44 protein-coding genes, 3 pseudogenes and 1 riboswitch (1 of these 48 cut by a window edge) are annotated in these 57211 nt (G+C 73.6%); of the genes and pseudogenes, 16 read left to right on the top strand and 31 right to left on the bottom strand.

What is annotated here, in order from left to right; translation table 11 throughout:
- A protein-coding gene (locus BCF33_RS13485) for an autotransporter family protein (RefSeq protein ID WP_106161774.1) crosses the window boundary here: on the top strand, positions 1-188 show its final stretch. 2320 nt of this gene lie to the left of the window's left edge; only the last 188 of its 2508 coding nucleotides appear in the window; its start codon lies off the left edge, out of view; the stop codon is at positions 186-188.
- Positions 189-220: 32 nt separating this feature from the next.
- On the opposite strand, the gene nhaC is transcribed toward BCF33_RS13485, so the two are convergent.
- Together nhaC and BCF33_RS13475 are read right to left on the bottom strand one after the other, a co-directional pair.
- On the bottom strand, positions 221-1747 hold the full coding sequence (gene nhaC / locus BCF33_RS13480) for a Na+/H+ antiporter NhaC (RefSeq protein ID WP_106161772.1): 1527 nt from the start codon (positions 1745-1747) through the stop codon (positions 221-223).
- Positions 1748-1990: 243 nt separating this feature from the next.
- Complete coding sequence (locus BCF33_RS13475; protein WP_106161770.1) at positions 1991-2653, bottom strand: YoaK family protein; 663 nt, start codon at positions 2651-2653, stop codon at positions 1991-1993.
- Between the two features lie 255 nt (positions 2654-2908).
- Between BCF33_RS13475 and pufL the strand changes: the two genes are divergently transcribed.
- From pufL to pufC, 3 genes are read left to right on the top strand one after another with little or no spacing between them, the layout of a single operon-like run.
- Positions 2909-3766 (top strand): photosynthetic reaction center subunit L, encoded by an 858-nt coding sequence (gene pufL, locus BCF33_RS13470; protein WP_106161768.1) that lies wholly within the window; start codon positions 2909-2911, stop codon positions 3764-3766.
- The gene (gene pufM, locus BCF33_RS13465) at positions 3766-4761 is read left to right on the top strand and encodes a photosynthetic reaction center subunit M (protein ID WP_106161766.1); all 996 of its coding nucleotides are present in this window, start codon (positions 3766-3768) and stop codon (positions 4759-4761) included. Before pufL ends, pufM begins: the two co-directional genes overlap by 1 nt.
- On the top strand, positions 4751-5923 hold the full coding sequence (gene pufC, locus BCF33_RS13460; protein ID WP_106161764.1) for a photosynthetic reaction center cytochrome PufC: 1173 nt from the start codon (positions 4751-4753) through the stop codon (positions 5921-5923). The genes pufM and pufC overlap by 11 nt, the downstream gene beginning before the upstream one ends.
- 43 nt (positions 5924-5966) lie before the next feature.
- Here the strand turns inward: pufC and BCF33_RS13455 are convergent, their stop codons facing one another.
- The 3 genes from BCF33_RS13455 to puhA are packed head-to-tail and all read right to left on the bottom strand — an operon-like array spanning position 5967 to position 7872.
- Entirely contained in the window at positions 5967-6455 is a 489-nt protein-coding gene (locus tag BCF33_RS13455; RefSeq protein WP_106161762.1) for a hypothetical protein, read from the bottom strand.
- A complete protein-coding gene (locus BCF33_RS13450) occupies positions 6452-7090 on the bottom strand; it encodes a PH domain-containing protein (RefSeq protein WP_106161760.1) in 639 nt (212 codons plus the stop codon). The genes BCF33_RS13455 and BCF33_RS13450 overlap by 4 nt, the downstream gene beginning before the upstream one ends.
- Positions 7087-7872, bottom strand: coding sequence for a photosynthetic reaction center subunit H (gene puhA / locus BCF33_RS13445; protein ID WP_106161758.1), 786 nt, complete (start codon positions 7870-7872; stop codon positions 7087-7089). Before puhA ends, BCF33_RS13450 begins: the two co-directional genes overlap by 4 nt.
- 200 nt (positions 7873-8072) lie before the next feature.
- On the opposite strand from puhA, the gene BCF33_RS13440 reads away from it, so the two are divergent.
- The 3 genes from BCF33_RS13440 to BCF33_RS13430 all read left to right on the top strand — a co-directional run bounded on the left by BCF33_RS13440 (position 8073) and on the right by BCF33_RS13430 (position 11101).
- Positions 8073-9731 (top strand): acyl-CoA dehydrogenase family protein, encoded by a 1659-nt coding sequence (locus BCF33_RS13440; RefSeq protein ID WP_106161865.1) that lies wholly within the window; start codon positions 8073-8075, stop codon positions 9729-9731.
- A 192-nt stretch (positions 9732-9923) separates the two neighbouring features.
- Positions 9924-10325, top strand: coding sequence for a DUF2382 domain-containing protein (locus BCF33_RS13435; protein ID WP_106161756.1), 402 nt, complete (start codon positions 9924-9926; stop codon positions 10323-10325).
- 53 nt (positions 10326-10378) lie between these two features.
- Positions 10379-11101: a DUF2382 domain-containing protein gene (locus BCF33_RS13430; protein ID WP_106161754.1), complete on the top strand. Its 723-nt coding sequence runs from the start codon at positions 10379-10381 to the stop codon at positions 11099-11101.
- 57 nt (positions 11102-11158) lie between these two features.
- Here the strand turns inward: BCF33_RS13430 and BCF33_RS13425 are convergent, their stop codons facing one another.
- The 6 genes from BCF33_RS13425 to BCF33_RS13400 form a co-directional block, all read right to left on the bottom strand.
- Entirely contained in the window at positions 11159-12532 is a 1374-nt protein-coding gene (locus BCF33_RS13425) for a sigma-54-dependent transcriptional regulator (protein ID WP_106161752.1), read from the bottom strand.
- Positions 12529-14463 carry a sensor histidine kinase gene (locus BCF33_RS13420; protein ID WP_106161750.1) on the bottom strand — a complete coding sequence of 645 codons (1935 nt, stop codon included), beginning with the start codon at positions 14461-14463 and terminating at the stop codon, positions 12529-12531. The genes BCF33_RS13425 and BCF33_RS13420 overlap by 4 nt, the downstream gene beginning before the upstream one ends.
- 55 nt (positions 14464-14518) lie before the next feature.
- On the bottom strand, positions 14519-16972 hold the full coding sequence (locus tag BCF33_RS13415) for a TRAP transporter permease (RefSeq protein WP_106161748.1): 2454 nt from the start codon (positions 16970-16972) through the stop codon (positions 14519-14521).
- A gap of 155 nt (positions 16973-17127) precedes the next feature.
- Positions 17128-18111, bottom strand: coding sequence for a TAXI family TRAP transporter solute-binding subunit (locus tag BCF33_RS13410; protein ID WP_106161746.1), 984 nt, complete (start codon positions 18109-18111; stop codon positions 17128-17130).
- Positions 18112-18294: 183 nt separating this feature from the next.
- Positions 18295-21426, bottom strand: coding sequence for an efflux RND transporter permease subunit (locus BCF33_RS13405; RefSeq protein WP_106161744.1), 3132 nt, complete (start codon positions 21424-21426; stop codon positions 18295-18297).
- On the bottom strand, positions 21423-22553 hold the full coding sequence (locus tag BCF33_RS13400; RefSeq protein WP_245883853.1) for an efflux RND transporter periplasmic adaptor subunit: 1131 nt from the start codon (positions 22551-22553) through the stop codon (positions 21423-21425). The genes BCF33_RS13405 and BCF33_RS13400 overlap by 4 nt, the downstream gene beginning before the upstream one ends.
- A gap of 263 nt (positions 22554-22816) precedes the next feature.
- Here BCF33_RS13400 and BCF33_RS13395 point away from each other — a divergent pair, with 263 nt between their 5' ends.
- From BCF33_RS13395 to BCF33_RS13375, 5 genes are all read left to right on the top strand, one after another.
- The gene (locus tag BCF33_RS13395) at positions 22817-24151 is read left to right on the top strand and encodes a hypothetical protein (RefSeq protein WP_106161742.1); all 1335 of its coding nucleotides are present in this window, start codon (positions 22817-22819) and stop codon (positions 24149-24151) included.
- 60 nt (positions 24152-24211) lie between these two features.
- Positions 24212-25072: a hypothetical protein gene (locus BCF33_RS14140; RefSeq protein WP_106161740.1), complete on the top strand. Its 861-nt coding sequence runs from the start codon at positions 24212-24214 to the stop codon at positions 25070-25072.
- Positions 25069-25509 carry a phage holin family protein gene (locus tag BCF33_RS14135; RefSeq protein ID WP_106161738.1) on the top strand — a complete coding sequence of 147 codons (441 nt, stop codon included), beginning with the start codon at positions 25069-25071 and terminating at the stop codon, positions 25507-25509. Before BCF33_RS14140 ends, BCF33_RS14135 begins: the two co-directional genes overlap by 4 nt.
- Positions 25506-26507, top strand: a complete 1002-nt coding sequence (locus BCF33_RS13380) for a hypothetical protein (RefSeq protein ID WP_106161736.1) — start codon at positions 25506-25508, stop codon at positions 26505-26507. The genes BCF33_RS14135 and BCF33_RS13380 overlap by 4 nt, the downstream gene beginning before the upstream one ends.
- Before the next feature lie 268 nt (positions 26508-26775).
- Positions 26776-30240, top strand: coding sequence for an endonuclease/exonuclease/phosphatase family protein (locus BCF33_RS13375; protein ID WP_106161734.1), 3465 nt, complete (start codon positions 26776-26778; stop codon positions 30238-30240).
- Positions 30241-30306: 66 nt separating this feature from the next.
- Here the strand turns inward: BCF33_RS13375 and BCF33_RS13370 are convergent, their stop codons facing one another.
- Together BCF33_RS13370 and BCF33_RS14130 are read right to left on the bottom strand one after the other, a co-directional pair.
- Positions 30307-30771, bottom strand: a complete 465-nt coding sequence (locus BCF33_RS13370; protein ID WP_158259433.1) for a type II toxin-antitoxin system VapC family toxin — start codon at positions 30769-30771, stop codon at positions 30307-30309.
- Entirely contained in the window at positions 30768-31025 is a 258-nt protein-coding gene (locus tag BCF33_RS14130) for a FitA-like ribbon-helix-helix domain-containing protein (RefSeq protein WP_158259432.1), read from the bottom strand. Before BCF33_RS14130 ends, BCF33_RS13370 begins: the two co-directional genes overlap by 4 nt.
- Positions 31026-31178: 153 nt before the next feature.
- Between BCF33_RS14130 and BCF33_RS13365 the strand changes: the two genes are divergently transcribed.
- Complete coding sequence (locus tag BCF33_RS13365) at positions 31179-32246, top strand: NAD-dependent epimerase/dehydratase family protein (RefSeq protein ID WP_106161730.1); 1068 nt, start codon at positions 31179-31181, stop codon at positions 32244-32246.
- Here BCF33_RS13365 and BCF33_RS13360 read toward each other — a convergent pair.
- The 12 genes and pseudogenes from BCF33_RS13360 to BCF33_RS13305 all read right to left on the bottom strand — a co-directional run bounded on the left by BCF33_RS13360 (position 32243) and on the right by BCF33_RS13305 (position 45226).
- Entirely contained in the window at positions 32243-33076 is an 834-nt protein-coding gene (locus tag BCF33_RS13360; protein WP_106161728.1) for an ABC transporter substrate-binding protein, read from the bottom strand. The genes BCF33_RS13365 and BCF33_RS13360 overlap by 4 nt on opposite strands.
- Entirely contained in the window at positions 33051-34889 is a 1839-nt protein-coding gene (locus BCF33_RS13355; protein WP_158259431.1) for a TonB-dependent receptor plug domain-containing protein, read from the bottom strand. The genes BCF33_RS13360 and BCF33_RS13355 overlap by 26 nt, the downstream gene beginning before the upstream one ends.
- A 130-nt stretch (positions 34890-35019) precedes the next feature.
- Positions 35020-35219: riboswitch (cobalamin riboswitch) on the bottom strand.
- 138 nt (positions 35220-35357) lie between these two features.
- On the bottom strand, positions 35358-36881 hold the full coding sequence (locus tag BCF33_RS13345) for a mannitol dehydrogenase family protein (protein ID WP_106161726.1): 1524 nt from the start codon (positions 36879-36881) through the stop codon (positions 35358-35360).
- A complete protein-coding gene (locus BCF33_RS13340; RefSeq protein ID WP_106161724.1) occupies positions 36869-37612 on the bottom strand; it encodes an L-iditol 2-dehydrogenase in 744 nt (247 codons plus the stop codon). The genes BCF33_RS13345 and BCF33_RS13340 overlap by 13 nt, the downstream gene beginning before the upstream one ends.
- Positions 37609-38604, bottom strand: coding sequence for an ABC transporter ATP-binding protein (locus tag BCF33_RS13335; RefSeq protein WP_106161722.1), 996 nt, complete (start codon positions 38602-38604; stop codon positions 37609-37611). The genes BCF33_RS13340 and BCF33_RS13335 overlap by 4 nt, the downstream gene beginning before the upstream one ends.
- Positions 38604-39308 (bottom strand): annotated as a pseudogene (locus tag BCF33_RS13330) (carbohydrate ABC transporter permease); the annotation flags it as partial. The pseudogene BCF33_RS13330 and the gene BCF33_RS13335, both read right to left, overlap by 1 nt.
- Positions 39309-39422: 114 nt before the next feature.
- Positions 39423-39572: pseudogene (locus BCF33_RS14515) on the bottom strand (carbohydrate ABC transporter permease); the annotation flags it as partial.
- A 1-nt stretch (position 39573) separates the two neighbouring features.
- The gene (locus tag BCF33_RS13325) at positions 39574-40440 is read right to left on the bottom strand and encodes a carbohydrate ABC transporter permease (RefSeq protein ID WP_106161720.1); all 867 of its coding nucleotides are present in this window, start codon (positions 40438-40440) and stop codon (positions 39574-39576) included.
- A 68-nt stretch (positions 40441-40508) separates the two neighbouring features.
- Positions 40509-41825 (bottom strand): ABC transporter substrate-binding protein, encoded by a 1317-nt coding sequence (locus BCF33_RS13320; RefSeq protein ID WP_106161718.1) that lies wholly within the window; start codon positions 41823-41825, stop codon positions 40509-40511.
- 83 nt (positions 41826-41908) lie between these two features.
- Positions 41909-42940 carry a LacI family DNA-binding transcriptional regulator gene (locus BCF33_RS13315; protein ID WP_106161716.1) on the bottom strand — a complete coding sequence of 344 codons (1032 nt, stop codon included), beginning with the start codon at positions 42938-42940 and terminating at the stop codon, positions 41909-41911.
- Between the two features lie 109 nt (positions 42941-43049).
- Positions 43050-44024 (bottom strand): ParB/RepB/Spo0J family partition protein, encoded by a 975-nt coding sequence (locus BCF33_RS13310; RefSeq protein ID WP_106161714.1) that lies wholly within the window; start codon positions 44022-44024, stop codon positions 43050-43052.
- Entirely contained in the window at positions 44021-45226 is a 1206-nt protein-coding gene (locus BCF33_RS13305) for an AAA family ATPase (RefSeq protein ID WP_106161712.1), read from the bottom strand. The genes BCF33_RS13310 and BCF33_RS13305 overlap by 4 nt, the downstream gene beginning before the upstream one ends.
- 565 nt (positions 45227-45791) lie before the next feature.
- Here BCF33_RS13305 and BCF33_RS13300 point away from each other — a divergent pair.
- Positions 45792-46826 carry a replication initiation protein gene (locus tag BCF33_RS13300; RefSeq protein WP_106161710.1) on the top strand — a complete coding sequence of 345 codons (1035 nt, stop codon included), beginning with the start codon at positions 45792-45794 and terminating at the stop codon, positions 46824-46826.
- Positions 46827-47143: 317 nt separating this feature from the next.
- On the opposite strand, the gene BCF33_RS13295 is transcribed toward BCF33_RS13300, so the two are convergent.
- The 5 genes from BCF33_RS13295 to BCF33_RS14125 are packed head-to-tail and all read right to left on the bottom strand — an operon-like array spanning position 47144 to position 53409.
- Complete coding sequence (locus BCF33_RS13295) at positions 47144-47641, bottom strand: hypothetical protein (RefSeq protein WP_106161708.1); 498 nt, start codon at positions 47639-47641, stop codon at positions 47144-47146.
- The gene (locus BCF33_RS13290) at positions 47638-48180 is read right to left on the bottom strand and encodes a hypothetical protein (RefSeq protein ID WP_106161706.1); all 543 of its coding nucleotides are present in this window, start codon (positions 48178-48180) and stop codon (positions 47638-47640) included. Before BCF33_RS13290 ends, BCF33_RS13295 begins: the two co-directional genes overlap by 4 nt.
- Positions 48177-50978: a UPF0182 family protein gene (locus BCF33_RS13285; RefSeq protein ID WP_106161704.1), complete on the bottom strand. Its 2802-nt coding sequence runs from the start codon at positions 50976-50978 to the stop codon at positions 48177-48179. The genes BCF33_RS13290 and BCF33_RS13285 overlap by 4 nt, the downstream gene beginning before the upstream one ends.
- A complete protein-coding gene (locus tag BCF33_RS13280; RefSeq protein WP_158259430.1) occupies positions 50975-52330 on the bottom strand; it encodes a DUF2254 domain-containing protein in 1356 nt (451 codons plus the stop codon). Before BCF33_RS13280 ends, BCF33_RS13285 begins: the two co-directional genes overlap by 4 nt.
- On the bottom strand, positions 52327-53409 hold the full coding sequence (locus tag BCF33_RS14125; protein WP_158259429.1) for a hypothetical protein: 1083 nt from the start codon (positions 53407-53409) through the stop codon (positions 52327-52329). Before BCF33_RS14125 ends, BCF33_RS13280 begins: the two co-directional genes overlap by 4 nt.
- Before the next feature lie 510 nt (positions 53410-53919).
- On the opposite strand from BCF33_RS14125, the gene BCF33_RS13275 reads away from it, so the two are divergent.
- Together BCF33_RS13275 and BCF33_RS13270 are read left to right on the top strand one after the other, a co-directional pair.
- Entirely contained in the window at positions 53920-56232 is a 2313-nt protein-coding gene (locus tag BCF33_RS13275; RefSeq protein ID WP_106161700.1) for a hypothetical protein, read from the top strand.
- Positions 56229-56879 (top strand): GntR family transcriptional regulator, encoded by a 651-nt coding sequence (locus BCF33_RS13270; protein ID WP_106161698.1) that lies wholly within the window; start codon positions 56229-56231, stop codon positions 56877-56879. The genes BCF33_RS13275 and BCF33_RS13270 overlap by 4 nt, the downstream gene beginning before the upstream one ends.
- Here BCF33_RS13270 and BCF33_RS14120 read toward each other — a convergent pair.
- Positions 56858-57211: pseudogene (locus BCF33_RS14120) on the bottom strand (hypothetical protein); the annotation flags it as partial. The gene BCF33_RS13270 and the pseudogene BCF33_RS14120 sit on opposite strands and share 22 nt — an antisense overlap.

Here is a 57211-nt window from a genome sequence, read left to right as displayed (position 1 = left end):
CCATCCCGGCCGCGGAGACGGATTTCGCCACCGCCGCCGCGCCCATCGACCGCGACCGGCTGCGCGTCGGCGCGGGCCTCGGGATCGAGTTCAACGACAGGGTCTCGGGGCATGTCCGCTACGACGGCGCCTTCGGCTCGGACAGCGAGAGCCATCGCGGCTCGGCGGGCGTGGCGATCCACTTCTAGAACGGGGCCGCGGGGGCAGGCGGGAGGCCGTCCTACCGGGCGGACCCGCCTCGCGCGCGCCCCGCCTCGAAGGGATCGGCGTAGCCATAAGCGCTCATGTCGGCGACGGCGCGGTCGCGGGCCTTCCAATCCTCCAGCTCGGCCTCGTCGGCCATGGGCGAGAAGAGGCCCGTCCAAGCGTAGACGATCCCTATGATCGGCGTCAGCCAGCACGCGAAGGACAGCGGGATGTAGAGCAGGTTCTCGACGTCGCCGTCGATGATGCCGAGGCCGAGGGCCGAGATCACGAAGGCCCCGCCCGCGTTCCAGGGGATCAGGGGCGACATCAGGGTCCCCCCCTCCTCGACCGCGCGGCTCAGGTTGAGGGTCGAGCGGCCCATGCCGCGATAGACCGGCGCATACATCCGGCCGGGCAGGGCGATCGAAAGGTAGGGATCGCCCGCGACGAGGTTCGTGGCCGTCGACGTGGCGATCGCCGCCGTCTGCACCCCGGCGAAGCTGCGCACCTTCGACAGGATCTTCTCGATGATCGCCTGCAGGCAGCCGGTCCGCTCCAACGCGCCGCCGAAGCCGAGGGCGATCAGGATCAGCGAGATGGTCCACATCATCGACTGGATGCCGCCGCGGTTCAGCAGGCTGTCCATCTCGACGATCCCGGCGTCGATGGCGTAGCCGCTGTTGGCGAAACGGAACACCTCCTGCAGCGACGAACCCTGGGCGATCATCGCGGCGATCGCGCCGGCCACGACGCCCGCGAAGAGCGAGGGAAGCGGCGGCTTCCTCATGACCGCCAGCGCGATGACGATCGCCGCCGGGACGAGAAGCCAGGGCGAGATCACGAAATTGGCCGCGAGCGCATCGGTGATCGCGTCGATCCGGTCGAACGCGACCTCGCCCTCGCCGACCAGCGCGTATCCGGCCCAGACGTAGAGCCCCAGCGAGACGAGCATCGCAGGGACGGTCGTCGGCATCATGTTGCGGATATGGTCGAAGAGGTTCACCCCCGTGACGGCGGGGGCGAGGTTCGTCGTGTCCGAAAGGGGCGATACCTTGTCACCGAAGAACGCGCCCGAGACGACGGCCCCGGCCGTCCAGTAGGCCGGCACGTCGAAGCCCGCCCCAATCCCCATCAGCGCGAGGCCCACCGTGCCCACCGTGCCCCAGGACGTCCCCAGCGAGACCGACACAACCGCGCACATGATCATGGAGGCGGCGAGGAAGATCTGCGGCGAGAGGACGAGCAGCCCGTAGTAGATCAGCGACGGCACCGTGCCGGACGCGATCCAGACGCCGATGATCATGCCGACCACGATCAGCACGGAGACGGAGGGCAGCGACACGTTGATGACGCGGAAGACGCCGTCCTCCATGTTGCCCCAGTCGTGGCCGAGATAGACGCCGACCAGCCCGGTGATCGCCAGGCCGATGGCCAGCGGGATGTGCGGAACGAAGTTGCCGAAGTAGAAGAGCTGGATCCCCAGCACCGCCAGCGTCAGCACCACCGGAACCAGGGCGAGGCCGAAGGACGGCTTTCGGGGGATCGTGTCTTCGTCGGCCATGGGGCGCCTCGCTCGCTCGGGTCGGGCGACCCAGATGCCATCCGGCCCGGGACTTCGACACGCCGCGGCGGGCGCGATGCCGGCGAGAACGGCAGGGCGCCACGGCCGCAAGGGCGCGGCCGATCGGCACCGCTAATCCGTCTTATGTGTCGCGCCCCGGCGCCTGGCCGTCGCGGGCGCGTCCACGGCGCCCCGGCCCCGACCCCGGGTTCGGCGGATGGTGCGCGGCCGTGGCGCGGGCCCTCAGCCGCCCGACGGCATCTTCCGCTCGCCGGCCCAGGCGGCCAGCGCCAGGGCGAGCAGCGCGCCGACCGGCAGGAAGAGGGCCTCGATCCCCGCCCAGCGGTGCAGCGCCGTGCCGAGCGCGGCGCCGCCGACCAGCGCGGACCACAGGCCGAAGAGCAGGAGCGGCACGCTCGCCTTCTTGCGGCCGAGGACGACGTTCGCCAGCCCCGCGCCGAACCGGGCGACGGTGCCGGTCACGAAGGTCAGGTTCACCTCGATGTCGCCGATCTTGCCCATGGCGGTGTTCTGCACCCCCATCGCGAGCCCCAGGAGCGGCACGGGCGCCGCCGCCGGCGGGATCGCCCCGACCAGCGGCGGGACGATCGCGGCCACGCCCGCCGCCGTGCCCAGCACCGCCGGCACCCGCAACGGACCGGCGCCGATCCCGACCATGGTGCCGATGAATGCCCCCAGCACGAAGCCGCCGATCGCCGAGGCCGGCAGCGCGAGCGCGCCCCAGGCCCCCTCGGCCGCGTGGATCGAGCCCCGCGTGCTGTTGCCGCTCATGAAGGAGACGAAGACGCGCCCGAACTCGACATAGGCGATGGCGTCGACGCAGCCCGCGATCGCGATCAACGCTATCGCGAGGGCGGCCTGCGCCTGCTTGGCGGTATCGGGCATCGGCTGTCTCCTCGGGTACGCAGGGCCGGCATCGGTGGCCTGCGACCAAATGGCGCGCCGTGGCCCGCTGCCCAGGGGCGCCGGCCACGCGGGGCCGGAGGACGGCGCATCGCACCACCAAATCACGGCGTACCCGGCGCACAGTCGCCCATATCCATAATCATCGTCCGCGGATGGGAAAAAACTGGCACGCCCCCGTTGATCGGATCCAGACGCCTTCTACAGTGGCACTGTAAGGCAAACTGGACACGTGCGATGTCAACACTCAGCTACGAACGGAAGTACCGGGTCGCGGGCGGCGGCCTCCTGCCCGGCACGCCCTTCGACTTTTGGATAGGCCCGTTCTACGTCGGCTTCTTCGGGGTGACGACGCTAATCTTCTCGATCGTGGGCATCGGCTTCATCCTCTACGCCGCCGCTATCGGGCCGACCTGGAACCCCTGGCAAATCACCATCTCGCCGCCGCCCCTCTCCGTCGGGCTGGGGATCGCGCCGCTGCACGAGGGCGGCATCTGGCAGATCGTCACGGTCTGCGCGCTCGGCGCGTTCACGTCATGGGCGCTGCGCCAAGTCGAGATCGCGCGCAAGCTGGGCATGGGCTACCACATCCCCTTCGCCTTCGCCGCGGCGATCCTCGCCTACGCGACGCTGACGGTGATCCGGCCGATGCTGCTTGGCGGGTGGGGCCATGGCTTTCCCTACGGCATCTTCGCGCATCTCGACTGGGTGTCGAACGTCGGCTACCAGTACCTGCACTTCCACTACAATCCGGCGCACATGATCGCGGTGACGCTGTTCTTCACCACGACGCTGGTGTTGGCGATGCACGGGGGCGTCATCCAGGCGGTAGTGAACCCCCCCCTGGGCGAGCACGTGAAGTACGGCGAGCACGAGAACCAGTACTTCCGCGACACCATCTTCTACTCGATCGGCCCGATCGGCCTGCACCGGCTGGGCTGGTTCCTTGCCATCAACGCGGGCGTCTGGTCGGCGATCTGCATCCTCATCTCGGGGCCGTTCTGGGTCGAGGGCTGGCCCTACTGGTACGACTGGTACCTGCAGCTGCCCTTCTGGGACGAGCTCGACCTTCCCGGCCTCTCCAGGGTGATGTGATGGCACGCTTCCACTCCCTCTACTCGTCGATCCAGATCCACGGCCCCAAGGACGAGGCGATCCCCGTCCCGGGCCGCGACCGGTTCGGCATCCTCGGGCCCTACATCTCCACCTGGCTGGGCAAGATCGGCGATCCGCAGATCGGGCGCTCCTATCTCGGCTGGTGGGGGATCGCCTCGCTCGCGACGGGGACGGCGTCCTTCATGATCATGGGCTTCAACTTCTGGGCCATGGCGGACTGGAACACGGTCGCCTTCATCCGGGGCATGGCCTGGCACAAGCTGGCGCCGCCCACCGGGCCGGGCCTGCACCTGCGGGCGCTGCCTGACGGCGGCTGGTGGCAGATCGCGGGTCTCCTGCTGACGATCTCGATCCTCTGCTGGTGGGCGCGGCTCTACACGCGGGCCCGGGCGCTGGGGATCGGCACGCACATCCCCTGGGCCTTCGCCTCGGCGATCTGGCTCTTCCTCTGCATCGGCCTCTTCCGCCCGCTCATCATGGGCACCTGGGAGGAGGCGCCCCCCTTCGGGATCATCCCGCACCTGAACTGGACGGCGACGATCTCGGTCCTCTACGGCAACTTCTACTACAACCCGTTCCACTGCCTCTCGATCGTGTTCCTCTACGGCTCGGTCCTCCTCTGGGCGATGCACGGGGGCACGATCCTCGCCACCTCGCGCTTCGGCGGCGAGCGCGAGGCCGAGGACATCGTCGACCGCGGCACCGCGGTCGAGCGCGGGTCCCTCTTCTGGCGCTGGACCATGGGCTTCAACGCCAACTTCGAGTCGATCCACCGCTGGATCTACTGGTTCGCCCTCCTCGTGGGCGTCACCGGGGGCCTCGGCGTCCTGCTGACGGGAACGGTCGTAGACAACTGGTACCTCTGGGGCGTGAAATGGGGGCTGGCGCCGCCCTATCCGGCCGGCCCCTTCCTCGACGCGATCCCGGAGGACATCGCCCGGGCGATCGCGGAAAGGCAGATCGATGGCCCGTGACCCCCAGCACCGCGGCCTCGTCTACGGGCTCTCCGGCGTGGCGGCCGTGGCGGCGGCCGTCTTCCTCCTCGTCGTGCCCGAATGGGACGCGCCGCCCATCGTCTCGGTCGAGCACGGACCCGACGCGCTGGCGATGAACACCTTCCTGACGCCCGGGCGCGGGGTCGACCCGCTCAACGTGCTCGAGTTCCCCGTCCCGGACCCGGTCGCGGACCGGGGCGTCACCGCTGGCGAGGCTTACGGCGACGTCGAGGTGCTCGCCGATCTCGACGCCGCGCAGTTCGACCGCCTGATGGTGGCCGTCACCGAATGGGTCGCCCCGAACGAGGGCTGCACCTTCTGCCACGCCGCCGGCGCGGACGGCGCGCCCGACTACGAGGCCGAGCCGCCCTACACCTTCGCCGTCGCGCGCGAGATGCTGACCATGGTGCGCGAGATGAACGCCGACCCGCGCCCGCACGTGCAGCCGCAGGGGGTGACCTGCTTCTCCTGCCATCGCGGGCAGAACGTGCCCGTCTACACCTGGAACCGCGCCGGCGAATGGGCCCCCGCCTCCGAGCGGTGGTACGGCAAGCCGCCCGAGTGGATCCGCACCGCCCGGACCATCCGCGACTTCATGCCGCGCGAGGCGTTCTCGGACTTCATCCTCCACGACCGCAGCGCGATGGTGCAGGCCCAGCACATCTACCCCGAGCAGCAGAGCGCGCGGCGCTTCCCCGAAGGCACCCCCGCCTTCGAGCGGGCCGAGCACGTCTATCTCTTCATGATGCAGATGTCGGACGGGCTGGGGGTCAACTGCACCGCCTGCCACAACAGCCGCGCCTTCTACGACTGGGGCCAGAGCACCCCGCTGCGGGTGCCCGCCTGGTACGCGATCGACCAGACCCGGCGCGCCAACCTCGCGCACATCTCCCCCCTCGCGGCGGTCCTGCCGGCGGAGCGCCTCGGCCCTGCGGGCGACGCGATGAAGGCCAACTGCATGACCTGCCATGTCGGCCAGCTGCGCCCCCTGAACGGGACGGAGATGATCTCGCACTTCCCCGGCCTCGTCGCCCCCAGCCCGAGCCCCCCGCTCACCGACGAGGAGAGCGACGAGCTGTGGGAGTTCATCCATGCCGCCGAGCGCGAGCGCGCCGCCCCCGGCGTGCGGGTCCCGGACTGAGGGGGGGGGGGGTATCGGCCAGCGCCCCGGCCAACCCCCCCGATCAGCCTTCGGGGGGCAGGAACCGCTCGAGCGCGCGGCGGTTGTCGGCGCCGAAAGCGTCCAGCGCGACGAGCCGCGCCTCCGGTCCGCCGTCCGCGCCCGCCGCGAAGAGGCCGCCGCCCGCATGGCGCAGCAGCAGCACGCGGCCCTCGCCCCCGGACGGGACGTGGTTCAGCCAGCCGGCCGCCCCGCGCAGCGCGGTGATCGCGAAGAGGTCGCCGTCGATGCGCAGCAGCTCGGGCGCGCCGGCGGGGGGCGTCACGCGAAGCGTGCCGGCCGGGCCCTCGGCGATGCGCAGCACGGCAGAGGCGGTCCAAGCCCCCGGCGCGGCGGACGTCGCGCCCGGCGGCATCCCTCCGTCCGGGGGGCCCTCCGCCCCCCAAGACAGCAACGCCAGCGCCGCGAGGGTCGCCGCGCCCCCGCCGCCGAGGAGCAGAAGGAAGACGCGCCCCTGCGCCGGGGCGCCGGCGGATTTCTGAGCGCCGCTCACGCGCCCTGCCCTGCCGCCACCGCCTCGACCTCGGCCGGCCGGACGCCGGGCCGCGCCAGCTCGGCGAAGAGGGGTAGCGCCGCGTCGACCCCCGCCACCGCGCGCAGCACAGGCGTCGGGTGCAGCAGGTGCAGAAGTCGCGCGTGCGGCATCAGGGCGCCATAGGTCAGCGAGGCGTCGGGATCGACGGCGATCTGCAGGTCGCCCCCGTCCGCCCCGATCCGGCGCAGCGCGACGTCGCGCACCGCCGCGAGCGGGATGTTGACCGTGCGCGCGTAGACGTAGCCCGCCTGGATCACGATCCGCCGCTCCGTCAGGACGTAGAGCGTGTGGCGCGCCGTCAGGCGCGCGGCGAGGCGCATCGCCACCAGCACCGGCACCACGAAGGGCGCGAAGAGCAGCGCGCCCGCCAGCGCGACCGGGACCGGCAGCCCAGCCTCCAGCGCGGTGAGGACGGGCCAGAGGGCCAGGAGCGTGGCCACGATCAGCACGGCCCGGCGCCGGAAGAGCCCCCGCTCCAGCAGCCCGGCATCGGGCCGCGCGGCCCAGAGGACGTGCTCGCCGGGCGGCAGGGGGCCCGGAAGCGCGGCGAGGGCGTCCTCCGGCGCGAGGGGCGAGGGGGAGGGCGCGCTCACAGCCGCAGATCCCCGCCGCGGGGGTTCTTGCCGTAGAAGGCCGCGCCCGCGAAGAACGCGTTGACCCGGTCCTCCTCGCGCATGGTGATGCGGTCCGGCGAGGCGAGGGTCGGCGCGTCGCGGAAGCGGTCGGCCGGAAGGTGCGGCACGAGGATCTCGCCCCGCCGCGGCTTGGTGATCGTGAAGAACAGCGGCACCAGCCGCCGGCCCCCCTCCTCCAACTCGACGTCGAGATAGCGCAGGAAGAACTCGGCCCGGTTGAACCACAGGTCCTTCACCTCGCCCGCCACCGCGAAGTCGGCGCCGCGCACGAGCCACCCGCGCGGGTCCGGGTCGCCCTCGGCCACGAAGTACTCCGCGTTCGAGGAAAGCGGGATGATCTTCGGCCGGCCCTTCCTGTCGAGGTCGGGCTTCTCCTCGCGGTTCTGCCAGGAGGCGGGGCCGACCCCTTCCTTCAGGCCGTCGAGCACGGGCCTGAAGGGCCGCCCGCGCGCTGCCCGCGGGGGCCGCGCGCCGGACTCGCGCAGCGGCTCGCGGCGGGGCGTCGAGACGGGTGGGTTCCCGTGCGGCCGGTGGAAGACCTTGCGGCCGGGCATCCCGATCCAGTTCGGCAAGAGCCGCACGGAGGAGAACGCGCCGGCCGTGTCGGCGGGATACCCCTCGCGCTTGTCCTCGCGGCGCAGCCAGATGACGAGGACCACGAAGAGGAAGAAGAAGATCACGACCATCGCCAGGACGGGATCGAAGCCAAAGGCGAGGTCGTCGTAAGGCGGGCGGAACATCGCGGACCCCCTTGGAAGTGTCGTGCGGGTTTACTCTAGGGTTGTCAGGAAAGATTGACAGACCAAAAAGGCCGGTCCCCGGCCCGAGCGCGATCTTCCGCGCCCGCGCCGACGCAGCGGCCAGGGGCGCGGGCCGTTCCAAGCCCGGCGGCGCAGCCCTATGCTCCTTTCCCGTGGACGGCGAAGGAGGAATGCGGAAGATGGACGGCACGGCAAGGACGGCCTCGACGCACGAGGTCCTGAACCAGCCGGCGGGGCTGCCGGATCTCGACCTCGTGGCGGCCGACGCGGCCCTCGCGGCCGGGTTGGCCTGTCCCCCGCTCGCCGATCATGCCGGGCGGGTGCGCCGTTTCGGGTGCGAGGCGGGGGCGGCCGAGGCACGCGACCTCTCTCGGCAGGCGAACGAGAACCCGCCGAAGCTGCGGGCCTTCGACCGCTACGGCCACCGGATCGACGCGGTCGAGTTCCATCCCGCCTACCACCGGCTGATGCGCATGGGGCTGGAGGGGGGCGTCGCCTCCGCCGCGTGGACGGCGGGGACGGGCGGGCACGCGCTGCACGCCTCGCTGCTCTATCTCATGACGCAGGCCGATGCGGGCGTCTGCTGCCCCATGTCGATGAGCTACGCCTCCGTCGCCGCCCTCCGGGCGGAGCCCGCCCTCGCCGCCGAGTGGGAGCCGCGCATCGCGAGCGGCCGCTACGACCCGGCGAACGCACCCGCGGCGGGCAAGGCCGGGGCGACGATCGGCATGGCGATGACGGAGAAGCAGGGCGGCTCGGACGTGCGGGCCAACACGACCCGCGCCCATCCCGTCGGGGACGACGAGTACGAGCTGGTCGGCCACAAGTGGTTCTGCTCGGCGCCGATGTCCGACGCCTTCCTGACGCTGGCCTACGCGCCCGGCGGGCTGACCTGCCTCCTCGTGCCGCGCTGGCGCCCGGACGGCACGAAGAACGCGGTGCACCTGATGCGGCTGAAGGACAAGCTGGGCGACCGCTCGAACGCCTCCTCCGAGATCGAGTACCAAGGCGCCTGGGCGCGCCGCGTCGGCGAGGAGGGGCGCGGCGTCCGCACGATCATCGACATGGTCCAGGGCACGCGCCTCGACTGCATCGCGGGCTCCGCCGGCGGGATGCGCGCCGCCCTGACCGAGGCGCTGTGGCACGCGCGGCACCGCTCGGCCTTCCAGAAGCGGCTGATCGACCAGCCGGCGATGCGCGGGGTGCTCGCGGACCTCTGCCTCGAGGCCGAGGCGGCGACGGCCCTGATGCTGCGCGTCGCGCGGGCGTTCGATGCGGCGCCCGCCGACGGGGCCGAGGCCGCGTTCGCGCGGATCGCCACGCCGATCGCCAAGTACCACGTCTGCAAGCGCCAGCCCGGCTTCGTCTACGAGGCGCTCGAGGCGCATGGCGGCGCGGGCTACGTCGAGGAGGGGCCGATGCCGCGCCTGTTCCGGCAGAGCCCGCTGAACGCGATCTGGGAAGGCTCGGGCAACGTCATCGCGCTCGACGTGCTGCGCGCGCTCTCCCGCGGGCCCGAAGCGCTGGAGGTGCTGCGCGGCGCGCTCGCGGCGGCGCGGGGCCGGGACGGACGCTTCGACGACCGCCTAGCCGGGTGGGAAGGGTGGGCCCGGCCGGGCGCGGTCCACGAGGCGAGCGCGCGCGCCTTCGTGGAGGAGACGGCGCTGCTGCTGCAGGCCGCGGTCCTCGCGGACGGGGCCGACGCGGTCTTCGAGGCCTTCTGCGGGGCGCGGCTGGACCCGGCCGGGCACGGGCTGGGCTACGGCACCGCCCGCATCGAAGCGGCCGCCGCCGAGCGCCTCCTCGACCGCGCCGCCCCCCGGCCGGCGGCAGGCTGAAGCCCGGACGGAGGCCCGGGCGCCGGACCAAGGCCGCCCGTCCCGCCGCCCCTTTTCCGGGACCGGCAGCGACGCTCCTGCCCCGGGGGATGCGCGCGGGCGCCGGGGCACCGCTGGAACGATTGTCCGTGCCGCCCGTTGCCTTGCCACGAAAGGGTCCCGCCCCGGGGCCCGGATGGATGGAGGGCGCAGATGGCCGAGCGAAGGGACGAAGAGACCGACCGGGACCTCGTCCTGCCCCTCGCCGAGGAGCGCGCCTCAGTCGGCAAGGTGACGCGAGAGCGCGTCGCCGCCCGCATCGCGCTGCGGACGGAGGCCCACGAGGTCGCCGTGGAGGACACCCTCCGGCAGGAGCGGCTCGGCATCGAGCGCGTGCCCGTCGACCGCATCGTCGATACCCCCCCCCAGAGCCGGGAGGAGGGCGGCGTGACCGTGATCCCCGTGGTCGAGGAGGTCCTCGTGCGCCAGTACCGCGTGATTGAGGAGCTGCGCGTCACCCGTGCCGCCGAGGAGGTCCCCTACCGCGAGACGGTGACGCTGCGACGCCAGACTGCCACCGTCGAGGACGTGGATCCGTCCGGCGGGGATGCCTGAAGCGCCCTGCCCCATCCACCTGCACATACCGAACGCAAACGAAGGAGATAGTCATGTCCAACACGATCACCGCCATCTACCGCACCGCGAACGTCGCCGAGATGGTCCGCCAGCGCTTGACCGAGATCGGCATCTCGAACAGCTACATCAACGTCATGGGCGGCACCGACCGCTATGACGACATCGATACGCTGAACCTGCCGCACGACGAGGCCGCGACCTACAAGCAGGCGCTGCGGGACGGTCACTACGTCGTCGCCGCCGAGATCGAGGACCGCGACATCGACGCCGCCGCCGAGGCGATGCGCCATCCCGAGGACGGCGTGGACCTCGACGCCTACGAGGCCGACTACCGCGCCACGGACGACTACGCCGCCGCGACCGCCGCCGCCCCGGCCGCAACCGCCGGCGACGAGACGACGATCCCGATCGCCGAGGAGCGGATCGCCGTCGGCAAGCGCGTCGCCGAGAAAGGCACCGCCCACGTCCGCACCTACGTCCAGGAAGTCCCTGTCGAGGAGCGCGTGCGCCTGCGCGAGGAGCGTCTCTCCGTCGAGCGTCGCCCCGTGGACGAGGTGGTCACCGGCGCCGAGGCCGACGCCCTGTTCCAGGACAAGACCATCGACGTGACCACGCAGTCCGAGGAGGCCGTGGTCGAGAAGGAGGCCGTCGTCACCGAGGAGGTCGTCGTCGGCAAGGAGGTCACCGAGCGCGAGGAGGTTGTCCGCGACACCGTCCGCAAGACCGAGGTCGACGTCGACAAGGACCGCGGCTGACCGCCCTCCCGCCGCCCGCCCTTCCCCCACGGGGACGGCGGGCGGCGGGGCCACCCTTCAGAGCCGCCCCCCCGCAGGGGCGGGCGCGTCCTCCTCCTCCTCCGATCCGGCCTCCGTGCGCTCCAGCCCATGGCGCTGCATCTTCTCGTAGAGCGTCCGCCGCGAGATCCCCAATGCCTCGTAGGTAGGCCGCAAGCGGCCGCCGTTGGCGGCGATGGCGGCTGCGATCAGGGCGCGCTCGTGGGCGGCCATCCCTTCCGCGAGGCCGGCCGCCACCGGCGGGCCGGCGCCCCGCAGCTCCGCCCCGAGGCCCAGCACATAGCGTTCGGCCGCGCCCCGCAACTCGCGCACGTTGCCCGGCCAGTCTCGCATCGCCAGCGCCGACAGGAGGTGCGCGGGCACCTCCAGCAGGGGTCGCTCGTGGCGCGCGGCGGCGTCCGCGCAGAGCTCGGCGAAGAGCGCGGGGATGTCCTCGCGCCGCTCGCGGAGGGACGGCACGCGAATTTCCGCCGGGCCGAGAAGGTGGTAGAGGTCCGCGCGGAAGGTGCCCGCCTCGCTCCGGGCGCGCAGGTCGTCCTGGGCAATGGCGATCACGCGCATGTCCACGGGCCGGGGATCGTTCGACCCCAGCCGCGTCACCGCCCGGTGCTCCAGCACGTGGAGCAGCTTCGGCTGCAGGGGCAGGGGCAGGCTGTCGATCTCGTCGAGGCAGAGGATCCCGCGCGAGGCGTGCTCGACCTTGCCGTGACGCGCCCGCAGCGCGCCGGGAAAGGCCCCGACCTCGTGACCGAAGAGTTCGCTCTCGACCAGGCCGTCGGGCAGCGCGGCGCAGTTCACGTGGACGAAGGTCCCCCCCGAGCGCGCCCCGAGCGCATGGAGGCGCCGGGCGACCCGTTCCTTCCCGGTCCCAGTCGCGCCCCAGATCAGGACGTCGAGGTCGGCCCCCGCCAGCGCGTCCACCCGGGCCGAGAGGGTCGCCATCGCGTCGCTGCGCGTCACCAGCCGGGTCCCCTCCGGGGCGGCGCGCGGCAGGGCCCGGCGCAGGGCGCGGTTCTCGAGGGTCAGCCTGCGCTTCTCGAGGGCGCGGCGCGCGCGCTCGACCAGATCCTCCGTCTCGAAGGGCTTCTGGACGAAGTCGTAGGCGCCCGCCTTCATCGAGGCGACCGCGAGGTCGACGTCGCCATGGCCCGTGACGAGGATCACGGGGAAGTCGGGGTCGACCTCCAGCGCGCGGCGCATCAGCTCGGTGCCGTCCATGCCGGGCATGCGGATGTCGGTCAGCAGCACCGCGTCGGCGTCGTGGCCGATCCGCGCGAGCGCCAGCGAGGGATCCGCCAGGCACTGGTGCGGCAGGTCGGCGAGGTCAAGCGCCTGGGCGACGGCGAGGCGGATGTGCTCCTCGTCGTCGACGAAGAGGACGGTCCCCGTCATGCCGGCACCGCCAGGGGCGCCGCCGCCTCGCCCTCGCCCGCCGGGCGCAGGCGGATGCGGAACTCGGCGCCGCCGCCGGGGTGGGTGCGCGCGTCGAGCGTGCCGCCGAAATCCTCGACGATGTTGTAGGAGATGGACAGCCCCAGCCCCAGCCCGCGCTTGTCCGAGCGGCGCGAGAAGAACGGCTCGAAGAGCTGGTCGGCCGTCTCGGGGTCGAGGCCCGGCCCGTGGTCGCGGACCGTGACCTCGACCGCGGGGCCCCCGGGGCCGTCCGCCTCGGTTATCCCGATCTCGATGCGGGGATCGTCCGCCTCCCCCATGGCGGCCACGGCGTTGCTGAGGATGTTGACCAGAACCTGCTGCAGCCGCACCTCGCCGCCCTTCGCGTGCAGCGGCGCCGCGGGCGCGTCCACCGCGACCCGCACGCCGCGGGCGCGAAGCTCCGGCTCCATCAGCTCGAGCGCCTGCTCGACCGCGCGCCGGAGGTCGACCGCGACGAGCGCGTCGTCCGGGCGGCGGGCGAAGTTGCGAAGATGGGTCGAGATGCGCGCGACCCGGTCCGTCATCCGCGCGATGCGGCGGACGTTCTCGCGCGCCTCGTCCTCGCGTCCGCGGTCGAGGAAGGCGCCCGCGTTCGAGGCGTAGGACTTTATCGCCGCGAGCGGCTGGTTGATCTCGTGCGAGAGGGCCGCCGACATCTTGCCGAGCGCGGCGAGCTTGCCGGCCTGGACCAGATGCTCCTGGGTGCGCTTCAGGCGGGCCTCGGCGTCGCGCCGCTCGGCGATCTCGCGTTGCAGCCGGCCGTTCGCGGCGCCCAGCTCGGCCGTGCGTTCGCGGACGCGCCGCTCCAGCCGGTCGCGCTCGGCCCGGGCGGAACGCTCGATCTCGCGCCGGCGGGCGATCCGCTGGGCCAGCGCCACGAGCAGCAGCACGAGCGCCAGCGCCCCCGCCGCCCAGCCGAGGAGGACCCGCCGCGCCTGCGCCTCGATCGGGCCGAGCGGCTCGAGCACGATGGCGTGCCAGCCGGGCAGCGCGACCGGCGCGGAGGAGACGAGGAAGATGCCCCCCGCATCCGCCGTCCCCGTTCCCCCGCCCGGCTGCCCGGCGCCCATCTCGATCCGCACCATCCCGTCCGAGAGCGGGCTGAGCTTGGCGTCCAGGGGCCGCAGCCGGCCGGGGAAGAACTGCCGCGCGGCCGCGATCTCGGCCCGCCGCGCCTCCGAGAGGGGGGCGAGCGTCCTGAACGTCCATTCGGGGCGGGACGACATGAAGATGATGCCCCCCTCGTCGGCCAGCGCGATCTCGCCGCGCAGGTCCTGCCATCCGGCCTCGATCTCCCGCAGGTCGATGCGGACCGAGACCACGCCGATCACGTCGATCCCGTCCAGCACCGGCGCCGAGAAGTGGAAGCTGCCCGCCTCGCCCTCGGGGCCGGCGGCGTGGAAGAAGGCGGCCCGGCCTCGCGCGGCCGAATGGACGTGCGGCCGGTGCAGCACGTCGCGGCCGATCGGTGTCGCCCCCTCGCGGTAGGAGGCCGCGGCGACCACCGTGCCGTCCAGGCCAACGAGGACGACGTCCGACGCGCCGACCGCCCGCGCCGTGAGGCGCAGCTGCTCGTTGACGAAGGCGACCTGGGTGGCGCTTCCGGGGCTGGCCAGCGCGCCGCGCAGGTGCGGGCGGGCGGCGATCAGCTCGGGGATGGGGTCGAACCGGCGGACGAGCTGGTCGATCGCCTGCGCCGCGAGGGCGAGGGTGACCTCGCCCCGCTCGCGCGCGGCCTGCCTCAGCCCCTCCTCGATCCGCGGCAGGGCGAGCAGGGCGGCCCCCGCGGCCGCGGCGAGGACCAGCGCGGCCGCGGCGAGCGACCCCGCCCGGCGCCGAAGGGGCCGGCCGGGCGGGGGGGAGGCGCCGGAGGGGGTCACGGCGTCCATCGTTCGGCAGAACCCGCCGGCGGGCAAGGCCCCGCCTGCCCCTCGGCCGGACCCCTCAGACCGCGGGCTCCTCCTCCCGCCGCGGGCGGCCGGCCCGCGCCAGGAAGAAGAGGGCGGCCGCGCCGCCGACGCCGATCAGGTCGGTCACGACCCCCCCTTCAATCATGAAGAGGGCCACGACCACCAGCGCCGCGCGGATCACCGGGTTGGCCCTGTCGCCGGACCACCACCCCTGCACGCCCGATGACAGCAGGAACACCCCGAACACCGCCGTGGCGCCCGCGCGCAGCACCTCCAGCCAGGTCCCGTCCATCAGGATCGCCGAGTTGTAGAAGAACATGAACGGCACGATGAAGGCCGAGATGCCGATCTTGAACGAGGCGACCGAGGTGCTCATCGGGTTCGAGCCCGAGATCCCCGCCGCCGCGTAGCTCGCCAGCGCGACGGGCGGCGTGATGGCCGAGACGACGGCGAAGTAGAACACGAAGAAGTGCGCCGTCAGCATCGGGATGCCCATCTGCACGAGGCCCGGCGCGACGACGCTCGCCGCGACCGCGTAGGCGGCCGTGGTCGGCATACCCATCCCCAGGAGGATCGCGATGCACATCGCGAAGAAGAGCGCGAGCAGCTGGTTGGCGTCCGCGATCCCCAGCAGCACCGAGGAGAAGCGCGCGCCCACCCCCGTCAGCGAGATCACGCCCACGATGATGCCCGCGCAGGCGCAGACGGCGATGATCTGGATCGACATGTACCCCGCCGACTCGAAGGCGCGGGCGACCTTGGCCGGGCCCATGCCCGGGCCGCGGTAGCGGAAGGCCCAGAACGCGGCCGCGGCGACGGCCGCCCCGACGAGGACGGTCGCCCCCGCCCCGCCCGTCGCCATCTCGGCGAGGCCGGGCAGGAACACCGCCGCCCCCAGCACCGCGAGGAGCGCCAGCGTGACCGCGTAGCCCACCCGCGTCGGCTGCACCCACGAGACGACGGCCGCCGCCACGGTCGCCAGCGTGCCGGCCCGGATGACCGAGTAGCCCATGAAGAGGGCCGCGATCAGGATCACGATCGGCAGGAACAGGAAGACCCGGCGCGCCATGTCGCGGAACCTGGGCAGCTCGTCCTCGCGCATGCCGCGCATGCCCAGCTTGGCCGCCTCGAAATCGACCATGAAGTAGATCGACACGAAGTAGAGGATCGCCGGGATGATCGCGGCCACCGCGATGTCCGTGTAGGGGATGCCCGTGATCTCGGCCATGATGAAGGCGCCGGCGCCCATGATGGGCGGCATGATCTGCCCGCCCGTCGAGGCCGCGGCCTCCACCGCGCCCGAGGTCGTGGGCCGGTAGCCCACCTTCTTCATCAAGGGGATCGTGAGCGAGCCCGTGGCGACCACGTTGCCGGCGCTCGTGCCGTTGATCATGCCCATAAGGCCGGAGGCGAAGATCGCGACCTTGGCCGGCCCGCCCCGCGCGCGCCCCGCGGCGGCGAAGGCGAAGTTGACGAAGTAGTCGCCCACCTTCGACGCCTGCAGGAAGGCCGCGAAGATGATGAAGAGGATGATGTAGGTGGACGACACCGCCGTGGTCGGCCCGAGGATCCCCGCGTCGGTGTAGACCTGGGAGAAGAACCGCTCCCACGCGATGTCGGGCGCGTTCAGGAAGCCCGGAAGCATGTCGCCGACGAACACGTAGAGCAGGAACACCCCCGCGATCACGATGAGGGCGAGGCCCGCGACCCGGCGCGTCAGCTCCATGATGAGGGCGGTGCCCGCCAGCGCGGCCAGCGAGATGCCGATGGGCGCGAAGGGCGTGCCCGTCGAGTTGCGCATCAAGGTGCCGTAGATGGTCACGAGGTAGATCGCGACGCCCAGGGCGCAGACGCCGAGGACGAGGTCGGCGGGCGGGATCGCGTCGCGCGCGCGCGGGCGGGCCCAGCCGATCGCGATGCCGAGGGCGGTCGCCGCGACGAGGGGCACGCCGTAGTGCCAGATCTCCGCGGTCCGGATGCCCTCGTCGATGCCGTTCCACATCGCGCCGCCCGCGATGTCCCCGGCGAAGCCGATCGCGGTCCAGCAGGCGTAGAGCGCCGGCAGGAGCGCCGCCCAGGCCAGGAGGTCCAGCGGATGCCGCGAGGCGCGCGCCCGCTCGGGCCCCTCCTCGGGCTGGCCGAAGGTCCGCGCGGCGTAGAGCACGAAGCCCAGCACGAGCGCGCCCGCCACGTGGACGATGCGGAAGTTCCAGGTCTCCATGGGGAAGGTGGGCAGGAGGGGAAGGTCCACGCCCGTCCAGGCCCGGATCGACCAGCCGTTCAGCGCCGCCATGTGGAAGAGGGCGTAGAGCGCGGCCATCGCCGCCACCACCCAGAAGGCCCAGCCCGCGAAGAGGCGCCGGTTGCTCTCGACGGGCTCCTCGTCGACCCCTTCGGCGACCACCGGCCCCCCCAGCGGCGTCTCGGGCACCGTGTCCCCGTCGTTCGGGGCGATCGCGGCCGCCCCCTCGCGTGCGTTCCCGGTCATGGCCGTTCCCCCTTGCTCGGATGTCGATCCGCGCGGCGCGCTGCCCCCTCTCCCGGGGGGGCGTGCGCGGGGGGCGGCCCCGTGGGCGGCCCCTCCTCCCTCGCGCGGGGTCCGGCGCCCGGGGCCCCGGGGGGCCGCGGGCGCCGGTGCGTCGTTCAGCCGCCGTGGATCTGGTCGGCGGGGATGTCCGCGCCGGCGTTCTCCTCGAACCACCGGGCCGCGCCGGGATGCCAGGGCAGCACGCCCGCGTTCTTGTCCCAGTTCTCCGGCAGGGTGGAGCGGGCGGCGCGGTGGATGTTCACCATCCGGTCGTTGTCCGACATCACCACGTCCACCACCGCGTTCACGAACGAGGCCGGCAGATCGCAGTTGGCGATGGCGAAGTTCCACATCGAGACCGAGCGCGCGTCGCCGTCCAGCGTGGTGTAGGTGTCGGCCGGGATCTCGAACTGCGAGACGGGGAACGCCTCGAGGATCTGCTGCTGCTCGTCCTCCGTGAACTCGATGATGTTCACGTCGGTCTGCACCTCCAGCTGCGAGACCGCCGGCACGGGCACGCCCGCGGCGAAGGCGATCACGTCCAGCAGCCCGTCCTGGAGCTGGCCCCCGAGGTCGGACCAGCCGCCGTTGCGCCGCTCGTAGTCGACGCCCAGCTCGTCCATCATGCGCGGGAAGTAGGTGTCCGAGGTCGAGCCCGCGGGGCCGAAGCCGATGCGCGCGCCCTCGGGGATGTCCCCGATGCTCTCGATCCCCGAGGAGGACAGCGCCGTCACGGAGAACGGCGTCTGGTACATCGGGAAGATCGCGCAGGCGTTGTCCATGGTCATGCCGGGCGCGATCGGGTTGGTCCCGGCGATGGACTCGGCCGCCGGGCCCATGGTGGTCATGCCGAACTGCGCGTCGCCGGTGTGCACGAGGGCCATGTTCTGCATCGGCCCGCCCGTGACCTCGCCGCCGCCCGTCAGCCCCAGCTCGTCCGCCACGAGGTTCGCCCAGCCCGAGCCGTAGGCGAAATAGGTCCCGCCCTGCGACGCCGTGCCGACCGTGAAGCTCTCGGGCCAGCCTTCGCGGTCGTCCTGGGCGTGCGCCAGGGTGCCGGTCGCGGCCAGCGCGGCCGCCGCCAGATGGATGGTCTTCATGTCGTCCTCCCTTTTTCGTGCCGGGATGCCTGCCGCCCCGCCCCCCGGCCGGGGAACACCGAATCGCCACCGGACCATGAAGAACCCGCCTTTTTTTCCGGCAATGTGCGACTTCTCGCGCATCGGCCGAAGAACCCGTGTGAGAATCCGCCCAAGCTTAGGGGGAAGCGGGCGCGGCCGCCGCTAGGCGGACGGGGCGGGCCGCGCCCTGCGGCGCCGGCGGACGCGCAGCTGGGGGCGCCGCAGCATCAGCATGGCGGGCGTCACCACGAGCGTCAGGACCGTCGCCACCACGAGGCCGCCGGCGATCGCGGTTGACAGCTCGGTCCACCACTGCGTCGAGGGGGCGCCGAGGGCCACGGTGCGGGCGGCGAAGTTCAGGTTCGCCCCCAGCACCATCGGCATCAGCCCCAGCGCCGTCGTGACCGAGGTCAGCAGCACGGGCCGCAGGCGCTGCGCGCCCGTGCGGATCGCGGCCTCGCGCGGATCCATGCCCGTGCGGCGCAGGTCGTTGAACGTGTCGATGAGGACGATGTTGTTGTTCACCACGATCCCCGCCAGCGCGATCACCCCGATGCCGCCCATCACGATCCCGAAGGGCCGCCCGGTCACCAGAAGCCCCAGAAGGACCCCCGCGACCGAGAAGACGATCGCGCTCATCACCACGAGGGCCTGATAGAAGCTGTTGAACTGCAGGAGCAGGATCAGCAGCATCCCGAAGATCGCCGCCACGAAAGCCGCGACGAGGAACTGCGCCGCCTCCGCCTGGTCCTCGGCCTCGCCGCCGAAGGCGTAGGCGGTGCCGTCCGGCAGGTCGGCGGCCTCCAGCGCGGCCTGCAGCGCCGTGACCTGGTCGTTGACGAGAAGGCCGGGCGCGACGTTGGCCTCGATGGTGACGACCCGCTCCTCGTCGACGCGGCGAATGGTGCCGACCCGCTCGGTCGGGGCGAAGGTCACGAAGTTCGAGATCGGCACGAGGCCCGCGGGCGTCGGCACGCGCAGGTTGCCCAGCTCGGCGAGGGTGCGGTCCTCGCGCGGGAAGCGCACCCGGATGTCGAGCGCGCCCTCCGCGTCGGAGGGCCGGTACTCGGTCACGGCGATCCCCTGGGTCAGCAGCTGCACCGCCTGCCCCAGAAGCGAGACGTCCGCCCCGTAGCGCGCGGCCTCCGCCCGGTCCACGAGGATCGAGACCTCGACCCCCGGCAGGGGCCGCGTGTCGGTGACGTCGGTGAAGCCCCCCACCTCGCCCATGAGGGCGAGGACGTCGTCCACCGCCTCGGACTGCGCGGCCGGATCGGCGGCGCGCACCTGCAGGCTGACGGGCTTGCCCGCCGCCGGGCCCGCGTTCTGCGTCTGCACCTGCACGTCGATCCCGGCGATCCCGGCGGTGTCCTCTCGGATGCGCTCGCCGATCGCCTCGGCCGTGGGCCGGGTGTCCCATTCCGCGAGGTCGAGCTGGATCGTCCCGATCACCTCCTCGTCGCCCTGCCCCGCCGCCAGGGTCGACCGGGCGTAGACGCTGTCGACGGAAGGATAGTCCAGCAGCCGCGCCTCCACCGCCCGCACGAGGGCGTCCCGCTCCCAGATCGAGAAGTTGTCGCGCGCGCGGATCTCGACGGACATGAACTCCGGCTCGACCGAGGGGAAGAAGCTGACGCCGCGGCCGAACTGCGCATAGGCCCCGAACGCCGCCAGAAGGACCGCGACCGCCACCAGCACGGTCGCGCCGGGATGCAGCACCGCCCACCCGAGCACGCGCACGTAGGCGCCCGTCGCGCCGCCGATCCCGCGCGGGTCGCCCGCCTCCGCGGCGTGGAGCGCGCGCTTGGCGCCCGCGCTCTGCGGCTGGCGCCGGCCGATCACGCCGCCCAGCACCGGGATGAAGATCAGCGCCATGAAGAGGGACGCCGTGAGCGTCAGGATGACCGTGACGGGCAGGAACTTCATGAACTGCCCCACCATCCCCGACCAAAAGAGGAGGGGGACGAACACGCTCAGCGTGGTGGCGGTCGAGGCGATGACCGGCCAGGCCATGCGCTTGGCGGCCTCGGCGTAGGCGGCGCGCGGGCTCGCGCCGTCCTGCAGGCGGCGGTCGGCCAGCTCGACGGTGACGATCGCGCCGTCCACGAGCATCCCCACCACGAGGATGAGCGAGAAGAGCACCACGATGTTCATCGTGTACCCCATCGCCCAGAGCGCGGTGACCCCCGCGAGGAACGCCCCCGGTATCGCCAGCCCCACCAGCAGCGCCGAGCGCACGCCGAGCGCGAAGACCACCACGATCATCACGAGGATCACCGCCGCGATGACGTTCGCCTCAAGGTCCGAGAGGAACGTCTCGACCTCCTCGGACTGGTCCTGCAGGAAGTCGACGTCGACCGCCTCGGGCCAGTCGGCGCGCAGCGCCTCGATCGTCGCGCGCGTCTCGGCGACGGTCTCGATGATGTTGGCGCCCGAACGCTTCACCACCTCGAGCGAGAGGGCCGGCTGCCCGTCGATGCGCGCGAAGCCCGTGGGGTCGAGGAAGGCGCGCCGCACGGTGGCGATGTCCGAGAAGGTGACGACCGCGTCCCCGCGCACCTTCACCGGCAGGTCGAGCACGTCGGCCGCGTCCTCGATCAGCCCCGGCACCTTCAGCACGATCCGGCCGCCCCCCGTCTCGATGGCGCCCGCCGCGATGAGGCGGTTGTTGCGCTGGAGCTGGCCGATCAGCTCGTCGAAGGAGAGGTTGTAGGTCTGGAACACGATCGGATCGATCAGGATCTCCAGGAACTCGTCGCGCTGCCCGCCGATGTCGACCTCCAGCACCCCCGCGAGGCCCTCGACCGCGTCCTGCGCGTCCTCGGCGATCGCGTTCAGCGTCCGCTCGGGCACGGGCCCGGAGAGGATCACGGTCAGGATCGGGAAGAGGGCCAGGTTGATCTCCGTCACGGTGAGGTCGTAGGCCCCCTCGGGCAGGTCGCCCTCGATCCGGTCGACCGCCTCGCGCACCTCGTCGAGCGCCTCGTCGATGTCGCCCCCGGCCTGGAACTCCAGCTGCACGGAGGCGAAGCCCTCCGCCGCCTCGGACCGGATCTCCTGCAGGCCCTCGAGGTCGGCGAACCCCCTCTCCATCGGCTCGAGCAGCAGGCGCTCGGCGTCGGCCGGGCTGATCCCCTCGAGGCCGGTCGAGACGTAGACCAGCGGCAGCGGTATCTCCGGGCTCGCCTCCTTGGGTATGGCGACGTAGGCCACCGCCCCCACCGCCAGGAGCAGCGCCAGAACGACGGCGACCACGCGGCTGCGCGAGAAGGCCGCGTCGATGATCGCGTTCATCCCTCCACCTCGGGGCGGGCGACCACCGGCTCGCCGGCGCGAACGAATCCCTGGCCCACGGTGATCAGCTCGACGCGGTCCGGCAGGCCGGTGACCCAGACGCCGTCGATCTCGGCGCGCACGACCTCGACCTCGTGGAAGGCGACGCGGCCGTCCTCGACCGTCTTCACCCCCGTCTCCCCCTCCGTGCCGAGCGAGATGACCGAGGGCTGGACGAAATGGGCCAGCGTCTCGCCCGTGGGGATCTCGACCTCGGCGGAGATGCCGGCGGGGATGGCGCCGTCTTCGTTGGGAACCTCTATCTCGGCCAGGAAGGTGCGCGTCTCCGAGGCGGCGGCCGAGCCGACGAAGGTGACGCGCCCCGCCCGCTCCTCGCCGGTGATGAAGGCGACGGAGGCCGGCTGGCCGTCCTCGATGGCCTCCAGCTCCTGCTGGGGGACCTGGACGGCGACGGTAAGGGGGCGGTTGTCCACGAGGCGCGCGACCTCCGCCCCGGCCGACACGAACTCCCCCTCGTCGAGGGTCATCGTCTCGAGCCGCCCGCCGAAGGGCGCGACGATGTCGGCGCCGTCCAGCGCGGTCTCGGCCGCGACGACCTGCGCCTGCGCCCCCGCGAGCGCGGCGCGCGCCTGCGCGACCCGGTCGCCCGTGGCCACCCCCCGCTCCAGCAGGGACTCGGCGTTCTCCAGCTCGCGGCGGGCGCGGACCTCCTCCTCGCGGGCGCGGGCGAGGTCGGCGTCCAGGCGCTCGGTGGTCAGCCGCGCGATCACCATGCCCTCCTCCACGCTCTCGCCCTTCATGACGTAGACCTCGTCCACGTCGCCGGACGCCTCGGCCCGGATCATCGTGTCGCGGTCGGGCTGCGCCTGCCCCTGGGCGCGGAAGACCAGCGTCACCGGCGCCGCGGCGGAGGGGCGGGTCGCGACCGAGACGGGAAGGACGGCCGGCGCCTCCGGCAGGGCCCCCTCCTCCCGCGCGGGCAGGACGAGGCCGCTCGCCATCCAGGCGACGACGGCGACGACCAGCGCGAGCGCGATCCAGACCGAGCGGCGCGAGCCGCGGTCGTCCTCGAAGCGCATGGGCGCCGGGCCGTCCGGCGCGCCCGCCTGGGATGTGGTCTCGCTCATGGGGTCGTCCTTCGCGGTCCTTGCGTCCCCCGCCGCCCCGCGCGCGCCTGCCGCGGCGGCGCCCGGCGGCCCGCCCCCGCAGGAGAGGTCGGCCGCCGCCGCCGTCAAGGGCGCGCCCCTTCCGATCGGCCCCGCCGGGCCGGGGCGCGCCGGGCGGCCCCGGGGGCCGGAGGGAAGGGAACAATCATCCGCGGCACGGTTTGACTGGTGATGCCGGCGCAACCGGCCCGGCGACCGAAGCGAGACGAAGGACGGGGGATCCCATGGACGAGGCGAAGGACCCAGCAAGCCGCCGCGCGGCGCCGCGCGGCCCGGCGGACCCCTCCGATCCCGACGCCGCGCGCGAGGTCGTCCGCCTTCGCCGCGCCTCGCTCGCCGAGAGCCTCGACGCCATCCTCGGCCGGATCGACGGCACTGCGGACCGCTGGAGCCGGGCCGCCTCGCCCGCCGCGATCCGGCGCCGCGCAAAGGACGGCCTCGCGCGGCGCGTCAGGCGCCATCCCCTCGGGGCCGCGATGCTGGGGGCGGGCCTCGCCATCCCGGCGCTGCGCGTCCTGCGCGCGGTGTCCTGGCCCCTCCTCCTGGCAGGGGGCGGCCTCGCGCTGATGCTCCGGGACGAGGACGGCGGCGAGGCGGACGCCAAGGCCCCGAAGGCCGCCGGGCGGCGCCCCACGCCCCGGCCCGAGCCGGTGGCGCGGCACCTCTCGATCAACAGGAACCCGCCGAAGCCGGCGCGCCGCGCGGAGGCCCCCTCGGGGGTCGTCGTCGAAGCCTTCGAGGTCGAGGAGGTGGAAGTGCTCGCGCCTCCCGCGTCCCGGCCCCCTCGGCCCTCCGCCTCCCGGCCCGGCGCCCGGCGTCGGCCGGGCAGGCGCCGGGCGCCGCGCGGCCCGCTCGACCGCTTGGCGCGCAGCGCCACGGACCATCCGGTCGCGGCGGGGATCGCGGGCGTCGCCCTCGGCCTCGGGCTCCTGGCCGCCTCGCAGGACATGCGAGAGGTCGGCGCCCGCGCGGCCGGAAAGGCGGCGGGCCGGGTCCGCCGGGCTCAGGGGAGCACAGGGAGCACTGGCGGCGCGGACGGTGCCGCGACGCCTTTCGGCACCGATCAGGCCCGCTCAATCCGCCGCAGGCAGGCCGCGGCGCGGCGGCGCGCCATGGTCGACGCCGCGCGGCGCCGGAAGGCCGCGGGGCGCGAGGCCCCCAAGAGGAACGTCAAGGCGCCCCGGCCCGCGACCCGCCCCCTCGCGGCAGGACGCGCGCTCCGGGACGGCGTCACCGCCTCGCCCCACGCGCCCGGTTCCTCCGGGGGCGCCCCGGAGAAGGCCGGGGGGACGGCGGGCACGAAGGAGCGGGGCGGATCGCCCGGCACCCGCGGGAAGAAGGCCCCGGCCGCGTCCCGCTCGGGTGGCGGCGGCTCCACCGCGAAGTCCAAGGCGGCGGGGACCAAGGGTGCCAAGTCCGGCACGGCCAAGGGCTCCGGGGCGGCGAGCAAGGCGCCCGCCAAGGGACGCGCGTCGAAATCCCGCGCCGCACGGTCCGGTGGCGGGTCCGGCGGCGGCTCCGGCGGCGCGGCGAAGGGCAGGGACGGCGGGGACGGCTGACCGGCCCCGCCTCCGGCGGAGAGGCACGCACACACGCAACGCATGGAAGGAAGAGGAACGATGGCAAGCTCGACAGCAGGACGCACCGCCCGCAAGGGCCGGGAGGCCGTCTCCGACGCGACGGAGAAGGCGAAGGAGACGGCGCGCGAGGTCGCGGCCGACGCCCGCGCCCGCCTGGAGGAGGCCGCCGAGGACCGCAAGCGCCAGGCCGCCGAGCGGATGGAGCGCATCGCCGGCGCGGTGCACGACGCCGCCGACGCGCTCGACGGCGAGCTGGGCCTCGCCGCGGACTACGTGCACGCGGGCGCCGGATGGCTCGACGAGATGGCGGCCGAGGTCGAGGCCCACGGCATCGGCGAGCTGACCGATTCCGTGCGCCGCTTCGCGCGGCGCCAACCCCTCGCCGTCGCCGGCGTGGCCGCCCTGGTGGGCTTCGCCGCCCTTCGCTTCGTCACGATGCCCAAGGCGGACGAGGACGGCTACGACTACGACGAGGACGAGGACGAGGACCGCGAAGGGGATCGCGGCGGCCGCGCCGGGCGGCAGGCCCCTTCGGGGATCCCCCGCTCGGCCTTCGAGGAGGACGATTCCGTCTCCGGCGACCCCGGCGGCGTCGCCCCCGAGGCCCCCGGCTTCGCCACGGACGCGGAGGACGACGCGGACGGCGGCGAGGGCAGGAAGGCCGGCGCCACCTCCGGCACGCCCGGCAAAGCCTCGGGCGGCAAGCCCGGCAGCGCCTCGGGCGCCACCTCCGGCACTTCGGGCGACACGTCCGGCACGTCCGCCCCGGCCGGCGGCGCGAAGCCGGGTGGCGGCGCCTCCGGCACCGGCGGGGCAAAGGGTCCCCGGCCCCAGGGCGCGGACGACGAGAAGAACGAGGACGGCGGCAAGGGCAAGCCGTCCGGGACCGGCCCGTCGTGACGGACGTCCGGCAGCCCTCGCCGCGGACGGTCCGCGCCGCTCCTCCCCCCGCGCGGGAGGAGGAGGAGGGCCTCGGCGGGCTCGTGCGGGACGCGTTCGCCGAGGCCCGCGCGCTCGTCCGGGCGGAGGTCGCGCTCCTGCGCGCGGAGCTGCGGGTCGCCGGACGGGCGGCGGGGCGGGGGGCGGCCATGATCGCCGCCGCGCTCCTCCTCTGCCTCGCGGCGGCGGTGATGCTGCTCGTGACCGTGATGGCGATCCTCGCCGCGCTCGGGATGCCCGCGTGGCTCGCCGCGCTGCTGACGACGCTGCTGGCGCTGGCCGGGGCGGGGGCGCTCGCATGGGCGGGGCTGCGGGACGTGAAGGACAACGCCGTGCCGCGCCGCACGGTCGAGGAACTCAAAGAGGACCGCGAGATGGTCCGGGAGCGTATCGGATGACCCAAGAGAACGAGAACGAGAACGAGTACGACGTCGTCGTGGTCGAGGAGGACTACGACTACGACATCCTCGAGGAGGAATCCCTCCTCGAGCACCTCGCCCGCGCGGCGCGCGAGCATCCGGTCCCGGCGGCCGTGATCGGCGCGTCCCTCGCCTGGATGCTGTTCGGCGGCCGCCGCGACGACGGGGAGGATCGCGTCGCCCGCGCAGGTCGCCTCCCCCAGGGGGGGGAGGCCGCGCGCCGGGCCGGCGCCAAGGCGAAGAGCGCCGTCCGGCGCACCGCCGACGCCGCCCGCGGGAAGGCGCGCGAGCTGTCGGACCGCGCCGCGCGCCTCGCCGGCACCGTGGAGGAGGAGGCCGAGGATGCCGCGCAGGACCTCCGCAGCCGGGGCCGCGAGCTCGGCAAGCGCGCCGAGCGAGCCGCCGAGAGTGCGAAGGACCGGGCCGAGGACGCCGCCGAACGGGCGAAGGCGCGGGCCGAGGACGCCGCCGAGCGGGCGCGCAGGCGGGCCGAGGGCATCGCCGAGCGGACGAAGGACCGGCTGGAGGACGCGGGCGACCGGATCGCCATGGCCACCCGGCGCGGCGCGGAGGCGGCCGCCGACTCCCCCGCGACGGCGGCGGTGGTGGGCCTCCTGGCGGGCGCCGCGCTCGCGGCGGTGCTGCCCCGCACCCGCGCCGAGCGCGAGTTCGTGGACGAGCACCGCGAGGACCTCGTCGACGCCGCGCGCGAGCGGGTCGCCACCATGGTGACTGGCGGCATCGACGCCGCGCGCGAGCAGACCGCCCGCAGCGTGGAGGAGGCCGCGAAGACCGCCGCCCGCGAGGCCACGGACAAGGTCCTCCAGGGCGCCGACGCCGTGGGCGACGCCATCAAGGGCGCCGTCGACGCGGCGGCCGGCGAGGGCGGCGCGAAGGACGCGGCTGCCAAGGACCGGGCCGACAAGGGCCCGTCCGGCGGCTCGGGCGACCGCAAGGGCGCCGCAAAGGGGTCCTGACGGATCCGCCCGGGGGGCGGGACCGCCCGCCCCCCCCCGACCCGCCACCCTTGGGGGCGGGACCCCCTGCCCCCCTCGCGCCACGGGCCCCGTCCTCATCCGGCCCCCTCCGGCCCCCTCCGGCCCCGTGCCGGCCCAGGCGCCGCCCCGGACGCTCCGCCCCCCCCGTTCTCCCCGTGACGCCCGCATGGCGGCTTGACGCCGCGGGCGGGCCGCGCCGATGCTCCGGCGTCCGGTGCCGCACCGCCGGCCCCAGCAGGAGAACGCAATGCCCAGACTGACGATCACCGGTGTCATCGACGGCCCCCTTCCGGGCGGCCTTCCCAAGGCCGTCCAGCTCCACGCCCTGGAGGACATCGAGGACCTGTCCGCGTTCGGCCTGGGCTCGGCCAACAACGGCGGCGCCGGCGGCACGGAGGAGTTCACCTTCCCCGCCGGGCCCCTCGCGGCGGGCAGCACGATCTACGTCTCCTCCGAGGCGGAGGGCTTCGAGGCGTTCTTCGGCTTCGCGCCCGACTTCACCGCCGGCGCGGCCAACGTGAACGGCGACGACGCGATCGAGCTCTTCGAGGGCGGCGTCCGCGTGGACGTGTTCGGCGAGGTGGGCACCGACGGCACCGGCCAGCCGTGGGAGTATCGGGACGGCTGGGCCTTCCGCGCCCCCGAAAGCGGCCCCTCGCCTGCGTTCGACCCCGCCGCCTGGACCTTCAGCGGCCCCGACGCCCTCGACGGCGCGGCCACGAACGCCGCCGCCGCCGCGCCCTTCCCGGCGCCCGCGGCCCGCGACGACGACGGCGGCGCCCCCTCCCCCGCCGTCGCCATCAACGAGTTCCGCATCTCCTCGCCCGGCGACGCGGACGACGCGTCGAACTTCGTCGAGCTGAAGACCGACCCCGGCGCGGCGCTGGAGGGGCTGACCCTCCTCGTCCTCTCGGGCGAGTTCGCGCCTGGCCGGATCGACTTCGCCGTCGACCTCTCCGGCGCGGTCGCTGACGAAGGGGGCTTCGTGCTCGTCGCGAACGCGCTGAACCCGGCGCTCGGGGCGGGCGACGTGGGGGTGCCGGACCTCGACCTCTTCGGGGGGCCGCAGACCTTCCTCGTGGTCGAGGGGTTCGCCGGGGCCGCGGGCGACGACCTCGACGCGGACGACGACGGCACCCTCGACGCGGCGCCCTGGGGCGCGGTCCTGGACGGGCTCTCCCTGACGGACGGCGACGCGGTGCCCGACCGAAGCTATGCCGGCGCCGTGCTGCCGCCCGAAGGGTCCTTCCCCGCCGCGGCCGCCGCGCGCGCCCCCGACGGCACGGGCGACTTCGCCGCCCTGCCCTTCGCCGACGCCTCCGGCGACACGCCCGGCGCGACGAACGCGCCCCGGCCGGGGACCGAACGCCTCTCCATCATGGAGATCCAGGGCGCGGGCCACGTATCAAGCCTCGTCAGCGCGGACCCGCAGGATCCGACCACGGGGGGCGGGGACGGCCCGCGCGTGACCACGGGCGGCATCGTCACGGCCGTCGATTCCAACGGCTTCTACCTCCAGGACCCCGAGGGCGACGGGAACGACGCCACCTCGGACGCCATCTTCGTCTTCACCGGCGCCGCGCCCTCCGTGGCGATCGGCGACGCGGTGGACGTCACCGGCACCGTGGGCGAGTTCTACCCCGGCGGACAGGGCAGCGGGAACCTCTCCACCACGCAGCTGACCGGGAACCCGGACGTGTCCGTCCTCTCCAGCGGCAACGCCCTGCCCGGCGCGGTGGTGCTGGGCCAGGGCGGCCGCCCGATCCCGTCCGTGAACATCGAGGACGACGACTTCACCTCGTTCGACCCCGGCCAGGACGCCATCGACTACTGGGAGAGCCTGGAGGGGATGCTCGTCGTCGCGCCGATGCCGGTGGCGGTCTCGGGCACCACCCGCTTCGGCGAGGTGTTCACCGTGGTCGACGGCGGCGCGGACGCGACCGGCCTCTCCGAGCGGGGGACGCTCAACATCTCGCCCGGGGACTTCAACCCCGAGAAGGTGCGCGTCGACTGGGATTTCGGGATCGAGCCCGTCGAGGTCGACACAGGCGCGTCCTTCGCCGACATCACGGGCGTCGTCTCCTACGATTTCGGCAACTACAAGCTCGTCCCGACCGAGCAGGTCGTCGTGATCGCGCCCTCGTCCCTCCAGCCGGAGGTCACCGACCTCGCGGGGTCCGCGAACCAGCTCACGGTGGCCAGCTACAACGTGCTGAACCTCGACCCGGTGGTCGAGGACCAGTCGAGGACGAACGGCGGGCAGGCGCGCAACGTGGACGACGACGTCGGCGAGGGGCGCTTCGACGCCATCGCCGCGCAGGTGGTCGGCAACCTCGGCAGCCCCGACATCCTCGCCCTGCAGGAGGTGCAGGACAACACCGGGGGCGAGATCGGGGACGGCGTCGTCTCGGCGTCCGAGACGTTCGAGACGCTGATCGAGGCCATCGACCTGGCCGATGACGGCGTCCTGAACGACAGCTCGGGCTACGCCTACATCGACAACACGTTCATCGCCGATCAGGCCTCGGGCGGGCAGCCGGGCGGGAACATCCGCACGGGCTTCCTCTACAGGGAGGACCGGGTCGAACTGGTCGAGGGCTCGGTCCGCACCATCGGCAGCCAGGCCGAGGGCGGCGCCTTCGAGGGCGCGCGCCTGCCCCTCGTCGCCGACTTCGCCTTCAACGGCGAGACGGTGACGGTGGTGAACAACCACTTCTCTTCCAAGGGCGGCAGCGCCCCCGTCCTGGGGACCCGGCAGGACTTCGCCGCCCGGCAGGAGGACGTGACCGTCAACGGCTCGCTCGACGAGCGGCAGGCCCAGTCCGAGCTGGTCGCCGGCTTCGTCGAGGACGCGCTCGCGCGGGACGCGGACGCGAACGTCGTGGTCCTCGGCGACCTCAACGAGTTCGAGTTCGTGTCCCCCGTCGCGGGGCTGGAGGAGGCCGGCCTCGTCAACCTGACGAACGCCCTGCCCGAGGACGAGCGCTACACCTTCAACTTCCAGGGCAACAGCCAGAGCCTCGACCACATCCTCGTCTCGGAGGCGCTGGCCGGCGACGCCGCCTTCGACGTGGTGCGCGTCAACTCCGAGTTCGCCGAGACGCCCGGGCGGGCCAGCGACCACGACCCCGTCCTCGCCCGGCTGACGATCGGGGACGCCGCGCCGGACACCGTGCGGGTCGCGGTCGACCTTGCCGGCAAGGGCTTCTTCGGCACGCTCGCCACCCAATCCGTCGAGGGCGAGGTCTCGGATGTCGGGCGCCTGCCCTTCCTGCGCGACGGCCTGCGCTTCGAGGATGCCGGGATCGCCGTGAAGGCCCGCGCCCCCGGCCCCGAAGGGGTGACGGCGTTCGACGGGCGCCTCGGCGTCCTCTCCTTCGGGGACGACCTCCTCGGGGGCGAGGGGGGCCTCGTGAACGACCGCGAGAAGCTCGTCTTCCGGCTGGAGGACGGGCCCTTCGGCGACGCGACCGAGGCCTTCTTCGACTTCGGCGAGGTGAAGGGGGGCGGCGCCGTCCGGGTCGCCTTCCTCGACGACGGCGAGCGGATCGGCTCGCAGGTGTTCGACGCCTCCGGGGGCTCGGTCCTCGCCGACCTCGACGGGGCGTCCTTCGACGCGGTCCGCATCCGCGCCGTGGGCGACACCGCCTTCTCGCTCGACGGGTTCGCCTTCGAGCGGCTGGACGGCGCGGACGACTTCTTCCTCGCCTGACCTCCGCCCCCGCGGCGGCGCCCCCTCCCTCTCCGGGGCGCCGCCGCATGCCGCCCCGCCGCCCGGCTAGAGCGTCCGCACCAGCCCGGCCATGTCCGCCACCGCGTCGGCCGCCCGCGCCAGGCGCGCGTCGGCGGTGACCACGCACGCGCCGAGGCGCCGCGCGAGCGCGAGGTAGAGGCAGTCGTAGACCGGATGGCCCATCCGCAGCGCGAGCCCCAGGGCGTCCGCGCGCAGCGCGTCGTCCTCGGGGTGGAGCCGGACCGGCCCCGCGCCAAATCCCGCCACGATCCCTTCGGCGTCGGACGCGTCCAGCCGGCCCCGCCGCGTCGCGGCCCAGAGGGCGTTCGCCATCTCGACCGCCATCAGCGCGGGGGCGGCCAGGGGCGCGTCGAGGCAGCGCAGGGCGGCCTCCGTGCCCTCCTCCTCCAGGAACCATTTCAGCGCGACCGACGTGTCGACGACGAGGAGGCCCGGGGACGAAGCCGGGGACGAAGCCGGGGACGAAGCCGGGACTCGGGCCGGGGTCAAGGCCGGCCGTCGCGCATCCCGCGCACGATCGAGATGGCGTCGCCGCCCTCCCCGGCAGCGGGGCGGCTGCGGCGGCGGACGTCGCCGGCCAGGGCCTTCCAGCGCGCCAGCTCGGCCCCGCGCCGCGTCCCGGCGACGGCCTCCTCCAGGATGCGCCGATGCTCGGCCTCGGCGCTGCGGCCGTTGGCCTTCGCCTGCGCCTTCAGCGCGGCGACGACCCACTCGTCGAGGTTGCGGACGATGAGCTGACCCATGGCGCGGCCCTTTCCCCGCGATTGCCGCTATCGATATGATAGCGCCCGCCCCGCCCGTCAACGCCCATCCCGCCCCGCACCGCCGGGACGCCCTGTCCCTCCGGCGCGGGGGGCCCTAGCATCCCCCCGGCGGCGAGAGAGGGGGGAAGGGCGATGAAAAGCCTCGTGATCGGCGGGACGGGCTTTCTGGGCGGCGCGATCGCGGAGGCGCTCGCCGCGCGGGGCCACGAGGTGGCGGTGCTGTCGCGCGGAAGCACGGCGCGTGCCCTGCCCGGCGGGATCGAGAGCATCCGCGCGGACCGGCACGGCGACCTTCGCGCGCTCGAAGGGCGCCGTTTCGACTGGGCCTTCGACACCTGCGCCTACGCCCCGGGCGATGTCGAGGCGCTGCTCGACGCGCTCGGCGGCCGGCTCGGGCGCTACGTCCTCGCCTCCTCGCTGTCGGTCTACGGGCGCTACGACGCGCCGGGGCTGACCGAGGCGCAGGAAGCGCCCGGCGCGGGGCCCGGCGACCTCGCGCGCGCGGCCGCGGTGCCGGTGGGCGAGCGGGCCTCGGCCGCGGCCTACGGGCCGTCCTACGGCCCCCTCAAGCGCGCCTGCGAGCGGATCGCCGGGGGGCGCCTAGGGGCGCGGGCGACCGCGCTGCGGATCGGCCTGATCGTGGGGGCGGGGGACTACACCGACCGCCTGACATGGTGGGTCCGCCGCCTCGACGAGGCGGGGCGCGGCGCGGCGCGCGCCCTGCCCGCCCCCGCGCCGCCCGACCGGCCGGTCCAGGTGCTCGACGTGCGCGACGCCGCGGACTTCGCCGTGCGCTCTGCCGAAGGAGGCCTCGGCGGCGCGTGGAACGTCACCGGACGGCCCCTGCCGATGCGCGACCTGCTGCGCGCGATCCAGGCCGCCACCGGATCGGCGGCCCGGATCCGGTGGTGCCCGCCGGCGGCCTTCGCGGCGGCCGGGGCCGAGCCCTGGACCGACGTGCCGCTGATGGCGCCTGACCTGCCCGCCTTCCGCCACTTCCTCGAGGTCGACGCCGGCCGGGCGCGCGCCGCCGGGCTGGCCATCCGCCCGCTCGCCGAGACGCTCGGGCCGCTCGTCGCCTGGGACCGGGCGCGGCGCGACGTTCCCCTCTCCTGCGGCATGACCCCCGCCCAGGAGGAGGGGGTGCTGAAGGCCGCGTCCGGCCCGCCGCCGGACGCCCCCGCAGTTCCCCCCGCCTAGGGCCCCCCGCCCCGGCGCGTCCGGGCCAGATCCTCGATCGCGCGCAGGACGAAGGGGGTGCCGCAGACCCAGTCCTGGTCGGCGATCCCCCCCCGCCGGCCTTCCCGAAGGGCACGCACCGCCGGATGGTCCAGGATCTCCTCCGAGCGGGAGGCGCCGGGATAGCGCTGGCCCGTGACGACGACCTCCGGCGCGGCCATCACCAGCACCTCCAGCGGCATCACCCCCCCCGCGGGGAAGCCGGCCTCCGCCGCGACGTTGCGAAAGCCCGCCGCGAGGAGGATCTGCCCCGCGAGGGTCCGGTCCCCCAGCGTGTAGCCGTTGGCGTAGTAGAGCGCGGCGCGCGGGCGGCGGCCCGTCTCGTCGCGCAGGGCCTCGAGGCGCGCCTCGAACCCGGCGGCGAGGGCCTCGGCCCGTTCCTCGCGCCCCAGGAGGGCGCCGACGCGGCGCAGGCCCGCCGCGACGTCGCCGAGGTCGGTGGCCGGCTCGAAGGTCTCGACCGGGATGCCCAGCCCCGCCAGCATGTCGGCCGCCGCCCGCCCCGAGAAGGATCCCGCGAGGACGAGGTCCGGGTCCATGAGGAAGATCTCCTCCGCCCGGCCGTGGTTCAGCGCGAGGTGGCGGGCCTCGCCCGCCATGGCCGAGACGCGCGGGTCCGCCGCGAGGTGCGAGACCGAGATCAGCTGGTCCTCGCCCGCCACCAGCATGGCGAGCTGGTCGGTGCAGGCGTTCATCGACACCACCCGGCGCGGCGCCCCCTCGCCCCATGCCGGCAGCGCCAGCAGGGCGAGGAGCGCGCCGATCCTAGAAGGCGCTGCGAAGGCCGACATAAAGTGCCCTGTCCGAGGTGTTGAAGCCGCCCGCCGTCTCGTACTGCTCGTCGAGGAGGTTCTCGATCCTGAGATAGGCCTCCGTCCCGGCCGCGAAGCCGTAGGACAGGCCGGCGCCGACCACCGTGTGGTCCCCGACGAGGTTGCCCTCCGGCGCGAACGCGGACGGCTCGACGTCCGCGACGTGCCGAAGGTCGAGCGTGCCGGCGAGGCGGCCGGTCAGGTCGCCCTCGACCCCGAGCAGCAGGTCGTGGCGCGGCACGAGGGCGAGGCGCTCGCCCTCCGTCTCGGCGTCCGTGTAGGTATAGGCGCCGAAGAGGGTCGCGCGGCCCAGCTCGTAGCGGCCCGCGACCTCGACGCCCCGGGTCTCGGTCGTGCCTTCCGTCTGCACGTAGCAGCCGAACCCGCTGCCGCAGGAGGTCGCGGCGCCGTCGAAGCCGATCAGGTCCTCGATCCGCGTGCGGAAGGCCGTCGCCTCGATCGCGCCCCGCGCGAAGCGCCGCTCGACCCCCAGCTCGAGGGAGCGGGCGTCCTCGACCCCGAGGTCCGGGTCGCCGAACGCGCTGAACCGCTCGAAGAGCGAAGGGGCGCGGAAGCCCGTGCCCAGGACGGCGCGGACCGTGGCATCCGGCCCCGCCTGCCAGGCGAGGGCGGCGCGTCCCGACACCGCGCCGCCGAAGTCCTCGGGATCGTCGTAGCGGACCGTCAGCGAGGCATCGAGCGTCGGGGCGGGACGGAAGCGCAGCTCGGCCAGGGCCGAGCTCGTCGCCGTCGCGCCGGTGGCCGCGTCCGTGTCGAACCCCTCCTCCGTGCGGTCGAGGCCGACGGACAGGAAGGTGGCCGCGTCGAAGGCGTAGGTGCCGAGATACTCGTAGCGCGTCCGGTCCCCCTCGAACCGGGTGGCGAACCCCCCCGGGTCGCGCCTGTCGCTGTCGAAGCGCGAGACGGCGAAGGCGTGGTCGATCCCGAACGCCTGCAGCTCGGCGAAGGCCCGAAGGCCCCGTTGGCGCGTGTCGTTGACCCCGCCGGCGTCCCCGAGGGGATCGAACTGGCTGGGCGCGGCCCGGTCGATCTCGACCGTCGCGTCCCGCAGGAGGGCCGAGACGCCCACCACCAGCCCTTCCGCGACCTCCCCCCGGCCCGAGAAGGTGAGGAAGGTCTGCTCGAACCCGTCCGCCTCGTCGTTGAAGGACCGGGCGGAGAACCCGTCCGTCTCGACGCGCGAGAGGTTGAAGGCCAGGCGCCCCCGGTCCGTCCCGTAGGCCATGCCGACGGCCGCCGAACGGGTGCCGAAGCTGCCGGCCTCGACCCGCGTCCCGGCCGAGTAGCCGGGGCCCGTCCCGACATCCGTGGTGATGTCGACCACCCCCGCGACGGCCTCCGACCCGTAGAGGGCGGACTGGGTGCCGCGGATCACTTCGACCCGGCCGATCCCGGCGGCGGTCAGCCCCCCGAAGTCGAAGCCCGTCTGCGTCGCGGAGGGGTCGGTCACGTCGATCCCGTCGATCCGCACCCCGACATAGCTGGGGCCGAGGCCGCGGATCCGCAGCGTCGTGCTGGCGCCCAGGCCCCCGTTCCGGCTGGCCGAGACGCCCGGCAGCGCGGTCAGCGCGTCGGCGAGGGAGAGGGGCGCCCGTTCCAGCGCCTCCTCGGTCAGCACGTCCACGGTGGTGCCGAGGCGCCCCTCAGCCTCGGGAAGGGCGGTGGCGGAGAGGACGAGCTCCCCGAGGTCGAAGGGTTCCTGCTGCGCGGCGGCGGGCGCCGCCAGGAGGATCAGAAGGGGCGCGGCGCCCCGGAGGGTCGGTCTGGTCACGGTCGGTCCTTCCCCGGCCATCGGCCGGCGGCTCGGAAGACGGGTATGCGACGCGGGGGGCTGGCCCCGCGCGCACGGCTCGCACACCTCGAACGGAAGGATCCGTAGCCCGCGCCGCGCCCCGCGACGGGTCAGGGTGATCGCTGCGGCAGGTCTCCTGGCTCGCGGGTCGGGGCTCTGCCGGGCCTTCCCGCCGCGGGACGCGGCAGTGGCTGGGGTCGGCATCGCTCGCCGCTCACAGTTGCGGGGGCAGCCGCGGCCTCGGCCCGAAGGCCCCACCGCGTTCCCTTTTCACCGGCCGGGGCCGGAACCGTAGCGCGGCTAGCTGGCGGAAGGACGCCCGCCCCGTCAAGCCCGAATCGCGGGGGCCGCCCGCGCGCCGCCGCCTCTCGCGCCGACGCGCCGGCCGGCGAGGGAAGGCGGATCGCGCGCCTTCCCGCGGCAGGCGGGCACGGCCCCTCGGCCGCTTCAGGGGCCCCCGGCGATCCCGGTGGCCCCCCCGGCCCCCCCGGGGCCTCCGATGCAGGCGCGCAGGGCCGCGCGGACGCCGCGCCCGCATATCGCGCGGTGCCAGGCGGCGAAGCGCGAGGCGAAGCGCTCCGCACGGAGGAGGTCGCCATAGACCTCCCTCTGCCGCAGCCAGGCCGCCGGATCGGCGCGCGCGGCGCGCGCGGCGGCCCGGCGCGCCTGCCATCGCGGGTCGTTCGGCTCGATCGCGGTTCCGTCCTCGCGCTCGCCCTCGCACATCCGCGCCCAGAGGGCCTCGGCCAGCGCGAGCCCGTCCAGGGGCGCGCCCGCGGCCAGTGCGTCGCGCACCGTGGGCAGCACGAAGGTCGCATGGCGCGCGGTGCCGTCGAAGGCGACGCGCCGGACCGTGTCGCGGATCATCGGGTTGGCGAAGCGGCGGGCGACGAGGTCGACATAGGCCGCGGGGGTCCGGTCCGGGACCGGGGCGACATGGGGCGCGGCCTCACCTGCGAGGACGTGGCGCAGGAAGCCGGCGAGGTCCGCGTCCGCCATGCAGTCCGCGATGGTGGCATGGCCCAGCAGCTCGCCCGCGTTGGCGAGGAGCTGATGCCCCGCGTTCAGGAGGCGCAGCTTCATCGCCTCGTGGTCGTGGACGCTCTCCACGAAGGTGACTCCCACCTCCTCCAGCGGGGGGCGCCCGTCCGCGAAGCGGTCCTCGATCACCCATTGGCGGAACGGCTCGTGGGTGACGGGGACGGCGTCCGCGATTCCCAGGGCGCGGGCCATGCCGCGCTCGGCCTCGCCGGTGGCGGGGACGATGCAGTCGACCATCGCGTTCGGGAACGCGCCCTCGGCCTCGATCCATCGCGCGAGCGTGGGGTCCCGCGCCGCCGCCAAGCGCAGCACGACCGCGCGCAGCGCCTCTCCGTTCCCCTGCAGGTTGTCGCAGGAGAGGCCGGTGAAGGGGCGGTGCCCGGCCGCCCGCCGCGCGGCGAGGGCCGCAACCATCGCTCCGAAGGCGGTGCGCGGCGCCCCGGCGCCCCCCGCGTCATGGGCGAGGTCGGCGTCGCCTTCGTCGAGCGCGCCCGCCCCGGTGCGGAAGTAGCCCCCTTCCGTCACCGTGAGCGACACGATGCGGATGCGCGGATCGGCCATCGCGGCGATCAGCGGCCCGTGCCCCTCCTCCACGGGCACGAAGCCCGCCATCGCGCCCGTCACCTCGACGGCGCGGTACTCGGGGTCGAGCTGGATCAGCGTCGTCAGCCCGTCCTGCGCCAGCAGGCGGCGGCGCATCAGAGCGTCGGCGGTGCGCACGCCGGCGCCGAGGACTGCCCAGTCCCGCGCCATGCCCTCCTGCATCAGGCGGTGGAGGTACCAGCCCTGATGCGCGCGGTGGAAGTTGCCCGTGCCGATGTGGACGATGCCAGGCGCGAGGGTCGCGCGGTCGTAGCGCGGGCGCAGGACGCCGGTCGGCAACCGGTCGAGATCGCGGTCCGACAGGGGGACCGGGCTCAGCTCATCCATTGGCCGCCGTCCACGTTGTAGCACTGCGCGACGACGTAGTCGGCCTCCGGAGAGGCCAGGAACACGGCCATGCCCGTCAGGTCCTCGGGCCGACCCATGCGGCCCGCCGGCACCGCCGCGGCGACCCGCCGCTTCTTCTCGCCGGGCTCCAGGCCCTCCAGGCGGGCGAACTCGGCGTCCACGCCGTCCCAGTGCTCGCCCTCCACCACACCGGGCGCGATGGCGTTCACGTTGATCCCGTGGCGGATCAGGTCCAGCCCCGCCGACTGCGTCAGCGAGATGACGGCCGCCTTCGTCGCGCAGTAGACCGCGACCAGGGCCTCGCCCCGCCGCCCCGCCTGCGAGGCCATGTTGATGATCTTGCCCCCCTGCCCCCGCGCGATCATCGCCCGCGCCGCCGCCTGCATGGTGAAGAGCGTCCCGGCCACGTTCACCGCGAAGGCCCGGTCGTGGTCCGCTCGCGCGACGTCCACGACGGGGTCGGCGGTGAACACGGCGGCGCCGTTCACGAGGATGTCGATTTCGCGGGGAACGGCGGCCTCGATGCTGCGGGGGTCCGTCACGTCGAGGCGGACCGCCCGCGCGCCCGGGATGCCTTCCGCCGCGGGGGAGGCGTCCGCGACGTCGCCCAGCACCACCCGCGCGCCCTCGGCGGCGTAGGCGCGCGCAAAGGCCAGGCCGATGCCGCGCGCGGCGCCGGTGATCAGCGCCGTCCTGCCCTCCAACCTCAAAGCCGCAGCCCGTCCGGGCCGAAGCGGTGCAGCTTGCCCTCCTCGGGCGCCAGCGACACCGGATCGCCGCCGCGCAGGGGCACCTCGCCGCCCGCGCGCACGGTGATCGTCTCGGCCAGGCCGGTGCCATGGACGTGGAGGAAGGTGTCCGACCCCAAATGCTCGGAGACCCCGACCGTGCCCCGCCAGGGCCCCTCGCCCACGCGGACGTGCTCGGGCCGGATGCCGATCGTGTGCGCGCCGTGCCGCCCGGCCTCCTCGCCCTCGACGAAGTTCATCCGGGGGCTGCCGATGAACCCCGCGACGAAGAGGTTCCGCGGGCTCCGGTAGAGGTCGAGTGGGGTGCCCACCTGCTCGATCCTGCCGGCGCGCAGGACGACGATCCTGTCGGCCATGGTCATCGCCTCGACCTGGTCGTGGGTGACGTAGATCATGGTGGTCGAGAGCTGCTCGTGCAGCTCGCCGATCTCCATCCGCATGCCGACGCGCAGCGCGGCGTCGAGGTTCGACAGCGGCTCGTCGAAGAGGAAGGCGGACGGCTCGCGCACGATGGCCCGCCCGATGGCCACCCGCTGGCGCTGCCCGCCGGAGAGCTGCCCGGGCCGGCGGTCCAGGTAGTCCGAGAGGTTCAGCGCCCTCGCCGCCGCCTCGATCCGCCGGGCCTGCTCGGCCGCGTCCACGCCGGCCATCTTCATCGGGAAGGCGATGTTCTTCCTGACCGACATGTGCGGGTAGAGGGCGTAGGACTGGAACACCATGGCGAGGCCCCGCCTCGCGGGGGGCGTGTCGGTCATGTCCAGCCCGTCGATCTCGATATGCCCGCCCGAGGTGTCCTCCAGCCCCGCGATCAGCCGCAGCAGGGTCGACTTGCCGCAGCCCGAGGGGCCGACGAAGACGCAGAACTCGCCGTCCTCGATCGCGAGGTCGAGGGGCGGGATCACCTCGACCTCGCCGAACGCCTTGCGCACGCCCTTCAGCTCTATCCTGCCCATTACTTGACCGCTCCGAACGTGAGGCCGCGCACGAGCTGCTTCTGGGCGAACCAGCCCAGGACCAGGATCGGCGCGATCGCCATGGTGGACGCCGCGGAGAGCTTGGCGAAGAATAGCCCCTCCGGGCTGGAGTAGCTGGCGATGAAGGCGGTCAGCGGCGCCGCGTCCACCGCTGTCAGGTTCAGCGTCCAGAACGCCTCGTTCCAGGCGAGGATGAAGCTCAGCAACACCGTGGACGCGATCCCCGGCACCGCCATCGGCGTCAGGACATGGACGATCTCGGCCCGCAGCGAGGCGCCGTCCATGCGCGCGGCCTCCAGGATCTCGCCGGGGATCTCGCGGAAGTAGGTGTAGAGCATCCAGACGATGATCGGCAGGTTGATCAGCATCAGGATCACCACGAGGAACGGCTTGGTGTCGATCAGCTGGAAGGTCCCGCCGCCCAGGGGGAGCCGGAAGGTCGCGATCAGGTAGATCGGGTAGAGCACCCCGACGGCCGGCAGCATCTTCGTCGACAGCATCCAGAGAAGGACGTCCTTCGTGCGCCGTGACGGCACGAAGGCCATGGACCAGGCCGCCGGCACGGCCACGAGGATGCCCAAAAGCGTCGAGCCGCCCGCGATGACCACGCTGTTCCAGAGGAACCGCATGTAGTCCGACCGCTCCTGCACCACGCGGTAGTTCTCCAGCGTCGCCCGGAAGAAGGGGCCGCCGGGGCTCCGGGCCCCCGCCTCCGGCCCGCCCGTGGCGTCCTCGGCCGGATCGTCCGCCTCGCCGGCCAGGATCGGGGGGCGCCCGTCCGCGCCGCCGACCAGGGGGACGAGGACGGGCGGGTTGGCGATGGCGTCCCGCTCGGTCTTGAACGAGGTCAGGATCGTCCAGGCGATCGGGAAGAAGATCAGCAGGGCGAGCGTCCAGGCCAGTGCCGTGAACGCGGCGCGGCGGGCGGGGGAGGCGGCGCGGGCCATCTCAGGCGTCCAGGTTCCGGCCGACAATCCGCATCAGGAAGATCGCGACGACGTTGGCCAGCAGGACCGCGAGAATCCCCCCCGCCGAACCCAGGCCGACGTTCTGCGCCTCCAGCACCCGCTGGAAGACGAGGTAGGTCAGCGTGCGCGTCCCGAAGGAGCCCCCCGTGGTCACGAAGATCTCCGCGAAGATCGACAGAAGGAAGATCGTCTGGATCAGGATCACGATGGTGATCGCCCGGGCGAGGTGCGGCAGAACGAGGTAGCGGAACCGCGCCAGCGGGGGCGCGCCGTCCATCTCGGCCGCCTCCAGCTGCTCGCGATCGAGCGACTGCACCGCCGTCAAGAGGATCAGCGTCGCGAAGGGCAGCCACTGCCAGGACACGATCAGGACGATCGACGGCAACGGCGCCTGCGTCAGGAAGTCGTAAGGCTGCGCCCCGAGGAGGCGCGCGACGTGGGAGAAGACCCCGTTCACCGGGTCCAGCATCATGTTCTTCCACACCAGCGCCGAGACCGTGGGCATCACGAAGAAGGGCGATATGACGAGGATGCGGACCGCCCCCCGCCCCCAGATCGGCTGGTCGAGGAGCATCGCGAGGAGGATGCCGAGGACCACGGTGATCGCCAGCACCGCGCCGACGAGGACCAGCGTCGTCCACACCGACGGCCAGAACGCCGAGGAGGTGACGAACCGCTCGTAGTTCCCGAAGCCCGCCCAGGGCTCGAACACGTTCCGCAGCGGCCGGTAGTCCGCGAACGAGAAGTAGAGCGTCATCACAAGTGGCACGAGCATCCAGCCGAGCAGGAGCGTGACGGCCGGGGCCATCATCAGGCGCGCTGCGGTGCGGGAGGCTTTTGTCGCCATGGGGGGCTCCGCCGGGACGGGTCTGGGTCCGGCGGGGCCCCGCGCGGGGGCCCCGCCGTCGGCATGGCTCAGCGGTAGCCCGCGGCCTCCATCTCCTCGTCGAGCATGGCGTCCACCTTCGCGAGCGCCTCCTCGGGGGTCTGCTGCCCGGCGAGCATCGCGGCGAACTCCTGCCCCGCGCTGGTGCCGATGCCCTGCCATTCGGGGATCGCCATGAACTGCACGCCCGTGTAGGGCACGGGGTCCACGGTCGGGCTGTCCGGGTCGGCCGCCTCGATCGAGCGGAGGGTCATCTCCGCGAAGGGGATCTGCCGGTACTCGGGCGTCTCGTAGAGCGAGGCGCGCGCCCCCGGCGGCACGTTGGCCCAGCCCTCGGCCTCGGCGACCATCTCGATGTAGTCGCGGGACGTCGCCCATTCGACGAAGCGTTTGGCCGCGTCCTCGGCGTCCGTTCCTGCCGGGATCGCCAGCGCCCACGCCCAGAGCCAGTTCGCCCGGATGCCGTTGCCCGCGTCCGGGGCCAGCGCGAAGCCGACCGAGTCGGCGACCTCGCTGCTCTCGGGGTCGGTCACGAAGGAGGCGGCGACCGTGGCGTCGATCCACATCGCGCAGCGACCCTGCTGGAAGAGGGCGAGGTTCTCGTTGAAGCCGTTGCCGGCCGCGCCCGGAGGGCCGGCATCGGCCAGGAGGTCGTTGTAGAAGGTCGCCGCCTCCAGCCATTCGGGGCTGCCGGCCTGGCTGTTCCACTCCTCGTCCACCCAACGGGCCCCGAACGAGTTGGCGATGGTCGTCAGCAGGGCCATGTTCTCGCCCCAGCCGGCCTTGCCGCGAAGGCAGATGCCGTTGACCTCGGCCCCGCGGTCGGTCAGCCGGCGCGCCGCGTCGGCGACGAACTCCCAGCTGGGCTCCTCCGGCATCTCTATGCCGGCCTCGTCGAAGAGGTCCGTGCGGTACATGATCATCGAGGACTCGCCGTAGAACGGCGCAGCGTAGAGCGTGCCGTCCGCCGACAGCCCCGCGCGCATCGGCTGGAGGATGTCGTCGACGTCGTACTCCTCCGAGAGGTCGTCCAGCGGCACGAGCCGCCCCTGCGCCCCCCAGATCGGCGCCTCGTACATACCGATGGTCATGACGTCGAACTGGCCGCCGCCGGTGGTTATGTCCGTGGTCACGCGCTGGCGCAGGACGTTCTCCTCCAGCGTCACCCATTCGACGTCGATGCCGGTCTCCTCGGTGAAGCGGTCGGTGTAGCCCTGCATGCGGACCATGTCGCCGTTGTTCACCGTGGCGACGGTGATCGTGGCGGCGCCGTCCTGGGCGAAGGCGGGCCCCGACAGGCCCGCGGCGAGGGTCGCGGCGGCGCCGAACGCGTGTTTCCTATGCATCTCGTCCTCCCTGATGACTTTTCGGGAAGCATGGGACGTCGTGATGCCGGACGTCAACTATGTTCTTTACACGGGCAAAGTTTCTAGGCCGAGGAGCGCATCACCAGCCGGCCGTCGAAGATCACCTCGCGCCGCTCGCCGGCCGGCCCGGAGCCGCCGCCCTCCATCACCGAGAGGAGCGTGGCGACCGCGCGCCCGGCCATGCGCTCGTAGTCCTGGGCGACCGTGGTCAGCGAAGGGCAGGTGAAGCGGGCGAAGGGGTGGTCGTCGATCCCCGCGACCCGCATGGCGCAGCCCTTCCCGATCCCGACCCGCACCCCCTGCCGGAAGGCCGCCGCCAGAAGGCCGATCGCCAGGCGGTCGTTGGAGCACAGCACCGTGCCGGACGGCGCCCCCCCGCCCTCCAGCATCGCCAACCCCCCACGCAGGCCGATCTCCTCGAACTCCCACCCTTCCCCGGGAACGGAGACCACCATCGGCTCGTGCCCGAGCCGCCCCATCGCCGCGGCATAGGCCGCCCGCCGCCGCCGCGCGTTGGGGTTGGGCGGATCGGCCATCTCGAAGAGGCAGGGCGGCGGGCCGCTGCGGCAGAGGTAGTCTACGATAGTGCCCACGGCCCGCCCGACGTCGAGGCCGACGAACTCGGCGCCGATGCCCTCGAGGTTGTTGTCCACCAGGACGGTCGGCACCTCCGCGGCGAACCCCGCGACCGCGTCGCGGTCCGATGCCCGCCCGAGCGGCGCCATCAGGGCGCCCGCGGGCTTCAGCGACAGGAGCGTGTCGAGATTCTCGCCCTCGCGCGCGCCGTCCCCGTCCGAGCTGAGCAGGATCGGCCGGAACCCCGCCTCGATGCAGAGCCGCTCGAGGATGCGGGCCAGCTCGCCGAAGAACGGGTCCGACAAGAGGGGCACCACCACGCCGATGTTGCGCGTCAGCCGCCGGTTCTGGTTCATCGCATAGACGTTGGGCCGGTACTCCAGCCGCTCGAGCGCCGCCTCGATGCGCGCGCGGGTCGATTCGCGGACGCTGCCCGGATCCTGGAAGTACTTCGACACCGTGGGCCGCGAGATGCCGCTGGCGGAGGCGAACTCCTCCATCGTCCGAACCCGTCTCATCGCCCCGCCCCCGGCAAGCCCGCGCCCGCGAAGACCTACGAGAGGGCCCCGGAGGGGTCAAACGGCCGGCGCCGCCTCTTCGCCGGGCCCGCGATTGCCCATGGGCAACTCAGTCGTACTCGGCCGCGAGGAACCCCTCGATCCAGCGCTGCGCCTCCTCGCCGGTGGCGTCCTTGGGCAGCTCGATCACCGTCCTGTCGCGCTTGCGGAAGACCGTCACCCCCTGCCCGCCGCCGGGCGCGTAGACCGTGCCGCCCTGCCCCGCCGCGGGCGCCCCGCCGCCCTTGCCCGCCTTCTGCAACCGCAGGAGGACCGCGGCGCCGTCGAGCAGGGGCTTGCCGTCCTCGCGCCGCATGGCCTGCACCGCGCGCAGCCCCTCGGCCTCGTCGAGGACGGCCTGCCGGGCGGGGTCGGCCTTCAGCAGGGGGGCCAGCGCGCGGGCGTGTCGCTCCTTCAGGTGGGTCAGGTCGGCATAGGCCTCGACGACGGCGCGCGGCAGCTTGGCCAGCTGCAGGTAGCGCGACAGCCAGGCGGGCGAGACCTCCAGCCGCTCGGCCATGCGCTTCTGCTCGCCCCCGTAGTAGAGCTTGACCGCCTTGGCGTAGTCCCGCGCCCGCTCGAAGTCGGAGATGTCCTCGCGATCGCGGTTCTCGATGTCGGCGAGGCGGAACGCCTCCTCGTCGGAGAGGTCGCGCACCTCCACGAGGTACTTGAACTGCGCGTAGCCGTTCGCCCTGAGCCACGAGACGGCGAAGTGCCGCCGGGCGCCGCAGATCACCTCGTAGGGCGCGCCCTCCTCGCCCGTGGCGCGCACGATGGCGGGGAACTCCTGCCGACCCTGGGCGCGGATGCCGTCGATCAGGTCGCGGCAGCGGGCCTCCGTCAGCAGGTCGTACTCGCGGTTGTGCCCCTCCCACATGCGGCAGAGCGCGGGGTCCACCCAGTGCAGCGTCTTCTCCTCCAGCGTGCCCGACACCCGCGCGTCCAGCGCGTTGGCCCGCTTGAGGAAGCGCGCGCCCCCCCTGCCCTTCCCGGCCTCCTCGCCGATGTCGAGGTTGCCGTAGACGTCCGAATGGCGGCTCATAGAAGCCCCTCCCTCTCCAAGGCGGCGCGGTGGCTGGGCCAGGTCTTGCGGACCAGCAGCTCGGTCTCGCGCCCGACGGCGTCGAGATAGGCCCGGCACCGGCGGTGCGTCTCGGTCCGGGTGGCGGGCCCGGCGATCTCGTAGACGGTCTTCAGCGCGGCCGTGGCGTTGTCGATCTCGGCGCTGTCCTTCAGCACGGAGGCCATCATGTCCTCGGGGAAGACCTGGTCCATCATCCGCCGGATCGCGACATGGGCCGATTTCTGGTCGTTCACCTTCGTCGCGATGATCTTCACGAAGTCGTAGTCCCGCGCCCCCCCCATGCGGCCCAGCTCCTCGAGGGTCGAGGAGAGCATCTTCAGGAAATGCGCGGTCGAGCCGAAGTCGACCGTGTTGGGCGGCGCCGGGATCAGCAGCGCCGAGGCCGCCCGCAGCACGCTGAGCGAGATCATCCCCAGCGCCGGCGGCGGGTCGAGGAGGACCACGTCGAACCCGTCCTGGATCGTCTCGATCCCGCGGCGCAGCCGGTCGAGGACGAAGGACTGGTCGCGGGCCATGCGGGCGGCGAACTCGTACTCGGCGTCGTAGAGGCCGAGGTTCGCGGGGATCAGCGCCAGCCCCGGCCAGTAGGTCGCCCTGAGCGCGTAGTGCAGCGTGGTCGGCCCGCCATGGCGGAAGAACGGGTAGAGCGTGTCCTCCTCCTCGTCGACGTCCACGTCGGGGTTCAGGCCGAAGATGCTGGTGGTGCTGGCCTGGCTGTCGCAGTCGATCACGCAGACCCGGTAGCCCTTCAGCGCCAGGAACTGCGAAAGATGCGTGACCAGGGTCGACTTGCCGACCCCGCCCTTGAAGTTCTGGACCGCGATCACCGCCGGGGGGTCGCCCTCGGCCCGCCAGGGACGGGTGCCGAAGACGTCGCGCATCGCGTTCACCTCGGCCAGGGAATAGCCCAGGCGCCGCCCCGTGCCGGGGTTCACCTCGGGCGCGGGAAGGCGGCCGTCCCCTTCGGCGTCGCGGATCGCCTTCTCCGTGCGGCCGACCATCTCGGCGGCGGACTTCACGTTGAACCGCAGCTCGAGCCGCTTCTCGGCGTCGGGGGCGTACACGCGCGAGCGCAGGGCCTCGATCACGCGGCCGGCCCGGCCGGCGAGGCGGTCGAGATCCTCCTGCGTCATGGGGGGAAGGGGGGTGCGGGCATCCATGGCGCCAGACTCACCCCCGCGCGGCCGCCGCCGCAAGTGCGGTTTTCGCCGCCGGGGGCGTGGAAAAGCGATAGTGCGTCGAAGGTGGCCGATTTACCGCACCGAAGGGCGCGATCCTCCGCCGGACCACGCGCCGCCGCCGCCGGAAAGCGTGCGAGCGGCCCTGGGCGCCCCTTCGATCCACCGAATCCCAGATCGAACCCCTTTCGTTCTGGATTCGGGGATTCGAAGGTTCTTCGGCCGCGCGGCCAACGGGGCATGGCCATGGCGCCCTTCGCGCTTACGGACGGGGATGGGGGCGCTTACGAACGGGGAGGGCGGCGCTTACGGATCGGGACCGCTGGGCTTACCGATCGGGGAGGCTGCCGAAAGCTTACGGATCGGGTGCCCCCGCACGGTGCGAATCGCCCTGCGCGATAGGGCCAGCATGGCAAGGCGTTGCGAATCGCGCCGCGCGGCGCACGGTGCGTTTACGATTACTTATCGGGTGGGCTGCATCCTGGGGCGCGCGTGATATGCTACGCCCCGTGGCTTACGGATGTAAGCGCAGCCGTGAAAGGGAACGATGGCCCGCACCGTCCGCCTTCGCACCGTCGAGGCCCGTCCCAACGCCCGCAGCCTCGTGAAGCCCGGCGAGCTGGTCGACCTCGTCGAGGTCACGCCGCTGACCCTGGCGGACCGGCGCATCTACAACCAGCTGCTCGAGGCGGCGTGGGACGCGATCGACAAGCCCGTGACCCACGTCATCGCCAAGGCCGACCTTCGCGGCAGCCACAACAGCAACGACCGCGTCGGCGAGAGCGTCGAGCGCCTGATGACCGCCATCGTGAAGGTGCAGACCGAGGTGGACGGCGAGCCCGCGGTCGAGCGGGTGCAGCTTCTGGGCGGCAACCTCGAGACGCTGCGCCGCGACGGCCTGCTGGAGTACGAGATCCCCGCCAGGCTGCGGCGCATCATCGGCCATTCCACCGTCTTCGCCCGTCTTCAGCGCGAGGTGATGTTCGCGCTGTCCTCGAAATACGCCCTGACGCTCTACGAGATGGTGCAGAAGCGGGGGAACCTGCGGTGGAAGTCGTCGGAGAGGTTCTCGCTCGACCAGATCAGGGGCGTGCTCGGGGTGCCGAAGGGCAAGCTGACCACCTGGTCGAACCTGAACCTCAGGGCGATCACGCCGGCGGTGGCGGAGGTCAACGCGCTCTCGGACTACATGGTCGAGATCGTGCCGGCGAAGACCGGCCGCCGCGTCACCCATGTCGAGCTGCGCTGGTGGCGCAAGGACGGGCAGGGGGGCGACGCCGCCGCGCGCGAGCGGTCCGTCGCCCGCGGCGGGCGCGAGGAGCGCGAGGCCGCGCGCGCCGCCGATCCGGTCCCGCCGGCGGCGGGGCAGGGGGGGCGGCCCCGGCCCGCCTGGCTCGACCGGGTGGGCGAGGCGCTCCGCACGGAGACCTACGAGACCGCGCGCCTGCGCCACCCGGGCTACGACGTCTATTTCGTCGAGGCCGAATGGCGGGCCTGGGCCAAGGGGCGCGAGGCCCCGAAGGACCCCGACCGCGCCTTCCTCGCCTTCCTCCGCAAGTACGCCGAGGCCAACCCGCTGTGACCGGCCCCGCCGATTGCCCATGGGCAATCGGGCCCGACATGGCCCCTCCCAGCTTCCTTGAGCTGGGCCGGACGACCTGCGTTCCGGCGCCGCGCCACCCGGCCCGCCGGTCCACCGCGTCCCATCCCCTCCGGGCCGTCGGTAAGGCCCGCGGCGGGGCCGTCGCCCGCGCGCGGCATGCCGTGCCCGAGGAGTGGCTTATCCCGCGACATCAGGCCCTTATCCGGGATCGGCGGCCGGCGCGCCGGCCGTGCCGCGGATGCGGGACGCCCCCGCCCGGTTCTCGCCCGTCGCGGCGGGGCCGCGGGGGGGCGCCGTCACTCCGCGCGCGGGCCGGCCTGCCGTTCCCAGAAGGCGGCGCAGGACGCCTCGAAGCGCTGGCCCAGCTCGGCCGCCTCGACGGCCTCGGGGAACTCGGCCTGCTGCGGCTCGACCAGGGCGCGCAGGGCCTGGAAGCGGGCGGCGCGGGCGCGGTGGAACTCGCGCAGCTCGCGCGCGCGGGTGACGATGTCGGCCGGGGCGACGACGCCCGCGAAGGACGTCCCCAGAAGGTCCGAATGCCCCTTGCGCGCGGCCATCCGGGCGCGCAGCGCCGCCTCGCCGGAGGGCGTCACGAGGAAGACGCGCTTGGACTGCCGGCCGCGCCGGTCCTCGCGCGACTGTATCAGGCCGGCGGAGGCGAGGCGCGCCTGCTCGGCGTAGAACGGATCCTGCCTGCGCTCGTCGTGGCGCTCGCCGTCGGCGCGGCGGATCGCGAAGACGAGGATCGCGAGCACGAAGAGGAGGAAGGCGACGAGAAAGGCGATGGCGATCATTCGGCGGCTCCTTTGAAGGTCAGGGGGGGTTCGGGGGCGAGGGCGGGGGGCGGCAGCACGGCCTTGGCCGCGTCCTGCCAGAACGCCAGGCAGTGCCGCTCGAACCGGACCCCCATGCGCGCGGCCTCGAGGGCGTAGCGCCATTCGGGATGGTCGCCGAGAAGCTCGACCACGCGCTCGTACTCGGCGAGGCGCTCGGCGTGGACGTCGATGCGGCGGCGGGCGACGACCACGCGGTCCTCGGGCACGCCGATCTGGCCGAAGAGCCCTTCGAGCAGGCCCGGGTCGTTCGAGGGGTTGCGCAGCCAGGACCGCAGCTCGGCCTCGCCGGCGGGGGTGACGGCGAAGACCGACTGGCCCTGGCCGCGGCGGAACCTCTCCTCGAAGAGGAGGCCCTGCTCGGCGAGGGCGCGGGGCGTCGCGTGGAACGGCTTGTCCTCCTGGTCGTAGCCCTCGCGGCGGTCCCAGCGGCGCAGCAGCCCGGTCACGAGCGCGGCCATCAGGAAGAAGAGCAGCAGGACGACGAGAATGGTTGTCATGGATCGGTTCCTCCGTCGGTTTCCTCGTCCAGCGCGGCGGCGAGCGCCGCGTCGAGCGTGTCGCGCATCAGCACCCGGTCGCCGATCAGCAGCACGACCTTCTTCAGCTCGGGGATCCCCGAGAGCGGGTCGAGCAGCAGGTTCGGCGCCTCCGACTCGTCGGACTGCACGAAGAGCGGCTGGACCCAGGCGATCCCGTCCCCCGCGGGCACCATCAGGATGTCGCCCCGCGACACGCGCGAGCCCGACTGCATCCGCAGCGTCGTCCAGGCCGACACGCGCGGGTCCTGCGCCATCCGGGCCTGCGCCTGAGAGGGGCCGAGCACCGTGCGCGTCGCCGGGAACTGGTAGGCGGTCAGGGTGCCGTAGCGGTCGCCGTCGCTGCCGCCCACGAGGTAGCCGGTCATCACGTTGCGCTCGCGCGGGGTGAAGGCGTGGACGATCCCGAACTCGCCCCCTTCCGCGCCTGCGGGGAACCGCGTGAGCAGCCAGACGGGCCGCAGGTCGGGGTGGCGCTCGGGCTCGAGCGGGGTCGCGCGCTCGTTGCGGCGGGCGATGAAGGCGTCGTCGGGCGGCACGCGCCAGACGGACTCGTCGGTGTAGAAGGTCTCGGGCTCCTCGACGTGGTAGCGGCGCCAGACCATCGTCTGCATCGCGAAGAGGTCCTCGGGGTAGCGGAAATGCGCGGCGAGGGGGGCGGGCGCCTCGGAGAAGGGGCGGATCACCTCCGGGAAGGCGCGCTTCCACGCCTCCGTCAGCGGATCGCCCTTCCCGACCTCGTAATAGGTGACGGTGCCGTCCACCGCGTCGACCGCCACCTTCAGGCTGGCCCGGACGAAGTTGACCGGACCGCGTAGGGGCCGCCCGGCGTCGGGGAACACGCCCGGGATCAGGCTGGCCCGGGCCCGCGGCGCGGTCAGGAAGTCGTAGCTGACCGGGTCGATGCGGCGCGAGTAGGGCATCATGTCGGAGGTGACGTAGACGTCCGCGATCCAGACGACGCGCCCGTCCACGATCGCAGGGTAGGCGTCGTCGCCGATTTGCAGGAAGGGCGTCGCGCGGCCGGCCCTCTCGCGCACCTCGCGGTGCATCAGGAAGCGGGTGTCCCGCAGCACGAGGTCGCTGAGCACGAGGCGCAGGTCGAGGAAGCGGATCGCCAGCGCGAGGCGGTCGAGGCGCGGCTGGAAGCCCGGGCCGTCCCCCTCCTCGTAGTCGCGGGCGTCGTCCTCGGGGCCGGTCTCGGCGCGCGCCTCCCACCAGGGGCCGATGGGGATGCCGCCCTCGCCGTCGTAGAGCGTGACGGCGTAGGAGCCGATGTCGGCCGGGCCGGTCAGCTCCTCCGTGCGGGTCCGCGCGAGGACGTATCCCGTCGTCCTCTCGGAGAAGTAGAGGCGCCCGTCGGCCCGCCGGGCGGCCTCGATCCCCGCGGCGGGCAGGTCGCCCATCAGGAGGCGCGGCAGGTCGGGATCGTTGGGATGGGCGCCCACGAGGCCCGTGCCGTGGGTGTAGACCATCCGCCGCGCCTGCCAGCGCTCGGTCACGCCGCCGAGGTCGACCTCGCGCGGGGCGACCATCAGGGCCTGCGTCCGGCCGTCCACGACGTAGCGGTCGGCGTCCACGTCGCCGATGTCGTAGTAGCTGCGCAGGGCCTGCAGCTCGTTGAAGACGACCCGCAGGGTCGCGGGATCCCAGAGGCGGAGCTGGGCGAGCGTCTCGCGCGCGTCGGCGGGCAGCGCGGGCTCGCCCGTCAGGAAGTGCCGCTCGACCCCTTCGAGGTCGTAGCCGTAGCGCGTGAAGGCGATGTGATCCTCGAGATAGGGCATCTCGCGCTGCATCTCCTGCGGGTCGACGAGCAGGAGCTGGAAGAGCAGCGGGTAGATCCGCACCGCCAGCAGCGCGGCGAGCGCCACGAGGACCAGCACCGCGAGGAGGACCGCGAAGACCGGCCACCAGAGCGCGAGCGCCAGCAGCGCGGCCGCCGCGAGGGCGGTCCAGCGGGTGATGTTGTAGGCGACGAGGCTGGCTTCGGCGTCCGTGTAGCCGAGGCCGGTGACGGCGCCGAACTCGGAGAAGGAGAGGAGCCGGTGCTCGAGCGTGACGCCCCAGTAGACGAGGAGGAGGCACATCAGGATCAGCACGGTCAGGTGCAGCCTGACGAAGAACCCCGCCACGAGGCCGGGCGGCACCGGCACGAGCCCGCCGAACACGAAGGCCACGAGGCCCGTCGCCACCAGCGTGACGAGCGCCACCACCGTCAGCAGCCGGTGCACGAAGAGCTGCAGCGGCAGCTCGAACATGAAGTAGCCGAGGTCGATGTCGAAATAGGGGTCGGTCCGGCCCCAGTCCTCGCGCACGTACCACAGGATCGCCGCGTCCCAGCGGTCGATCGCGATGATCCCGGCCAGGAGGCCCGCGATGAAGGCGAGCAGCACGATCAGCCGGACGACGATGTTCTCGATCAGCCGGCGGACCCCTTCGGCCCAGAAGCTGGAGTGGCGGAAGCCGGCGTGGATCGGCGAGAGCTTGATCACGAGGATCACGTTCGCGGCGAGGAAGACGAAGACGACGACGAAGGTCGCGACGAAGAGGATCGCCTTCGTCAGGAGGATGCGCCGGTAGGTCACGAGGTAGCCCAGCTCCTCGTACCAGCGCCATTCGGTGTAGAAATAGGCCGCGAGCCAGATGCAGATGCCGAAGGCGATCGACGCGAAGAGCCACGGGATCAGCTTGATCCCGAACGCCCCGAGAAGGCCCGCCGGCGTGGCGGGCGCGGGCGCGGAGGGGGCCGGGCCGATCATGCCGCCGCCCCTTCGGCCCCGAGGGTCCGGGCGCGTTCGTCGAGATGGCGGCGCAGCTCGGTGATCTCGGCGAGGGCGCGGCGGCGGTCCTGGTCGAGGGTCATCGCCTCGCGCAGGTGGGCGGCCAGCTCGCCGGCCTGGTCGCGGGCGCAGCGCAGCACCTCGCGGTCCTGCGCCGACCAGCCGAGCTGCCACAGCATCCGCACCAGCCGGCGGACGACCGACGGGTCGTCGGCGGCGGCGAGGCGGATCGGCGAGACGACGAGGTCGAGATAGTCCGCGAAGCCCGGGCCGGGCACGATCAGGCGCGCGCGGCCCTTCTCGTCGCGGATGGTGCGCCGCCCCAGGGTGCAGAGCGCCAGCTCGCACAGGACCACCTCGGCCGAGCGGATGGCGCCGCGGGTCGTGGTGGGGTCGTTGATCGCCGGCGAGGAGGCGCGCAGCGCGATGTCGACGATCTGCGTCAGCCCGAACGTCGGATCGCGCGTGAGCGGCCGCGCCGGCCCCACCGTGAGCGAGGCCATCACCCCCCGCGCCACGCGCGCGGCGTCCGGCTCGCCCCCGGCGCGGACGGCCCAGATCCGCGCGACGGGCGTGCCCGCGACGAGCTGCTCGCCGATCATGGGCAGCAGCTCGATGCCGATGCCCTCCTCGGCGGCCAGCTCGAAGAGCTCGCGCTCGTGGATCATCTCGACCACCCCGCCGCCCATGGCCGGGACGGTCCGCGCGCCCGGCGGCGCGGCCGAGGGGCCCGGATCGCCGGGGATCTGGCGGCGGAAGCAGCTGCGCACGGCCCCGAGGGTCGTGTGCTCGAGCGTGCGCAGGATGTGCTCGACCCGCATCGCCTGCACGATGTGGTTGATGAAGTAGACGAAGCCGCCCACGGTCATCAGCGCCAGGAGGAACGCCACCGAGACCGACAGCGTCGGCACGATCCCCTCGTCGCCCCGGATCGTCCGCACCGTGGCGAGGCTGTAGACGAACGAGAAGATGAAGAGCGACATCACCACCTGCGTGCCGCGGTCGCGGATGACCTGCTGGGGCACCCGGGGCGAGTACTGCGAGGCCGCGACCTGCAGCGCGACGATGGTCACGGAGAAGACGAAGGTCGCCACCGTCAGCGAGGTCGAGGCCACCGTCTGCACGAGGTCGCGCGCGCCGGCCGGGCCGCTCGTCGTCAGGAGGCCGCCCATCGAGGCGGGCAGGTTCTTCGGCGGCGCGATGTCAGAGGCCGCCGTGACGGCCGCCGTGACGGTGCCGCCCAGCATGGCGAGGGCCGGCAGGATCCACACCGCGCGGCGCAGGTCCGCGGCGGCGAGGCGCAGGCGCCGGACGGCGCGGCGCCCGCTCATCGGTCCGCCCCGGCGAGGACCAGCGCCTTCGGCCCGAGGCGCGGCGGGTCGCTGATCGGCAGGAGGTGGGGGCGGCCCCGGTTCGTCCAGCGGTCCTCGTAGCCGAGGTCGGCGGCGACGCGGCGGGAGACGGCCTCGATGAAGCCGACATGGTCGAGCCATTCGACGTAGCGGTCGTGCAGGTCCTTCTCGGGGCCGTCGTCGCCCTCGAGGAACCGCTCGGCCAGGGGGTCGCCGCCGGGGTGCAGGCCCTCGTGCACGGCCTGCAGCGCCTCGGGGGTCAGCGGGGCGGGGGGGCGCGCGCCGGGGCCGTCGGGGAAGGCGTCGAGCGTCTCGGCGAGCGAGCGCAGGAGGCGGCGCGAGGGCGCCATGCGCCTGCCGGTCGAGGTGGGCGCGGTCGCCCCGGCGAGGCGCCGCAGGACCCAAGGCAGGCTTTCCTCGAACTCCTGCGGGCGGACGTAGTAGACGACCGGATAGGTCTTCACCCCCTCCAGCATCGCCGCGAGCGCGGCCTCGACCGCGTCGGGGTCGGGCCGCGCGCCTTCCTTCCGGCGGGCCCAGAGCTGCACCGCGAAGGTCCGCCGCTCGAGGATCCGCTGCTGCAGGCCGATGAAGTAGCTCGCCGCGAGGGTCAGGACGAAGCCGCCGGCCAGCGCCTCGACCGCCACCATGGCCGAGTAGCCCCTGTCGGAGGGCCCGATCTCGACGAAGCCGATCGTCGACAACGCCACGAGGCTGAGCCGGAGCGCGCCCGGCAGGTCGGTCCGGGACTCGGTCACGACGCCGTCGATCTCGCCCGCGACGCCGCCGGCGAAGAGGAACGCGAACCCCAGGAGGACCGCCGTGATCCACAGCATGATGAGCGCGGTGATCATCAGGGGCGCCCCGAGGGAGAGGAAGCTCTGGCGCGAGGGCGAGGGCAGGAAGCGGGCGAGCGTGCGCAGGACGTTCCAGCAGCCGCGGTAGATGAGGCCCGAGATGCTGGAGCGGCCGTTGGCGCCGAGCACGGTGGTCAGGATGTCCACCGCCACCACGGCGAGGATCACGAGCCCTGCGAGGGATGCGACGATCGGTATCATGGAGTCGTTCCTATTCATGCCGTCGCAAAGCGGTTGCGCTTCGCCAATCGGCAGCTAGGGTCCCGCCATCCCGATCAAGCCGAATCGGTCGTATATGAACGATATATCACCATCCGATTCGTATATCCGTTTCGACGGCGCGGCCGACGACATGGAAACGATCCCCATCATGTTCACATGATTGTGCCTGCGGCTGATCGTCATACCCTTTACGTGTCAGTGGGTTAACAAAAGGTTATGGGCGATACCCTCGCCGTTTTGGATTAGGTCGAGAAAGAGGGGCCGGCTATCCTGCCGATTCGCCCACAAATCCGTCCCCAGATCGATTCCCCGACGTCTGGAGATTCGTTTCGAATTACCCTTGAATGGCTGCCCGGCCCGCCTCCCATTCAGGGCGCGGACGCCGTTTGGAACGAGGGCGGCAATTCGATCCGCGACCGCCCGGCCCACTTGCGGGGGCGCCGGCCGCCGATGGCCGCCGGACCCCCGAGCACCCTGAGGAGACCGTCGATGCCGACCAAGGACGCCCTGCCCGCCGCACTCCTTCTCGCCGCCTCGGTGGCGATCCCCGCGCCCGTCCGCGCCCAGTGCGACGAAGGCTCGCCCGGGACGGGCGACACCGTGACCTGCGCGGGGGCGCTGGACCCCGACGGGATCGTAGGGCCGGACGCCGACCATGTCCGCGTGCGGATCGAGGCGCCCTCGGGCGGCATCTCGGTCACCGGGGGGCCGGGCGTGCAGCTGCGCCACCGGGCGATGGTCGACGTGCCGTCCCAGTCGCAGCGCCCCGTCACGACGAACGGCGACGGCGCCCCCGCGATCGACGTGCGCGACCGGGCCGAGATCGCGGTGGGGGGCGTCGTCTCGACGGCGGGCGAGGCGTCGGTGGCGATCCGCGCGGGCCGGGAGTCGGAGGTCGACGTGACGGGCCGCGTCACCACGGGCGGCGGGCGGTCGGACGCGGTGTCCGTCGGCGCGCGCTCTCGCGTCACGCTGGGCGAGGGCGGCCGGATCGCCACCCAGAACTCGGAGTCGCACGCGGTCGTGCTGCGGGGGGCCGGGGCGCGGGTCGAGGTGGGGGAGGGGGCCATCGTCACCACCTCGTCAGGACGCTCGAACCCCATCGTCGCGCGAGGCGAGGACGCGACGGTCGAGGTGCGGGGGCGGGTCGCCTCCTCCTCCTCGGAGGCGACGGCGATCCGCCTCGTCGGGGACAATGGGTCGGTGATCCTGCGGTCCGGGGCGGAGGTCTCGGCGCAGTCCTCCGGCTCGGACGCGGTGGCGTCGTCGGGGCGGGGCGCGCGGATCGAGGTGGAGCGGGGCGCGTCGATCGCGGTCTCGTCCAGCGCCTCGCGGGCCGTGGTCGCGGGGCCCGGGGGCGAGGTGCGCCTGGCGGGCGAGCTGCGGGCCAGCTCGTCGGAATCGGCGGCGGTCGAGCTGGGGGACGGCGCGACGCTGACGGTCGTGCCGCGCGGCACGATCGAGACCTCCTCCTCCGAGAGCCAGGCCGTGCGCGTCCACGCGGACGCCGCAACGGCCGAGATCGTCGTCGAGCGGGGCGGGCGCGTGAACGCGGTCGGGGCGCAGGGGATCAAGTCGCCCGGCGCGTCGCAGGACAGCGTCCGGATCGACGGGACCCTCCTCGCGGGGTCGTCCGAGCCGCCGATCGAGCTGGGCGGCGGCGACGACGAGGTGTTCGTGGGCGGGGCCCTCATCGCGGGCAGCGCGTCGCCGGCGATCGACCTCGGCCCCGGGGCCGACAGGCTGGAGTTCGGCCCCCGCGCCCGCATCGAGGTGCCGGGCCCGGTGATCGCCGCGGGCGGCGAGGGGCAGGACGTCCTCGTCCTCTCGGGGAGCGGGACGTTCGACGCCTCGCAGTTCCGCGGGTTCGAGACGATCGAGGTCGGCGGCTCGCGGAGCGGCGGGTCCGGGGATGCGGCAGAGGAGGGCGGCGGCAGCGGATCGGGCGGGGTTGGAGGCAGCGGATCGGGCGGGGCTGGAGGCAGCGGCCCGGCCCCCGGCCCGGCCCCCGGTCCTGACGGGTCCGGGAACGCGCAGGCCGCGTCCGCCGGTGGGCAGCGGGAGGAGACCGCCGAGGCGAAAGGGGAGGACGGGGAGGACGGGGAGGGGGGCCTTTCCGTTCCCTTCGCCTCCGAGCTGGGCAGCGCCGCCGAATCGGCGAGCGAGGACGCCGGCGCCGCCGTCGGCGCGATGACGGACGCCGTGAGCGAGGGTCTTGGCGGGGGTCTGGGTGGGGATCTGGGCGGGGGCGCCGAGGGGTCGGGCGGCGGATCGCCGGAGGACGGGCAGGAGAACGGGCAGGGCGAGACGGGGCAGGGCGGGACGGGGCAGGGCGCTCCGGAGGACGCGGAAGGCGGCGGGAACGGCGGGCTGGGCCTTCCTTCGGCCTCGGACGTCGAGGGCGTCGTGGAGGATATCGGCGGGACGCTCGGCGGCGCCGAGGGCGCCGAGGGGGCGGCGGACGAGGAGGGCGGCGAGGCGGACGCGCCGGAGGCCGAAGGGCAGGGCGGCGAGGCGCCGGAGGCCGGCGCGGCGGAGCAGGGGGACGGCCCCGACATCGGAACCCCGCAAGGCGAGGCCGCGGCGGCGAGCGCCTATCCCGCCTTCGAGGCCTGGGCGCAGGCGCAGCCGGAGGGCAGCACGGTGCTGCGGGTCGTGGGCGACCATTCGGAGCTGGACCTCGTGGTGGGGGAGAACGCCTCCGTCATCGTCGCGTCGGGCGCGCGCGTCGGCGCCATCGCCTCCGAAGGGGGCGACGTCCAGATCGAGGACGGCGCCGTCGTGAGGAGTTTCAGGCCGTGAGCGGCGGCATCCGCATCGATCCCGCGGGCGTCCCCCGGCGGCCCGTCCCCGGCGCGCCGCGCCCCGAGGCGCCGGCGGGCATCGCCGCGCCGCGGCTTCCGGGGGGGCTGGCGGGCCGCGTCGAGCGCAGCCTGCGCGCGGCGATGCACCGGCTGGAGCTTCGACCGGGCCAGCACCTCGGGATCGGTCCGATCGCCGACGGCCACGGCGTCAGCGCCGTCCCGGTGCGCGAGGCGCTGATCGCCCTCGTCGCGCACCGCCTGGTGGAGCACGCGCCCGCCCACGGGTTTCGCGTCAGGCCCGTCCCCTTCGCGGAGGCGGAGGACCACCACATCCTGATCCGCCTGGCCCTCGGCGAGACGATCCTGCGCTTCAAGGACCGGCCGCCGCCCTTGCCCGGCCGCGCCGCCGGGCTGCCGATCGCCGACCGGCTGGTCCTTCTGGGGCGGGAGACGCTGGGCCTCGCCGTGGGCGCGGCGCTGGTCCGGTCGGTCGACGTGATGCGGCCGGTCTGGAACGCCGGGGCCGGCGCCGACGTGCCCGGAAAGGGGCGGGGCGGGGCCGGGCTGCCCCTCGTGGTGGAGTTCGCCCGCCTCGGCCGGCGGCTGCCGGAGATCCACGCGGCCTACGAGAGGCTGATCGTCTGAGCCGCCCGGCGGCGCCCGGTCGCGCCGCCGCCCCGTGGCGCGCTTGCCCCGTCCCCCCGCGGGGACCGGGCCGGCCGCGCGGCTGCCGCGCCAGCACCCGTCTCCTCGGTCCCCATCCCCTCGGCCCCCGCCGCGTCCCTGATCCGCATGACCGTCTGCCGCGAGGTGCCGTGCCGGCGGGCCAGGGCGGCGACGCCCTCGCCCGCCGCCAGCCCCTCGCGCACGGCGGCGCGCGCCCGCGCGCTCAGCGAAGGGGGCCGCCCGATCCGCTTGCCCTCCGCCCGGGCGCGGGCGAGGCCGGACTGCGTGCGCTCCACGAGCAGGTCGCGCTC

Source organism: Hasllibacter halocynthiae (genome assembly GCF_003003095.1).
GTDB lineage: Bacteria > Pseudomonadota > Alphaproteobacteria > Rhodobacterales > Rhodobacteraceae > Hasllibacter > Hasllibacter halocynthiae.
Note: the sequence above shows the minus strand (reverse complement) of the source record. Positions and strands in the feature narration are given on the sequence as shown.

Bases quoted from the DNA above. Each gene is read 5' to 3' on its own strand.
- nhaC (WP_106161772.1), bottom strand. From the start codon at position 1,747: ATGGCCGACGAAGACACGATCCCCCGAAAGCCGTCCTTCGGCCTCGCC.
- BCF33_RS13475 (WP_106161770.1), bottom strand. From the start codon at position 2,653: ATGCCCGATACCGCCAAGCAGGCGCAGGCCGCCCTCGCGATAGCGTTG.
- pufL (WP_106161768.1), top strand. From the start codon at position 2,909: ATGTCAACACTCAGCTACGAACGGAAGTACCGGGTCGCGGGCGGCGGC.
- pufM (WP_106161766.1), top strand. From the start codon at position 3,766: ATGGCACGCTTCCACTCCCTCTACTCGTCGATCCAGATCCACGGCCCC.
- pufC (WP_106161764.1), top strand. From the start codon at position 4,751: ATGGCCCGTGACCCCCAGCACCGCGGCCTCGTCTACGGGCTCTCCGGC.
- puhA (WP_106161758.1), bottom strand. From the start codon at position 7,872: ATGTTCCGCCCGCCTTACGACGACCTCGCCTTTGGCTTCGATCCCGTC.
- BCF33_RS13440 (WP_106161865.1), top strand. From the start codon at position 8,073: ATGGACGGCACGGCAAGGACGGCCTCGACGCACGAGGTCCTGAACCAG.
- BCF33_RS13435 (WP_106161756.1), top strand. From the start codon at position 9,924: ATGGCCGAGCGAAGGGACGAAGAGACCGACCGGGACCTCGTCCTGCCC.
- BCF33_RS13430 (WP_106161754.1), top strand. From the start codon at position 10,379: ATGTCCAACACGATCACCGCCATCTACCGCACCGCGAACGTCGCCGAG.
- BCF33_RS13425 (WP_106161752.1), bottom strand. From the start codon at position 12,532: ATGACGGGGACCGTCCTCTTCGTCGACGACGAGGAGCACATCCGCCTC.
- BCF33_RS13420 (WP_106161750.1), bottom strand. From the start codon at position 14,463: ATGGACGCCGTGACCCCCTCCGGCGCCTCCCCCCCGCCCGGCCGGCCC.
- BCF33_RS13415 (WP_106161748.1), bottom strand. From the start codon at position 16,972: ATGACCGGGAACGCACGCGAGGGGGCGGCCGCGATCGCCCCGAACGAC.
- BCF33_RS13410 (WP_106161746.1), bottom strand. From the start codon at position 18,111: ATGAAGACCATCCATCTGGCGGCGGCCGCGCTGGCCGCGACCGGCACC.
- BCF33_RS13405 (WP_106161744.1), bottom strand. From the start codon at position 21,426: ATGAACGCGATCATCGACGCGGCCTTCTCGCGCAGCCGCGTGGTCGCC.
- BCF33_RS13400 (WP_245883853.1), bottom strand. From the start codon at position 22,553: ATGAGCGAGACCACATCCCAGGCGGGCGCGCCGGACGGCCCGGCGCCC.
- BCF33_RS13395 (WP_106161742.1), top strand. From the start codon at position 22,817: ATGGACGAGGCGAAGGACCCAGCAAGCCGCCGCGCGGCGCCGCGCGGC.
- BCF33_RS14140 (WP_106161740.1), top strand. From the start codon at position 24,212: ATGGCAAGCTCGACAGCAGGACGCACCGCCCGCAAGGGCCGGGAGGCC.
- BCF33_RS13380 (WP_106161736.1), top strand. From the start codon at position 25,506: ATGACCCAAGAGAACGAGAACGAGAACGAGTACGACGTCGTCGTGGTC.
- BCF33_RS13375 (WP_106161734.1), top strand. From the start codon at position 26,776: ATGCCCAGACTGACGATCACCGGTGTCATCGACGGCCCCCTTCCGGGC.
- BCF33_RS14130 (WP_158259432.1), bottom strand. From the start codon at position 31,025: ATGGGTCAGCTCATCGTCCGCAACCTCGACGAGTGGGTCGTCGCCGCG.
- BCF33_RS13365 (WP_106161730.1), top strand. From the start codon at position 31,179: ATGAAAAGCCTCGTGATCGGCGGGACGGGCTTTCTGGGCGGCGCGATC.
- BCF33_RS13360 (WP_106161728.1), bottom strand. From the start codon at position 33,076: ATGTCGGCCTTCGCAGCGCCTTCTAGGATCGGCGCGCTCCTCGCCCTG.
- BCF33_RS13345 (WP_106161726.1), bottom strand. From the start codon at position 36,881: ATGGATGAGCTGAGCCCGGTCCCCCTGTCGGACCGCGATCTCGACCGG.
- BCF33_RS13335 (WP_106161722.1), bottom strand. From the start codon at position 38,604: ATGGGCAGGATAGAGCTGAAGGGCGTGCGCAAGGCGTTCGGCGAGGTC.
- BCF33_RS13325 (WP_106161720.1), bottom strand. From the start codon at position 40,440: ATGGCGACAAAAGCCTCCCGCACCGCAGCGCGCCTGATGATGGCCCCG.
- BCF33_RS13320 (WP_106161718.1), bottom strand. From the start codon at position 41,825: ATGCATAGGAAACACGCGTTCGGCGCCGCCGCGACCCTCGCCGCGGGC.
- BCF33_RS13315 (WP_106161716.1), bottom strand. From the start codon at position 42,940: ATGAGACGGGTTCGGACGATGGAGGAGTTCGCCTCCGCCAGCGGCATC.
- BCF33_RS13310 (WP_106161714.1), bottom strand. From the start codon at position 44,024: ATGAGCCGCCATTCGGACGTCTACGGCAACCTCGACATCGGCGAGGAG.
- BCF33_RS13305 (WP_106161712.1), bottom strand. From the start codon at position 45,226: ATGGATGCCCGCACCCCCCTTCCCCCCATGACGCAGGAGGATCTCGAC.
- BCF33_RS13300 (WP_106161710.1), top strand. From the start codon at position 45,792: ATGGCCCGCACCGTCCGCCTTCGCACCGTCGAGGCCCGTCCCAACGCC.
- BCF33_RS13295 (WP_106161708.1), bottom strand. From the start codon at position 47,641: ATGATCGCCATCGCCTTTCTCGTCGCCTTCCTCCTCTTCGTGCTCGCG.
- BCF33_RS13290 (WP_106161706.1), bottom strand. From the start codon at position 48,180: ATGACAACCATTCTCGTCGTCCTGCTGCTCTTCTTCCTGATGGCCGCG.
- BCF33_RS13285 (WP_106161704.1), bottom strand. From the start codon at position 50,978: ATGATCGGCCCGGCCCCCTCCGCGCCCGCGCCCGCCACGCCGGCGGGC.
- BCF33_RS13280 (WP_158259430.1), bottom strand. From the start codon at position 52,330: ATGAGCGGGCGCCGCGCCGTCCGGCGCCTGCGCCTCGCCGCCGCGGAC.
- BCF33_RS14125 (WP_158259429.1), bottom strand. From the start codon at position 53,409: ATGATACCGATCGTCGCATCCCTCGCAGGGCTCGTGATCCTCGCCGTG.
- BCF33_RS13275 (WP_106161700.1), top strand. From the start codon at position 53,920: ATGCCGACCAAGGACGCCCTGCCCGCCGCACTCCTTCTCGCCGCCTCG.